Origin of the sequence: Rubellimicrobium arenae (assembly GCF_017916275.1) — a bacterium.
Classification (GTDB): Bacteria; Pseudomonadota; Alphaproteobacteria; order Rhodobacterales; family Rhodobacteraceae; genus Rubellimicrobium; species Rubellimicrobium arenae.
Genome location: NZ_JAFMST010000007.1, coordinates 1 through 56,965, shown reverse-complemented (window position 1 = coordinate 56,965; position 56,965 = coordinate 1). Strand labels below are relative to the sequence as shown.

43 protein-coding genes (1 of these 43 cut by a window edge) are annotated in these 56,965 nt (G+C 70.5%); 18 read left to right on the top strand and 25 right to left on the bottom strand.

The features are described 5' to 3' along the window. The 4 genes in view from J3P31_RS12195 to J3P31_RS12180 are tightly spaced (each overlapping or abutting the next) and all read left to right on the top strand, a layout consistent with a single transcriptional unit that may run on beyond the window. Positions 1 to 667 carry the 3' portion of an HpcH/HpaI aldolase family protein gene (locus tag J3P31_RS12195; protein WP_210528741.1) on the top strand. 164 nt of this gene lie to the left of the window's left edge, so the window shows 667 of its 831 coding nt (coding positions 165-831); its start codon lies off the left edge, out of view; its stop codon occupies positions 665 to 667. Then, positions 667 to 1,626: a hydroxyacid dehydrogenase gene (locus J3P31_RS12190; RefSeq protein ID WP_210528740.1), complete on the top strand. Its 960-nt coding sequence runs from the start codon at positions 667 to 669 to the stop codon at positions 1,624 to 1,626. Before J3P31_RS12195 ends, J3P31_RS12190 begins: the two co-directional genes overlap by 1 nt. Then, positions 1,623 to 2,741, top strand: coding sequence for a Gfo/Idh/MocA family protein (locus tag J3P31_RS12185; RefSeq protein WP_210528739.1), 1,119 nt, complete (start codon positions 1,623 to 1,625; stop codon positions 2,739 to 2,741). The genes J3P31_RS12190 and J3P31_RS12185 overlap by 4 nt, the downstream gene beginning before the upstream one ends. Next, positions 2,738 to 3,715 (top strand): Gfo/Idh/MocA family oxidoreductase, encoded by a 978-nt coding sequence (locus tag J3P31_RS12180; protein ID WP_210528738.1) that lies wholly within the window; start codon positions 2,738 to 2,740, stop codon positions 3,713 to 3,715. Before J3P31_RS12185 ends, J3P31_RS12180 begins: the two co-directional genes overlap by 4 nt. Positions 3,716 to 3,741: 26 nt before the next feature. Here J3P31_RS12180 and J3P31_RS12175 read toward each other — a convergent pair whose 3' ends face one another. Beyond that, complete coding sequence (locus J3P31_RS12175) at positions 3,742 to 4,599, bottom strand: isoaspartyl peptidase/L-asparaginase family protein (protein WP_210528737.1); 858 nt, start codon at positions 4,597 to 4,599, stop codon at positions 3,742 to 3,744. After that, on the bottom strand, positions 4,599 to 7,325 hold the full coding sequence (gene cphA / locus J3P31_RS12170; RefSeq protein ID WP_210528736.1) for a cyanophycin synthetase: 2,727 nt from the start codon (positions 7,323 to 7,325) through the stop codon (positions 4,599 to 4,601). The genes J3P31_RS12175 and cphA overlap by 1 nt, the downstream gene beginning before the upstream one ends. Positions 7,326 to 7,458: 133 nt before the next feature. Here cphA and J3P31_RS12165 point away from each other — a divergent pair, with 133 nt between their 5' ends. Continuing rightward, positions 7,459 to 8,499, top strand: coding sequence for a patatin-like phospholipase family protein (locus J3P31_RS12165; protein WP_210528735.1), 1,041 nt, complete (start codon positions 7,459 to 7,461; stop codon positions 8,497 to 8,499). A 74-nt stretch (positions 8,500 to 8,573) separates the two neighbouring features. Continuing rightward, positions 8,574 to 9,098, top strand: coding sequence for a DUF4142 domain-containing protein (locus J3P31_RS12160; protein WP_210528734.1), 525 nt, complete (start codon positions 8,574 to 8,576; stop codon positions 9,096 to 9,098). 46 nt (positions 9,099 to 9,144) lie between these two features. Here J3P31_RS12160 and J3P31_RS12155 read toward each other — a convergent pair whose 3' ends face one another. The 3 genes from J3P31_RS12155 to J3P31_RS12145 form a co-directional block, all read right to left on the bottom strand. Next, positions 9,145 to 9,801 carry an ABC transporter ATP-binding protein gene (locus tag J3P31_RS12155; protein WP_210528733.1) on the bottom strand — a complete coding sequence of 219 codons (657 nt, stop codon included), beginning with the start codon at positions 9,799 to 9,801 and terminating at the stop codon, positions 9,145 to 9,147. Positions 9,802 to 9,891: 90 nt separating this feature from the next. Next, complete coding sequence (locus J3P31_RS12150; RefSeq protein WP_246849490.1) at positions 9,892 to 11,022, bottom strand: polysaccharide biosynthesis/export family protein; 1,131 nt, start codon at positions 11,020 to 11,022, stop codon at positions 9,892 to 9,894. A 128-nt stretch (positions 11,023 to 11,150) separates the two neighbouring features. Beyond that, entirely contained in the window at positions 11,151 to 12,452 is a 1,302-nt protein-coding gene (locus J3P31_RS12145; RefSeq protein ID WP_210528732.1) for a DUF2793 domain-containing protein, read from the bottom strand. A 171-nt stretch (positions 12,453 to 12,623) separates the two neighbouring features. On the opposite strand from J3P31_RS12145, the gene J3P31_RS12140 reads away from it, so the two are divergent. Continuing rightward, complete coding sequence (locus tag J3P31_RS12140; RefSeq protein ID WP_210528731.1) at positions 12,624 to 13,439, top strand: ABC transporter permease; 816 nt, start codon at positions 12,624 to 12,626, stop codon at positions 13,437 to 13,439. A 21-nt stretch (positions 13,440 to 13,460) separates the two neighbouring features. Here the strand turns inward: J3P31_RS12140 and J3P31_RS12135 are convergent, their stop codons facing one another. The 9 genes from J3P31_RS12135 to J3P31_RS12095 all read right to left on the bottom strand — a co-directional run bounded on the left by J3P31_RS12135 (position 13,461) and on the right by J3P31_RS12095 (position 27,480). Then, complete coding sequence (locus J3P31_RS12135) at positions 13,461 to 14,882, bottom strand: M10 family metallopeptidase C-terminal domain-containing protein (RefSeq protein WP_210528730.1); 1,422 nt, start codon at positions 14,880 to 14,882, stop codon at positions 13,461 to 13,463. A 296-nt stretch (positions 14,883 to 15,178) separates the two neighbouring features. Further along, on the bottom strand, positions 15,179 to 16,870 hold the full coding sequence (locus J3P31_RS12130) for an FAD/NAD(P)-binding protein (RefSeq protein WP_210528729.1): 1,692 nt from the start codon (positions 16,868 to 16,870) through the stop codon (positions 15,179 to 15,181). A 283-nt stretch (positions 16,871 to 17,153) separates the two neighbouring features. Then, complete coding sequence (gene cysG, locus J3P31_RS12125; protein WP_210528728.1) at positions 17,154 to 18,596, bottom strand: siroheme synthase CysG; 1,443 nt, start codon at positions 18,594 to 18,596, stop codon at positions 17,154 to 17,156. Next, positions 18,568 to 21,222, bottom strand: a complete 2,655-nt coding sequence (locus tag J3P31_RS12120) for a nitrate reductase (protein WP_210528727.1) — start codon at positions 21,220 to 21,222, stop codon at positions 18,568 to 18,570. Before J3P31_RS12120 ends, cysG begins: the two co-directional genes overlap by 29 nt. Beyond that, entirely contained in the window at positions 21,219 to 21,554 is a 336-nt protein-coding gene (nirD, locus tag J3P31_RS12115) for a nitrite reductase small subunit NirD (RefSeq protein ID WP_210528726.1), read from the bottom strand. The genes J3P31_RS12120 and nirD overlap by 4 nt, the downstream gene beginning before the upstream one ends. Next, a complete protein-coding gene (gene nirB, locus J3P31_RS12110) occupies positions 21,551 to 24,010 on the bottom strand; it encodes a nitrite reductase large subunit NirB (RefSeq protein ID WP_210528725.1) in 2,460 nt (819 codons plus the stop codon). The genes nirD and nirB overlap by 4 nt, the downstream gene beginning before the upstream one ends. A gap of 59 nt (positions 24,011 to 24,069) precedes the next feature. Then, positions 24,070 to 25,332, bottom strand: a complete 1,263-nt coding sequence (locus J3P31_RS12105; RefSeq protein WP_210528724.1) for an MFS transporter — start codon at positions 25,330 to 25,332, stop codon at positions 24,070 to 24,072. 316 nt (positions 25,333 to 25,648) lie between these two features. Beyond that, positions 25,649 to 26,887 carry a CmpA/NrtA family ABC transporter substrate-binding protein gene (locus J3P31_RS12100; protein WP_368373072.1) on the bottom strand — a complete coding sequence of 413 codons (1,239 nt, stop codon included), beginning with the start codon at positions 26,885 to 26,887 and terminating at the stop codon, positions 25,649 to 25,651. Further along, the gene (locus J3P31_RS12095) at positions 26,884 to 27,480 is read right to left on the bottom strand and encodes an ANTAR domain-containing response regulator (RefSeq protein WP_210528723.1); all 597 of its coding nucleotides are present in this window, start codon (positions 27,478 to 27,480) and stop codon (positions 26,884 to 26,886) included. Before J3P31_RS12095 ends, J3P31_RS12100 begins: the two co-directional genes overlap by 4 nt. A gap of 517 nt (positions 27,481 to 27,997) precedes the next feature. Here J3P31_RS12095 and urtA point away from each other — a divergent pair. From urtA to urtE, 5 genes are read left to right on the top strand one after another with little or no spacing between them, the layout of a single operon-like run. Continuing rightward, positions 27,998 to 29,284, top strand: coding sequence for an urea ABC transporter substrate-binding protein (urtA, locus tag J3P31_RS12090; RefSeq protein WP_210528722.1), 1,287 nt, complete (start codon positions 27,998 to 28,000; stop codon positions 29,282 to 29,284). A 39-nt stretch (positions 29,285 to 29,323) separates the two neighbouring features. Further along, the gene (urtB, locus tag J3P31_RS12085; protein ID WP_210528721.1) at positions 29,324 to 31,261 is read left to right on the top strand and encodes an urea ABC transporter permease subunit UrtB; all 1,938 of its coding nucleotides are present in this window, start codon (positions 29,324 to 29,326) and stop codon (positions 31,259 to 31,261) included. A 4-nt stretch (positions 31,262 to 31,265) separates the two neighbouring features. Next, positions 31,266 to 32,519 (top strand): ABC transporter permease subunit, encoded by a 1,254-nt coding sequence (locus J3P31_RS12080; RefSeq protein WP_210528720.1) that lies wholly within the window; start codon positions 31,266 to 31,268, stop codon positions 32,517 to 32,519. Continuing rightward, positions 32,516 to 33,256, top strand: coding sequence for an urea ABC transporter ATP-binding protein UrtD (urtD, locus tag J3P31_RS12075; RefSeq protein WP_210528719.1), 741 nt, complete (start codon positions 32,516 to 32,518; stop codon positions 33,254 to 33,256). The genes J3P31_RS12080 and urtD overlap by 4 nt, the downstream gene beginning before the upstream one ends. 1 nt (position 33,257) lies before the next feature. Further along, positions 33,258 to 33,953 (top strand): urea ABC transporter ATP-binding subunit UrtE, encoded by a 696-nt coding sequence (gene urtE / locus J3P31_RS12070; protein ID WP_210528718.1) that lies wholly within the window; start codon positions 33,258 to 33,260, stop codon positions 33,951 to 33,953. A 6-nt stretch (positions 33,954 to 33,959) separates the two neighbouring features. Here the strand turns inward: urtE and J3P31_RS12065 are convergent, their stop codons facing one another. The 3 genes from J3P31_RS12065 to J3P31_RS12055 all read right to left on the bottom strand — a co-directional run bounded on the left by J3P31_RS12065 (position 33,960) and on the right by J3P31_RS12055 (position 37,459). Then, positions 33,960 to 36,581, bottom strand: a complete 2,622-nt coding sequence (locus tag J3P31_RS12065; RefSeq protein WP_210528717.1) for a PAS domain-containing HWE histidine kinase family protein — start codon at positions 36,579 to 36,581, stop codon at positions 33,960 to 33,962. A 135-nt stretch (positions 36,582 to 36,716) separates the two neighbouring features. Continuing rightward, complete coding sequence (gene bfr / locus J3P31_RS12060; RefSeq protein WP_210528716.1) at positions 36,717 to 37,220, bottom strand: bacterioferritin; 504 nt, start codon at positions 37,218 to 37,220, stop codon at positions 36,717 to 36,719. Then, positions 37,220 to 37,459, bottom strand: a complete 240-nt coding sequence (locus tag J3P31_RS12055; protein WP_210528715.1) for a (2Fe-2S)-binding protein — start codon at positions 37,457 to 37,459, stop codon at positions 37,220 to 37,222. Before J3P31_RS12055 ends, bfr begins: the two co-directional genes overlap by 1 nt. A 177-nt stretch (positions 37,460 to 37,636) precedes the next feature. Here J3P31_RS12055 and J3P31_RS12050 point away from each other — a divergent pair, with 177 nt between their 5' ends. After that, the gene (locus J3P31_RS12050) at positions 37,637 to 37,927 is read left to right on the top strand and encodes a DUF2218 domain-containing protein (protein WP_210528714.1); all 291 of its coding nucleotides are present in this window, start codon (positions 37,637 to 37,639) and stop codon (positions 37,925 to 37,927) included. Positions 37,928 to 38,155: 228 nt separating this feature from the next. On the opposite strand, the gene J3P31_RS12045 is transcribed toward J3P31_RS12050, so the two are convergent. Both J3P31_RS12045 and J3P31_RS12040 read right to left on the bottom strand, forming a co-directional pair. Continuing rightward, positions 38,156 to 38,641, bottom strand: coding sequence for a DUF2852 domain-containing protein (locus J3P31_RS12045; RefSeq protein WP_246849491.1), 486 nt, complete (start codon positions 38,639 to 38,641; stop codon positions 38,156 to 38,158). Positions 38,642 to 38,879: 238 nt separating this feature from the next. Further along, positions 38,880 to 40,556 carry an MFS transporter gene (locus tag J3P31_RS12040; protein WP_210528713.1) on the bottom strand — a complete coding sequence of 559 codons (1,677 nt, stop codon included), beginning with the start codon at positions 40,554 to 40,556 and terminating at the stop codon, positions 38,880 to 38,882. A gap of 786 nt (positions 40,557 to 41,342) precedes the next feature. On the opposite strand from J3P31_RS12040, the gene J3P31_RS12035 reads away from it, so the two are divergent. From J3P31_RS12035 to J3P31_RS12020, 4 genes are all read left to right on the top strand, one after another. Further along, complete coding sequence (locus J3P31_RS12035; protein WP_210528712.1) at positions 41,343 to 42,401, top strand: ABC transporter substrate-binding protein; 1,059 nt, start codon at positions 41,343 to 41,345, stop codon at positions 42,399 to 42,401. A gap of 66 nt (positions 42,402 to 42,467) precedes the next feature. Beyond that, positions 42,468 to 43,289 carry an ATP-binding cassette domain-containing protein gene (locus J3P31_RS12030; RefSeq protein ID WP_210528711.1) on the top strand — a complete coding sequence of 274 codons (822 nt, stop codon included), beginning with the start codon at positions 42,468 to 42,470 and terminating at the stop codon, positions 43,287 to 43,289. Next, positions 43,286 to 44,539, top strand: coding sequence for a sugar ABC transporter permease (locus tag J3P31_RS12025; protein ID WP_210528710.1), 1,254 nt, complete (start codon positions 43,286 to 43,288; stop codon positions 44,537 to 44,539). Before J3P31_RS12030 ends, J3P31_RS12025 begins: the two co-directional genes overlap by 4 nt. Positions 44,540 to 44,565: 26 nt before the next feature. Continuing rightward, entirely contained in the window at positions 44,566 to 45,294 is a 729-nt protein-coding gene (locus tag J3P31_RS12020; RefSeq protein ID WP_210528709.1) for an SDR family oxidoreductase, read from the top strand. Between the two features lie 93 nt (positions 45,295 to 45,387). Here J3P31_RS12020 and J3P31_RS12015 read toward each other — a convergent pair whose 3' ends face one another. The 6 genes from J3P31_RS12015 to J3P31_RS11990 all read right to left on the bottom strand — a co-directional run bounded on the left by J3P31_RS12015 (position 45,388) and on the right by J3P31_RS11990 (position 56,132). Further along, positions 45,388 to 46,011: a YcbK family protein gene (locus tag J3P31_RS12015; RefSeq protein WP_210528708.1), complete on the bottom strand. Its 624-nt coding sequence runs from the start codon at positions 46,009 to 46,011 to the stop codon at positions 45,388 to 45,390. Between the two features lie 135 nt (positions 46,012 to 46,146). Then, the gene (locus J3P31_RS12010; RefSeq protein ID WP_210528707.1) at positions 46,147 to 47,850 is read right to left on the bottom strand and encodes an ABC transporter ATP-binding protein; all 1,704 of its coding nucleotides are present in this window, start codon (positions 47,848 to 47,850) and stop codon (positions 46,147 to 46,149) included. A 186-nt stretch (positions 47,851 to 48,036) separates the two neighbouring features. Further along, positions 48,037 to 51,162, bottom strand: a complete 3,126-nt coding sequence (locus J3P31_RS12005; protein WP_210528706.1) for an efflux RND transporter permease subunit — start codon at positions 51,160 to 51,162, stop codon at positions 48,037 to 48,039. A gap of 6 nt (positions 51,163 to 51,168) precedes the next feature. Beyond that, positions 51,169 to 52,515: an efflux RND transporter periplasmic adaptor subunit gene (locus J3P31_RS12000; protein WP_246849492.1), complete on the bottom strand. Its 1,347-nt coding sequence runs from the start codon at positions 52,513 to 52,515 to the stop codon at positions 51,169 to 51,171. A 441-nt stretch (positions 52,516 to 52,956) separates the two neighbouring features. Then, a complete protein-coding gene (locus J3P31_RS11995; protein ID WP_210528705.1) occupies positions 52,957 to 55,107 on the bottom strand; it encodes a TonB-dependent siderophore receptor in 2,151 nt (716 codons plus the stop codon). A gap of 149 nt (positions 55,108 to 55,256) precedes the next feature. Further along, positions 55,257 to 56,132 carry an AraC family transcriptional regulator gene (locus J3P31_RS11990; protein ID WP_210528704.1) on the bottom strand — a complete coding sequence of 292 codons (876 nt, stop codon included), beginning with the start codon at positions 56,130 to 56,132 and terminating at the stop codon, positions 55,257 to 55,259. Positions 56,133 to 56,402: 270 nt separating this feature from the next. Here J3P31_RS11990 and J3P31_RS11985 point away from each other — a divergent pair, with 270 nt between their 5' ends. Next, entirely contained in the window at positions 56,403 to 56,858 is a 456-nt protein-coding gene (locus tag J3P31_RS11985) for a hypothetical protein (RefSeq protein WP_210528703.1), read from the top strand. Positions 56,859 to 56,965: the final 107 nt, after the last annotated feature.

The following is a 56,965-nucleotide window of genomic DNA, read 5'->3' as shown; positions in this document are numbered from 1 at the left end:
GTTCCAGGCCATGCGGGCCTCGGGCGTCTGGCCCATGGCGCGTGCGCCCTGGCGCGAGCCGGGCGCGATCATGAAGCTGCTCGATGCCGGGGCGATGGGCATCATCTGCCCCATGGTGAACTCGGCTGGGGACGCCGCCGAATTCGCAAGCTTCCTGCGCTATCCGCCGCGGGGGCTGCGCAGCTTCGGGCCGACCCGGGTGGGGGTCGCGCAGGGCCTGGCCGACTATTACCGCAACGCCAACGACACGGTCCTGGGCTTTGCGATGATCGAAACGGCCGAGGGGATGCGGAACCTCGACGCGATCGCGGCCACGCCGGGTCTGGATGGGCTCTACATCGGCCCCGCCGACCTCACGCTCGGACTGAGCGGAGGGCGCCTGTCCCCCGGTTTCGACCGGGAGGAGCCCGAGATGATCGACGCCATCCAGGCGATCCGCAACGCCGCCCACCGCAACGGCATCAAGGCGGCCCTGCATTGCGGGACGGCGGATTATGCCGCGCGCGCCCTTGGCTGGGGCTTCGATCTCGTGACGGTGTCGGGGGACTCGCGGCTCCTCGCCGCGGCGGCGGCGGCATCGGTCGCGCGCTTTCGCGAACTGGCCTCCAAGGGACCGGCGCAGGACGCCGACGTCCCGGTGCCGAGCGCTGCCCAGGGAGGCTACTGATGCCGCATCTCCTCATTGCCGGTAAGCTCCATCCCGCCGGTCTCGACCGCCTGGCCTCCGCGCCGGGCGTCACCTTCGACTATGTCGAGGAGGTGTCCGAGCCCGCCTACCTGCCCTTCATCGACAAGGCGGAGGGCCTGGTGATCCGCACGCAGCCGCTTTCGGCCGCGACGGTGGAACGGGCCCGGAACCTCAAGATCGTCTCGCGTCACGGGGTGGGCTACGACGCGGTGGACGTGGCGGCGCTGAACGCGCGGCGCATCCCCCTGGCCATCGTGGGCGACGTGAACTCCGTGTCGGTGGCCGAACATGCGATGACGCTCCTGCTGGCCGCGGCCAAGCGACTCGTGCGGGCCGACCGGGCCGTGCGCGACCCCGCCCTGTGGGGCTGGCGCAACCGGCTCGAGGCGGGCGAGATCTCCGGCAAGCGACTGCTGATCCTGGGCTATGGCCGCATCGGCCGGCAATTGGGGCGCATGGCGCAGGCTTTTGGCCTGGAGGTGCGGGCCCATGACCCCTTCCTGCTGTCCTCTGGCTGGCCCGAAGGGCCCGTCCATCCGGTGGACACCCTGGCCGAAGGGCTGGCCTGGGCCGATGCCGTCTCGGTCCACGCGCCCAAGGTCGGGGCGCCGCTGATCGGCGCCGCCGAGTTCGCCGTCATGAAGCCCGGGATGATCCTGGTCAACACGGCCCGGGGCGGGGTGGTGGACGAGGGCGCGCTCGCCGGGGCGCTGGCCTCCGGGGTCGTGGGGGCCGCCGGGCTCGACGTCTTCGAGGGCGAGCCCCCGGCGGCCGATCACCCGCTCCTGGCCTTCGACCAGGTGGTGCTCACGCCCCACATCGCGGCGCTGACCGCCGAATGCGCCGAGCGGATGGCCGTGATGTCGGTGGACAACGCCTTGAGCTTCTTCCAGGGACGGATCGACTCCGACCTCATCGTCAACAGGGACTTCACATGACCAAACCCGTCCTCCGCGTGGGCCTGATCGGCTCGGGCTTCATGGGCAAGGCGCACGCCTTCGGCTATGGCGCGGCCGAGAAGGTGTTCGACCTGCCGTTCCGGGTGGAGCTGAGGACGCTCGCCGACGCGAACATGGGACTGGCGCAGAGCGCCGCGGACGCGCTGGGCTTCGCCACGGCGACCGACGACTGGCAGGCCATGGTGGCCGACCCCGAGATCGACGTGGTGAACATCACCGCGCCCAATGCGCTCCACAAGGAGATGGCCCTGGCCGCGATCGCCGCAGGCAAGCACGTCTACTGTGAAAAGCCGCTCGCGCCGCTGGCGCAGGATGCCCGCGAGATGGCGGAGGCCGCCGAGGCAGCGGGCCGCAAGACCCAGGTGGGCTTCAACTATCTCTGCAATCCCATGCTGATCCTGGCGCGCGACATGATCGCCGCGGGCGAGCTGGGCGAGATCCGCAGCTATCGCGGCGTCCACGCCGAGGACTACATGGCCGACGCGAACGGCGCCTGGGGCTTCCGGCACGACCCGGCGGGCGGCGGGGCCTTTGCCGACATCGGCAGCCACGCGCTCGCCACCGCCGAGTTCCTGCTTGGCCCGATCACGCGCCTGATGGGCGACACCGTGACCGTCATCGGCGAGCGTCCGGACGGGAAGGGCGGTCGCCGCGCGGTGGAGGTGGACGACGTCGGCCGGACCTTCGTGCGCTTCGCCAACGGCGCCTCGGGCTCCATCGAGGCCTCCTGGATCGCCATGGGCCGCAAGATGCAGCACGACTTCGAGGTCTACGGCACCAAGGGCGCGCTCCTCTTCACCCAGGAGCGGTTCAACGAGCTGCATTTCTACTCCGCCGAGGACGCGCCTGGCCGTCGCGGCTTCCGCCGCATCGAGGCTGCGCCGGACCATGCGCCCTATGGCCGCTTCTGCGTGGCGCCCGGCCATCAGATCGGGTTCAACGATCTCAAGGCCATCGAGGTCGCAGGCTATCTCGACGCGCTGGCCGGCAAAGCCCCGGAGCCCTTCAACTTCCGCAAGGGCCTGCGCATCCAGAGCCTTGTCGAGGCCGTGCACGCCTCGTCCAGGGCGCAGGCCTGGGTCGACGTGGCATGAGCCTGCGCGTCGGTGTCATCGGGGCGGGGGTGATGGGATCCTACCACGCCCGCCTGCTGCGCGAAGCCACGGCCGGAGCGCATCTGGCCGCCGTCTGCGACGCCGATCCCGAACGGGCGACCGCAGCGGCGGGCGGGGCGCGGACCTTGTCCGACCCCCTGGCCCTGATCTCCGATCCGGAGGTCGAGGCGGTGGTCGTCGCCTCTCCGGACGCGACTCACGCCACCCTGGCGCTGGCCTGCCTTGCGGCGGGCAAGCCCGTTCTCCTCGAGAAGCCCATCGCGCCCACGGCCGAGGAGGGCTGGCAGGTGGTGGAGGCCGAGGTCGCGCTGGGCCGCCGCCTCGTCACCATGGGCTACATGCGCCGGTTCGACGCCGCCTATCTCGACATGAAGGCGGCCGCGGACGAGGGCCGGATCGGCGCGCCGGTCCTTCTCCACAACATCCACCGGAACCCGAGCGCGCCCGACTGGTTCACCGGGCCCATGCCCATCACCAACTCCTTCGTCCACGAGATCGACATCAGCCGGTGGCTCCTGGACGCCGAGATGGTGTCGGCCCGCGTCCATGCCGGCCCCGGGGGCGAGCCCTTGATGATCGTCATGGAAACGGACAGCGGCCAGATCGTCTCGACCGAGGTCTTCATCAACGCCCGTTACGGATACCACGTCCATGCGGAACTGGTGGGGCGCGAAGGCACGGTCGCCATGGCCGCGCCGGCGTCCAGCGTTTTGAACCACGCCAACCGGCACGGATTCGTCTTCCCGGACAACTGGGTGCCGCGGTTCGCGCAGGCCTACCGGGACCAGATGCAGGCCTGGGTCCGTTCGGTCGCGAGCGGGGAGCCTGTCGGAGCCTCGGCCTGGGACGGCCATTGCGCCACGGCCCTGGCCGAGCAGATCGCCCAGGGCATGGCGCAGGGGACCGTGCGCCTGAGCCTGCCGCCCCGGCCCGCGCCCTACGGCAAGGGCTGAGGGCCGCTTCGGCGCCCGGCAAGGGGTCAGCCCTGCGCCTTGCCCAGGGACACGGTCGGCCCCGCCTCCCCCTCGCACTGCGAGGCCACGCAGAAGTCCCGGCTGGTGTGGTCCCAGACGATCAGGCCCGTCGGGGTCACCAGGACCGCCCCGGCCTCGCCCTCGAGCGCGGCGACCTGGGCCAGGGCGCGTCGGATCGCCTCGTCCGGAGCCATGCTGCGGGCGTCGAGAAGGATCCGCCCGGCCGCCATCGCCCGGGCGATCATCTCTCCATCTCCCGACAGCACGACCGCGCCGAGCGAGTCGTCGGCGTAGAAGCCGCAGCCCGGCATGGCCGAGTCGCCCACGCGTCCGACCCGGACCCCTTCCAGGCCCCCGGTCGAGGTGGCCGCCGCCAGCCGGCCCGAACTGTCGCGCGCCACGCAGCCGACCGTGTCATGCTGGCGATCGGCCGCGCCGCTCTCCTGGGCCACCCTGAGCGGGAGCACCGCGGGCGGCGTGAGGCCCTTGGCTTCGGCGAAGCGGCGCGCTCCGTCCCCGGCCAGGAGAACCTCGTTCTCGTCCATGAGGGCCATGGCGACGCCGATCGGGTGCCGGACGTCCCGGATCACGCCCACCGCCCCGATCTTGAGGTTGTGCCCGTTCATGAGGGCCGCGCACATCTCGATGTCGCCGGCCTCGTTCCGGGCCGATCCGCAGCCGGCGTTGAAGGTCGGGTCGTCCTCGAGCACCTGGACCGCGGCGGCGGTGGCGTCGACGGCGGATCCGCCACCCTCCAAGATGACGCGGCCCGCCGCCAGCGCCGCAAGGCAACCATCACGGTAGGCCGCCTCCTTGTCGGGCGCGACCTCGGTCGCCCCCCCGTGCAACGCGATCGCCCACATCAGCCCGCTCTCGCCAGGGCGGGGACCTCGCGGGTCCGGGGGCTGAAGCTGCGGATCTGGTCCCAGACGGCTGCGATGTCGTCCGCCGTGACGACCACCAGGTCGCCCGGGCCGCCCAGGCGCAAGGCGTGTCGTGTGGCCTCGACCTCGTCCCGTACGGTGAAGAGGCGGCTTCGCGGGCAACCGGCGCCCAGGGCGCCCTCCATGAGCAGGGCGGCGGCCTCGCCCGGCGCGCGGCCGCGCAGGTCCTGGTCCTCCTTGAAGACGACGATGTCGAAATGGCGTCCCGCCACCGCGCCCATCGTGCGGATATCCTCGTCCCTGCGGTCGCCGGGCGCGCCCACCAGGGCGATGACGCGCCGTGGAGCCGGGTCGAGCCGTCGGACGAAGGTGCCCAGCGCCTCCAGCGAGCCTGCGCAGTGGGCATAGTCGAGGATCGTGTCGAAGACGCCGTTCCGGTGCAGGTTCAACCGGCCCGGCGTCGTCTCGTAGGAGGTGGCGAAGGACGACATGGCGTCGCGAAGGGTGGCGGGCTCCACGCCGCCGCACCACGCCATGGCGATGGCGGCGAGGGCATTCTCGATGTTGAACAGGGCTGCTCCTCCGAATGTCGCAGGGATGTCGCGGACGGACATGAGCGCCAGGCGCCTGCCGTCCTGATGAAGGATGATGGTTTCATTTTCCTGACTGACGGCGCGGTCCTGCCGGGCCAGGCCCTCGCGCAGGCTGTCGTGCCACTCGGCCTCGGGCCGGAGGGAGAACCAGCAGATCCGGCCCCCGGCGTCGTCCGCCATCCCGGCGACCAGCGGATCGTCGGCGTTGAGCACGCTCCAGCCGTCCCGGCGGACGGCCTCGACCACCACCGACTTCACGGCGGCCATGTCCTCCAGCGTCGCCACGCCGCCCTGGCCCAGGTGGTCGGGCCGGACGTTGAGCACGCAGCCCACGTCGCAGTCCTGGAAGCCCAGGCCCTCGCGCAGGATGCCGCCCCGGGCGCATTCCAGCACGGCGGCGTCAACGCCGGGCTCTGCCAGCACGAGCCGTGCGCTGCCCGGCCCCGCGCAGTCGCCGGTTTCGACCTCGCGGCCGTCGATCAGGATGCCGGTGGTCGAGGTGAGCCCGACGCGCTGGCCCGACGCCCTGAGGACATGCGCGAGCATCCGGCCCGTGGTGGACTTTCCGTTCGTCCCGGTGACGGCGAAGATGGGGATGCGCCCCTGGCTCCCCTCCGGGAACAGGAGGTCCATGACCGGGCCGGCCACGTCCCGCGGCCGTCCGGCCGAGGGCGCGACGTGCATCCGGAAGCCGGGACCGGCGTTGACCTCGACGATCCCGCCGCCCGTCTCGGACAAAGGCCGCGTGATGTCGGGGCAAACGAGGTCGATCCCCGCGATGTCCAGCCCCACGATGCGGGCGGCCCGTTCGGCGGCCAGGCGCGTGCCGGGGTGCATGATGTCCGTGACATCCGTCGCGGTGCCGCCCGTGGACAGGTTGGCGGTGGGACGGAGCCGCACCTCCTGGCCCGGCCGGAGCACGCTGTCAGGCCCCAGGCCCTGGCTGGCCAGGAAATGCTCCATGCAGTCGTCGATCTCGATGCGGGTCAGCACGGCCTCATGGCCCACCCCGCGCCGGGGGTCGCGGTTCATCTCGGCCACGATCTCGCGGATCGTGCTCGCCCCGTCGCCGATGGCGATGGGGGGCAGGCGACGGGCGGCCGCCACGACCCGGCCTCCGACCACGAGGATCCGGTGGTCGTCGCCGGGCATCATCTGCTCGACGATGACGGCCGCGCCCTCGGGGGCGGCCTGGTCAAAGGCCCAGCGCACGTCGTGATCGGAGGCCAAGCCCGTGTTCACGCCCCGGCCATGGTTTCCGTCCAGGGGCTTGGCCACGACCGGGAACCCCAGCCGCCGCGCGGCCTCGACCGCGTCATCGCGGCTCCGCACCGTCGCGCCGCGCGGGACCGGCAGGCCGGCTTCGGACAGGAGCGCCTTGGTCAGGTCCTTGTCCCCGGCGATGTCCGTCGCGACCTGCGAGGTGAGATCGGTGCAACTGGCCCGGATCCGCTTCTGGTGCCGGCCCTGTCCCAGCCGCATGAGGCTGTCTCCGTCCAGCCGGGCGACGGGGATGCCCCGCCGTTCGGCCTCCTGCACCAGCGCCGCCGTGGTTGGTCCCAGGGCCCGCTCCCGCGCGAGGTCCTGAAGCCGCTCCAGACCCTCGGCGAGGTGGCCGGGCACCTCCACGCCGAAGCCGCCAAGGCCCAGCACGCCACCGAACTCCAGCGGCAGGAGGCTTTCGACCAGTTCGATGGCAAGCCGGCCCGCCAGCAGTCCGATCTCGCGATCCTGGTAGGCGTACATGACGTGGTAGACGCCGGGCTGGTCCTTCACGCTCCGCGTCTTGCCGCGTGTGATGCGATGGCCGGCCCGGGCCTGCAGTTCGAGAGCGACGTGCTCGATCACATGACCCAGCCAGGTGCCCTCCTCCAGGCGTCGCAGAAAGCCGCCGGGCACGCCGTCGCTGCAGCCATGGTCCGCCAGGCCCGGCAGCAGGGCGACCAGCCGCGCCGAGAACTCACCCAAACGGTCGGTCGGCCACTGCTCGAGCCAACCCAGGTCCAGCTCGACCTGCACCATCGGCGTCATGCTATGGAGGTGCGGTCCGCGGTAGACGCGGATGCGACGCACCTGCATCGGCCGAGCCGAGACATGGGGGGTGGTCGTCATGATGGAAGGTTCCTCCTCGTGGCCGCACGCCCCTGCGGCCAGCCCTTCAAACATGCGCCGCCGATGATTGTTCCCGACCCCCGGAACCCGCCCGGCCCGCACCCGTTCGCACCCGGACGTGCAAGGGGGCGGCATGACACATCGGACGCTGGTGGATGGGTTCAGGATGGCTCTGGTGCTGGGCGGCGGCAACGCGCTCGGGGCCTATCACATGGGCGTGTGCGAGGCGCTCCTGGCCCGGACCGAGCCGGACTGGGTCGTCGGCTGCTCGATCGGGGCCGTCACCGCCGCCATCCTCCTGGGCAACCCCCCCGAGGTGCGCCTTTCCCGGCTGCGCGAGTTCTGGACCGAGACGCGGCAGGGCGACGGTCCCTGGATGGCCTTCATGCCAGGTCCCGTGCGGGCGCGCTGGAGCAACGGCTTCGGCCTCAACGCCCTCCTGGCCGGCCGGCCAGGGCTGTCGCAGCCGCGGTTCCCGGGGCTCCTGTCGATCCTGCCCTTCATGCCGCCGGACCTGTCGCTCCAGGATCATCGGCCCCTTGGCGCCACGCTCGATCGCCTGGTGGACTGGGACCTGCTCGGCGACAGCCCCGTCCGCTTTTCCCTCCTGGCCATCGACCTCGAGCGCGGCGAGGAGGTCTGGTGGGACAACCGCCGCGACCGCATCACCGCGCGGCATGTCCTGGCCGCCACCGCGCTGCCTCCGCTCTTTCCTCCGGTGGAGCTGGACGGGCGCCTGCTCTGGGACGGGGGGCTGGGGAACAACCTTCCCATCGACCGTGTCCTGTCGGGCGACCTTGACGGCCCCTGGCTGGTGGTCGCCTCGGATCTCTACGCGCCCGGGGGCGACCGGCCGCGCAGCCTCGACGGGACGATCACCCGGGCGCAGGACCTGGGCTTCTCGTTGCAGGCGCGGACACGCATCGGCACACTTTCCCGCGAGCGGGAGCTGGCCCGGAGGGCCGACGCCGGGGCGCCGCCCACGATCCTGGCCCATCTGGTGCACCGCCCCCCCGCCCATCAGCGCGCGCTCAAGACGCTCGACTATTCCGGGACCACCCTGGGCGAGCGCGCCGGCCAGGGCCGGGCGGACATGGAATCCATGCTCCCGCGCCTGGCGCGGGCGCCCCGGGACGAACCCCTCGCCGTGCTGTCCCTGGCGGACCAGGGCTGACCCGGCTGCAATTCGCCGCGGAACAATAGCCGGGCGATGCGGTTGAGCCGCCACCTCAGATCAGGGAGATCACCATGGATCGCAGACAACTTCTCGCCGGTGGCGTCGCCATCGCGAGCTTTCTGCCCGCAGCCCGTTCCCTTTCGGCGCAGGAAGCCTCCACGGCGCAGGGCGGTGCTGCCGCCGGAGCGGTCGAGGAGGCCAAGGTTCCGGCTCTCGAGGGCGGAATGTTCCTGATGCAGACGAGCCAGCTTGCCGTCGAAAAGGGGCAGAGCGACAACGTGAAGGCCTTCGCCGCCCTCGAAGTGGCCGAACAGCAGGCCATCTCGCGCGCGTTCGGGGCCGAAGGCGCCCAGCTTCCGCTGCGCGAGGATCACGCCCAGCTCCTGCAGCAGCTCCAGCAGGCCGAGGGCGATGCCTTCGACATGGCCTACCTGGACGCCCAGATCGCCGGCCACGAGGAAGCCCGGCCGATCCACGAGCAGTATGCCGAGAACGGCCAGGATCCGATGGCGCGCGGCGCGTCCATGGTGGGCGTCACCGGCATCGACAGCCACCTCGTGATGCTGCGCAGCTTCCGCCAGCAGATGCAGGGCTGACGCGCTCCCGGCTCCTGTCCGGCCAACCGGGGAGGAGCCACCCGCCTCAGACGTTCATCAGGCTGAGGTGATGGTCGATGGCGTCCTGCACGTTGTCGTAATAGTGAAGCTGGCCCCCTTCCAGCACGGCGCCGGCCTGGCACAGCTCCTGCACCTGACGGAGCGAGTGGCTCACGAAGAGCGCGCCGGCCGATTGCATGCGGTCCCGGAAGACGATCTGCGATTTCTTCTTGAACGACGCGTCGCCCACGGCGGTGATCTCGTCGATCAGGTAGGTGTCGAAGTTGATCCCCATGGACACCCCGAAGGCGAGCCGCGACTTCATCCCCGACGAATAGGTCCGGACCGGGAGATGGAAGCTGGGCCCGAGTTCGGCGAAGTCCTCCACATAGGCCATCAGGCTGTCCGTATCGACGCCGTAGATGCGGGCCGTGAAGCGGGTGTTCTGCGCCCCCGTCAGCTCCGGGTGGAAGGAGCCCGCGTAGCCCACGGGAAAGGAGATCTGCCCATCGGTCAGGATCTCGCCCGAGGTGGCGTCCATGGAGCCCGCGATCATCTTCAGCAGCGTGCTCTTGCCGGCGCCGTTGCGCCCCAGGAGGCCCACGACGACCTTGGACGGGAAGACGGCGTTGACGTTGTTCAGCACCGTCTTGCGATGCCCTTCCACCACGAAGGTCTTGGTCAGGTTGCGCAGCACGATCATGACGGCCTCCGTTCGGCCCGTGGGGCGGCCCCGCTCTGATCGCCCGGACGGTCCGGTGTCAAGCGGTCCGGGGCCGCAGCCCCGAGCCTGTCATTCGCTCAGCCGCTGGGACTGCCGGACGATGCCGAGGCTGTTGCCCAGGATCGAGAAGATCGTCTGCGCCGAGGTGACGGGGCTTTCGGTCGCGTAGACGAGGTCGCCCGACTGGATCGGGAACTCCCCCGCGCTGAAAAGCCCGTCCGCGGTGGTGAGGTCCAGCGTGAAGACCACCCGCTCGTGCGTGGGCCCGGTCCCGTCGCTGCGGACCGCCGAGGCCGGATACTGCCGCAGGACCAGGATCCCCTTGGGGTTGGCCCGGGCGTCGGACACGCCCCCGATGATCGAGATCGCCTCCAGGGCGCTGACGTCGTCGCGCGGGAACTGCTGGACCGCCTCGCTCCCTGCGGCGCCGAGCGACATGAAGAACCGTTCGTCGGGTTCGACGATCACTTTGTCGCCGGGCCGGAGCGTGGTGTCGAGGCTCGGCTCGGAAAAGAGCCGGTCGAGCGAGATGCCGTAGATCTCCCCCCCGCGCATCAGCCGGACCTGCGGGTTGTTCATGCTCGAGTTCACGCCCCCGCCCTCGGCGATGAGGGACAGGACCGTGAAGCTCTGGTCCCGCATCGGGTAGGCGCCGGGCTTCTGCACCCCCCCCACGAGGCTGACCATGCTTCCCCGGCTTTCGGCGATCTCGAGCTGGACCTGGGCCGAGGGCGTGACCTCGGCAAAGCGGCCCTCGACCGTCTCGCGGGCGTGGTCGGGGCTCATGCCCGACACTTTGATGTTGCCGATGTAGGGCATGAAGATCGACCCGGTCGACGAGACCGTCACCGCGTTCATGGTGATCGCCCGCTGCCCCGGCGCGGTCAGGAGCGAGTTGTCCTCGGTGTTCCAGAGCGTCACCGCCAGCACGTCGCCGGGCGCGATGATGCGGTTGGCGGGCCCGCCCTGGTGGCTGATCCAGCTCATCGACGGCTCGCCCGACCGGGGCCAGCCCGAATAGCGGGGAAGGGCGTCACGCGTGACCTCCTCCACCGCGAAGTCCCTGGTCGCCTCGCCGTCCGCCCCGGCGCGGGCGCCCAGCACCTCGGATTCGAAGGCGGCGCCGCGGGGCAGGTTGCAGCCGGCCAGGGCGAGGCCCAGAACTGCGCCTACGCCCAGCCGGAACATTGTTGTCGACATGCGGTCCCTCGGCCCCGTGATCCTGCCCGCGCGCGGCGCGGGCTGCCCCCTCTCCAATAACCAAGCCGGAACGGTCGGGAAACCCGTCGCTTGGCTGCGGCGCGGAAAATCGCGGGGCCGTGAGGGCTCTAGAACCAGCGGCCCACCGCGATCATGTCGAGGCTGGCCGCGACCCTGGTGCCCGAGCCGTTGACGACCGACAGGCTGACCGAGGCGGTCCCCTTGGCGGTGTGCCGGGGGAACAGGGCGGTGAGGGCGCTGCCGTTCACCCCCAGGGTGACGACAAGACCCGTGGTGGAGGCGAAGGCCTGGGGGAAGGTCCAGACCGTCTCGGCCGAGGCGGATGTGGTGATGGTGTGCCAGCAGGTCTGCGTGCCGTCCTGCTGGCGCAGGCAGCGGCCGTTCGTGCCCGCGGTGCTGTCCTGCACCGAGCCGCAGGTCCAGCCGCCCCAGGCGCCGCCCGACCGCGACCGCCCGAAGACGAGCCCGGCATAGACCCCCGACGCCGATCCCGCCTCGACCACGAGGAGCTGGGTTTCCCCCAGGCTCGCGCCGCGGCGGGAATGGAGCAGGGTGCCGCGCGTGACCGAGGCCGGGCCGCCCGTGCTCCCGGCGGCGGTGTCATAGGCGTAAAGGCCCGGAACGAGGCTTCCGTCCGTCACGCCCGCGTCGCCGAGGGCGGGCAGGGCGCCGCCGAGCCCGAAGGCGCCGGTGGTCAGGAGGCGGCCGGCCGTGCCGTCGATGGCCGACGACTGCACGGCGGCTCCGGTGACCGGCCCGTTGATCGCCGCGCCCTGCGGGAGCGAGACGACCCCCGTCGCCCGGGCCACCGTCAGCGCCGTGCTCCAGGCCGAGCCGTCGCTGACCTTGAGCGAGAAGTCGAGGCCGCCCGCCAGGCCCATCTCGGCATGGCCCGTCCAGTTCGACTGGAACAGGAGGCTCGCGGTGTCGGCGGCGGCGGCCTTGTTGACCTTGACCTGATGGCCGGCGCCCGCGTGGCTGAGCAGCGTGGCGTTCGCCGCGACGGCGAGCCGGTTGGTGGCGTCCGAGGCCGTGCCGATCCCGACCCCCGCGAGGTTCTGGAGCGGCGGCGCGACCGGCGCCCAGGCGCCCTCGGTCCAGACCCGCAACTGCTGCGCGCCCCGGTCCCAGGCCCGCCAGCCGTCGCGCGGCGACAGGAACTGCCAGCCCGTCCCGTCCCAGAGCGCGAGCCGGCCGTCCTGGCCGCTCCAGTCGCCGGTCGCCCCGGGCCCCAGGGCATGCACGTCGCCCGCCGCGGGGGCAGCGGGCGGCGTCGTGGCTCCGAAGCCCAGGACGCGCAGCTGCACCACGGCGTCGAGGAGTTGCAGCGCCTCGTTGTGGGTCACGTGCTTCTGGGCCTGGGACGGCTGGAGATAGGGCAGGGACAGGCGGGGGGTGGTCGCGGGCATGGGGCGGTCCTTGTGTGCGGTGATGCCCCAAGGCTAGGCGGCGGACCTTTCCGGTTCCTGACAGCACCGAGCGTTGCGCGCCCCCGCGCGTGCGGCTTGCATCCCGCGCCGCGCGGCCCGATTATGGCGCGTCCCGCGGAGCGCCTCTCCGTCCTGATTCCGGCCCCCCCGATGTCGCTCAGCCCCGACGCTCCGCAGCTCAGGTCCATCCACAAGCAGATCCGCTTTGCCACGCTGCGCGTGATCATGGCGCTGATCCTGCGGGAGATGACCACCACCTACGGACGCAAGCCGGGCGGCTATGTGTGGAGCATCCTCGAGCCCATCGCGGGCATCGCGCTGATGTCCTGGATCTTCACGACGCTGGGGCTGCGCCATCCGGGGCTCGGGACCAACTTCGCGATGTTCTACGCGACGGGCCTGCTGCCCTATTACGTCTTCGTGAACGTGAGCAGCAAGCTGGCCCAGTCGCTGAGCTACTCCAAGCAGCTGCTGGCCTATCCACGGGTGACCGTGATGGACGCGCTGATCGCGCGGTACTTCGTCAACCTGCTCACGCAGCTGCTCGTGGCCTATCTGGTGCTGGCCTGGATCAAGGTCTTCCTCGACACCGGCACGGACCTGATCCTGGGCCATGTGCTCCTCGGGTTCGTGATGGCGGCCGTGCTGGCGGCGGGCGTGGGGACGCTGAACTGCTTCCTGACGTCGATGTTCCAGTTCTGGGGCAGCATCTGGTCGGTCCTCATGCGGCCGCTGATGCTGCTGTCGGGCGTCGTCGTGGTCGTGGATGCGACGCCGCCGAACTGGCGGGACTACCTCGTGTGGAACCCGCTGGTGCATGTCGTGGCCGAGACGCGCAGCGGGTTCTACCATGGCTACCAGCCCGACTACGTGTCCCCCGCCTATGTGTTCGGGGTCGCGCTGGTGACCGGGGTGCTGGGCCTGCTCTTCCTGTGGCGGTACCACCGCGACATCCTCGAGGCCTGAGGACGCCGCGGCGGCCGGGGCCTAGAAGAAAACCAGGTCGTCGGCGAGGTCGAGGGCGCGCGTCACGTCCTTGACGCGGAGCGTCTCGCCGCCGTCGAAGTCGAACAGGACGTCGCCGCCCGCGGTCACATGGGCGAACTCCCTGATCACCTCGCGCGCGGACAGGTCACGGCCGTTCCAAAGGGCGTCGTCGAGCCGCAGCGTGTCGGCCCCCTCGAAGTCGCGGACCACGTCGTGGCCCTGTCCGAACACGAAGACGTCGCGGCCCTTGCCCCCGAACAGGAGGTCGTCGCCCGCGCCGCCGTTCAGCGTGTCGTTGCCCGAGTTGCCCCAAAGCCGGTCGCCCCCGTCCCCGCCGTAAAGGCTGTCGGCGCCGTCCCCGCCCCAGAGCCGATCCTTGCCGTTGTCGCCGGACACCCGGTCGTGCCCCTCGCCGCCCCAGATCTGGTCGCTTCCGGTGCCGCCGGCGATCACGTCGCGCCCGCCCAGGCCATTCGCCCGGTCGTCGCCGCCATTCAGCGCGATCCGGTTGTTCGACCCGTTGCCCGCGACCCGGTCCGAGCCGCTGCCGGCCACGAAATTCTCGATCTTGGTGCCCACGGCGATGCCGAGATTGCCCTGGACCCCGTAGACGCTGGAGAACTTGCCGTCGCCCAGGTTCACGTTCTGGGCGCGCGTGTCGTCCCGGAAGTCGATCGTGTCGGTCCCGTTCCGGTCGTAGATGGTCATGGCGTTCTGGCCGAGATCGCCGGCCGTCCCCCGGAAGAACTTGTCGAGGTAGTTGCCCAGGTCGGAGCGCACGCCATAGCGGGTGTTCCCGGCCGTGGCGTCGTTTTCCTCGGTCGGGCGGCCATACATCGCCTGGATGGCCATGATGTCGGCCATCATGGGGGTGACGACATAAGCCTTCTCGGCCTTGACGGTCGGATTCTCGTCCTGGTCGAGGTAGGACATGATCGTCTGCTGCCAGCTGTCGGTGCTGTACTTGGCATCCTCGAAGACGGCCCCGGGCTCGTAGGGGCCGGAGTGCCCGAGGCCGAGCGCGTGGCCGATCTCGTGCACGAGGGTCTGGAAGCCGTAGGAGCCCGGATCGGTGCTGTACCGGCTCATCCATTCGGCGCCGACGTTCAGGTGCACCGAGGTGATGTCGCCGCCGGTGGTCATGTGCACCGTGGCGGTGGCCCTGCTCGGGCGCGCGTCGTCGAACGTGATGTCCGCGTCGGAGTCGGTTTCCTCGAAGGTGACGTTGAAGGTGACGTTCGCCACGGCCTCCCAGGCGCGGAGGGCCAGCCGGGCCAGCGCCTGGGATTCCCTGCCGATGCCGGAAAGGTCCACCGTGATGGTCGAGTCGTCGAACTGGTGGTCAGGCTTGCCCTGTTCGTCCCAGATTCCGGAGCGGATGTAGTCCGCGAGGATGCGCGTCGAAGCCGGCTTCGGAGCCATGGTCTGTCCTTCACTGCTGATCGGATTGATCCGGGCAAGCGGATCGGGGGCAAGCTGATCACTCGTGCAGGGCGGTTTTGAGGCCATTGGAAGGCAAGTCGGGGCCTTGCGCGAGTTCCTGCCTGTCCGACCAAACCCGTCGGACCCGCCCTTCTGGTCGGGCGCCCGTTAATCCATCGATCACGGCCTGTCATCCCGCAGGGCGGCCATTCCGGGTCGATCTCTCGGAATTTCTACCGCGTCGTGATCGGCCGGGATCTCCGACGTCGGGATCGCCGGACGCGGCCTCCGGTCGCTCAGGCCGCGCGCCCGTCCGGCACGGCCATCATCTCCGCGGGGGCGAGGAGCCGGTGCGACATGCGGTCCAGGATGGCCTGCGCGACAATGGCGCCCATCTCGTTCGAGCTGGTCAGGCCCTGGCTGAACGGATGCCGATGCAGGAGGAACGGCAGGGCCAGGCAGTGGAGCTCGCGGTGCAGGGGCAGGTCGTTCACGGGACGGAACGCCTCGTCCAGCTCGACGCCGCCGGTCTCGACCGGGTCGCTGTCCTCGGTCCAGCTGCCCCGCGCCGACCGGGCCTGGCGGACGGCGTCCTGCGCCACCAGGGTCGGGAACGGCAGGTCCGGGGCGGCCATGGCGCGCTGGCCGGTCGCGTCGATGAACGCGGGGAAATGGATCTGGCGCCCTTCGCAGGTGACGAGAGCTCCGGTCTCGGCCGGGTCGAGCCGGTAGCCGGCCCCAAGCCTGAGCACGTCGAGCCGCCCCGCCCGGTGCAGGGCCAGCAGCCGTTCGATCGACTCGTGGGGGACGCTGGCGTAGTCGTCCACGAAGGCGGCCTTCCAGCTCGCGTGGAAACGCTCCAGGTCCCGGGCGGAAAGGTGGGGCAGGACGCGGGCCACCACCTCGTGCGTGCGCAGGATGGCGTAGCGCCAGGGCACGACATGGCCGCGGGCGTGATCGGCCTGCGCCTCGGCCAGGTTCCGCGCGGCCCAGGCGAAGGGATCATGGGCCTCGCGCTCCCGGAAATAGGCGTCCGCGAAGCTGTCCGCATCGAGCGTGGCCAGCCCGATCCGGGCGGCATAGTCGGGATCGGCCCGCACGAGCTCTTCGCGGAACAGGTCGAAGACCGCGTCGAGGAGGTCGGCCCGCCCCGAGGCGGCCAGGGCATCGACGGCTTCGGGCGTGCAGACGGCGTTGGGCCCGAACGGGATCGGATAAAGGAAGTCGGCCTCGGGCAGGAGCCCCTTGCGGGACATCAGCGTCGCGCGGAACCCGTCGGTGCCGGGCCCGGGGTGGTAATGCAGCAGGCCCGATGCGTCGCGAAGGAAGGCGCCGTGGCCTCCGGCCACCTCGACCAGCGCGTCGATGGCCGAAAGCGAGGTGCCGCGGATACCGACATGGACGTTGCGGATCGCCCGCAGGGAGGAGGTGGGATAGGGCGAGGCGAACCAGCCCGGATGGCGCTCGGACCCTGCGGGGAAGGCGTGGCCTGTGGCCATGACCACGTGATCGAAGGCAAGATTCGAGGTCCCGCCGTCGGGGCGCGTGACGGTGACGAGGATGTCGGCCTCGCGCAGCTCGATGTCGGTGACCCGGTGCGAGGGGCGGATCTCGACCCGGTCGCCCCGCGCCCGGGACCGGTCGGCCAAGAGCGCCAGTTGCGCGCGGAAGTATTCGCCCAGGACCACGCGGGGGAAGAACTCGCGGTCGGTGATCCGTTCGCGCGGCACGCTCAGCCGGGCGAGCTCGGCGTCCGGCTGGCGATGCAGCCAGGCGACCAGCGACTCCGTGACTGCGGGGATCTCGAGGCCGGCGATGTTGGACAGCATGGAACGGCCATTCACGCCGGGCGCATAGGGCATGCCCCAGCCCGCCTCGCTGTGCGCCTCGAAGATCGTGACGTCCAGGGGCCGCGATCCGTCCAGCAGATGCCGGAACGTGTAGATGCCGGTCGGGCCCGACCCGATGATGGCGATGCGTGGCGTCATGCGGACCTGTGGAAACGGGCGCGGGAAAGGTGGATCCCACCGCAAGGAGGGCGCCATCCGGCCTTGGCCGTCGTTGCGTGGGCTTAACACATGTTAAGCTAGACAGCCCCGAACGGCCTTCAACCCCGGTTCGGCTCGCTTTGCGGTGAACGCCAGGGGCCGCCCAAGGGGCGGGCCGTCCCTGGCCGAGCTGGGCGAGGGTCGGGCGCAGGGGTCAGGCGGAGGACGGCGGAGCCCGGTCCGGGGGCTGGCTCCCGCGATCGGCCGGTCGAGGTCCGGGAGGTCAGGCGATGGCGCGGGCGGCGTCCTGGGCCGAGGCCTCCTTGGCCGTTGCGCCGAACACATGGCCGATGCCGATGACGATCGGCTGGGACAGGTCGCTTTGTCCGACGGCGTCGGGCAGGGTCGCCAGGGTGGCGTGGGCGGTCCGCTCACCCGGGCGGCCCAGGGCCTGGCCGATCGCCGCCGGGGTGTCCGGCGACAGCCCCAGGGCGATGAGGCGTTCGGACAAACAGCCCGCCATGCGCGCGCCCATGTAGATGACCGTGGTGGCCGAAGGGTCGGCGATGGCGGCCCAGTCCAGATCCTCGGGCAGGCCGCCGTGCTTGCTGTGGCCGGTGACGAAGCGCACCGACTTGGCATGGTCGCGGTGGGTGAGCGAGGTGCCGAGCGTCGCCGCGAGCGCAAGCCCTGCCGACACGCCGGGCACCACGTCGTATGGGAGGCCCGCGGCCTTGAGCGCCGCGATCTCCTCGCCCGCGCGGCCGAAGATCATCGGGTCGCCGGACTTGAGCCGCACGACGCGCCGCCCGGCCTTGGCCAGCGTCACCATCAGGTCGTTGATCTCGTGCTGCTTGCAGGAGGGCCGGTCGGCGCGCTTGCCGACAAGGATGCGCTTGGCCTCGCGGCGGGCGAGTTCGAGCACGCCGTCGGAGACGAGGTCGTCGAACAGGATCACGTCGGCGGATTGCAGCGCCCGGACGGCCTTGAGGGTCAGGTGCTCCGGGTCGCCGGGACCGGCGCCGACAAAGGTGACGTGGCCGCCGCTGCGGGTGGGTGCGTCGAGCAGCCGGAGGAGGTCGGCTTCGGCATCGTCGCCGGGCGCGGGACCGAAGGCGCGGTCCACGAAGCCTTCCCAGAAGGCGCGGCGGGCCGGGCCGGGGGACAGCCGGGCCACCACGCGGTCGCGGACCGTCTGCGCCAGCGCGCCCCACTGGCTGAGCGAGCGGGGGAGCAGCGTCTCGATCCGGCGGCGGACGGCCTGGCCCAGGATCGGCGCCGCCCCGGTGGTGGAGATGCCGACCACGACCGGCGAACGGTTCACGACGGACCCGAACTGGAACTGGCAGAAGGCCGGGTTGTCGATGACGTTGACGGGCACGGCGGCGGCGCGGGCCGCGTCGACGAAAGCCTGGGCGCGCTCCGGGTCCTCCTCGTCGGCGATGGCGAGGGCGCAGCCCTGGAGGAGGTCGGGCGTCCAGTCGCAGGGCAGGTGGCGGACGGTCCCGGCCTGCACGAGGCGGGCCATCTCGTCCTCCAGCTCCGGGGCGGCGACGGTGACCTCCGCCCCGGCGGCGGCCAGAAGCTCGGCCTTCCAGGCGGCGGGATCGGTGCCTCCGGCGACGAGGGCGCGCTTGCCGTGCAGGTCGAAGAAGACCGGGAGGACCGACAGCGGCTCGACCCGCGCGGGGGCGGCGTCACTCGGCGGCAAGGAGGCGTTGCGCATGGATCAACTCCCGGATCTCGGAGCGGCAGGAGCCGCAGTTGGTGCCTGCCCTGGTGGCGTTGCCTATCGCGTCCACGCTGGTCGCGCCAGCGCGGACGGCGTCGGCGATCTCGTTCACCCCAACGCCCAGGCAGGCGCAGACGATGCGTCCCTTGTCGGGCTGCGGGGAGGGCGCGCGTCCCGAGAGCAGCGCGCGGCGGTCGAGCGCAGACAGGGGCCGGGCGCTCTCCAGCAGCGACAGCAGCCACGCCCGGTCGGGAAGCCGGTCCGGCGGCGCGACCAGCAGCGCCTCGGCCAGCGTGCCGTCCGGGGCGAGGGCGGCGGCCCGCCACGTCCCGGCCCGCTTGTCCGCATAGTCGATCAGGCCCTCGCGGGCGGTCGCGGGCAGCAGGGCGCGGGCGAGGAGGACGCCTTCTTCTGGCGGCTCGGCCCCGGTCAACTCGTAGGCCCAGCCGCCCGGGACGCGGGCGCGGCTCCAGTGGAGGAGGCCCGTCGGGCGCAGGTCGCGGCGCGTCAGCAGAAGCCCGACCCAGCGCGTCTCGGCCTTGGTGACCCGGACGGGGACATGCTTCAGCTCGGGCTGGCCGGAAAGCGCGTCGGTCGCCGGGTTGGAGAGGGGGCCGGTGCTGGCGCGGGCGGCGAAAAGGCCGCTCCAGTGCATCGGCAGGAACGCCTCGCCGGGGCGAAGGGCGTCGGAGATGCGGAGCCGGGCGAGGGCCTGGCCCAGGGGACTCTCGATGCGGACGAGGTCGCCGTCGCGGAGGCCGAGGCCCTGCGCCGCGTGGCGGGCGAGGTCGAGCACGGGCTCGGGCGCGTGGGTCATCAGGCGCGGCACGAGCCCGGTGCGCGTCATCGTGTGCCACTGGTCGCGGAGCCGTCCGGTGGTGAGCGCGATGGGGTGGTCGCGGTCGGTGGGCTTGGCGGGGCCCTCCTGCCGGACGGGAACAAGGTTCGCGCGGCCATCGGGGGTGGGGCAGCGGGTGGCGAGGAGGCGGCCGCCGGGCGGGGTGCCGCGCCTGGCGGGCCACTGGACGGGGGTGAGGGCCTCGTAGGCGTCGTCGGGAAGGTCCGCGAGGGCGCCGAGGTCGAGGAGGCGTTCGCCGTCGTTCTCGAAGGCGGTCAGGGCGGCGTGTTCCCTGAAGATCTCGGCCCGGGACTGGTAGGGGAAGGCGTCCGCGAATCCCATGCGGCGGGCGACGTCGGTGACGATCCGCCAGTCGGGGCGGGCCTCTCCGGGAAGGGGAAGGAAGGCGCGTTGGCGGGAGATGCGGCGTTCGCTGTTGGTGACGGTCCCGTCCTTCTCGCCCCAGGCCGCGGCGGGGAGGAGGACGTCGGCTTGGCGGGTGGTGTCGGTGCGGCTCACGTCGGAGACCACGAGGAACGGGACCGTCCGGAGCGCCTCGCGCACGCGGCTGGCGTCGGGCATGGAGACGGCGGGGTTGGTGCCCATGATCCAGAGCGCCTTGAGGGGGCCGGTGCGGGCGGCCTCGAACAGGTCCACGGCCTTGAGGCCGGGGCTGCGGGCGAGGTTCGGGGCGGTCCAGAAGCGCGACACGCGGTCGATCTCGGGGGCGCTGAACCCCATATGGGCGGCGAGCTGGTTGGCCAGGCCTCCGACCTCGCGGCCCCCCATGGCGTTGGGCTGACCGGTGACGCTGAACGGGCCCATGCCCTCGCGCCCGATGCGGCCCGTCGCGAGGTGGACGTTGAGGATCGCGCCCACCTTGTCGGTGCCGTGGGCGGACTGGTTCACGCCCTGGCTGTAGACGGTGACGGTGCGGGGCGTCGTGGTGAACCAGTCGTAGAAGTGGGCGAGGTCGGCGGGGTGGATGTCGCAGCCCTTGGCGACGCGGGCGCGGTCGGGCGCGTCGGCCTGGGCGAGTGCAAGGGTGGCCTCGAAGCCATTGGTGTGCGCCGCGATCCAGGCGGGGTCGGTCGCGGCGCTGGCCGCCACGTGGGCGAGGAGGCCATTGAAGAGGAGGACGTCGCTGCCCGGGCGGATGGCGAGGTGGAGGTCGGCGTCCTCTGCGGTGGCGGTGCGGCGGGGGTCGATGACGACGATCTTCGTGCCGCGCCGCTCCCTCGCCGCGAGGAGGCGCTGGTGCAGGACCGGGTGGCACCAGGCGAGGTTGGAGCCCACGAGGACGGTGAGGTCGGCCTGTTCCAGGTCCTCGTAGGTGCCCGGCACGATGTCCTCGCCGAAGGCCCGCTTGTGGCCCGCCACGGACGACGCCATGCAGAGCCGCGAGTTGGTGTCGATGTTGGCGGTGCCGATGAAGCCCTTCAGGAGCTTGTTGGCGACGTAGTAGTCCTCGGTCAGGAGCTGGCCGGAGACGTAGAAGCCGACGGAGTCGGGGCCGTGCCGGGCGACGGTCTCGGTGAATCGGTGCGCCACGAGGTCGAGGGCGGCGTCCCAGGTAGTGCGCTGGCCTTTCACCTCGGGGTGCAGGACGCGGCCGTCGAGGGCCATGGTCTCGCCGAGCGCCGCGCCCTTGGAGCAAAGGCGGCCGAAGTTGGAGGGGTGGTCCGGGTCGCCCCGGACATGGACGCGGTCGCCCTCGACGCGCGCGAGGACGCCGCAGCCCACGCCGCAATAGGGGCAGGTGGTCCGGACCTCTCCGCTCACGCCGCGACCCTCGCCCCGATGGCCGCGCGCAGGAGGAGGATGCGGCTGCCCTCGACGCGGACGGGGATCGTCTCGACCGCGCCCTCGTCGGCGCCCTGGGCCTGGCCGGTTTCGAGCGAGATGACCCAGTTGTGGAGCGGGCAGGTGACGGAATGGCCGTGGACGATGCCTTCGGTCAGCGGGCCGCCCTTGTGGGGGCATTCGTTGCGGATCGCGAAGACGCGGTCGTCGGCGGTGCGGAAGACGCCGATCCGGCCGGTGGGAGTCTGCACGCAGCGCGAGCCGCGCAAGGGGAGGTCGTCGAGGTTGCCGATGTCGATCCAGATGCTCATTCCGCAGCCTCCTGATAGCCGACGACCGCCATCGGCTTGAACTCGTGCTTGTCCTTGCCCGAGACGCGCTCGGACCAGGGGTCCACCTGGGCGAACCTTTGGGAAACGACGAAGCGGTCGAAGAAGGCGCGACGGCGATCGGCGTCCTCCATGATCTGCCGCTTGATCTCGGGGACGCCGATCCGTTTGGCCCATTTGTAGATGCGTTCGAGGTAGCGGGCCTGCTCGCGGTACATCTGCGTGAGGGCGACGACGATCTCCAGCGCCTCGTCCTCGGTCGCGGCGTGACCCAGGACCTCAGTCCCCTTAATGTCGAGGCCGGCGGCGCCCGCGAAGTGGATCTCGTAGCCCGAGTCCACGCAGATGACGCCGATGTCCTTGCAGGTCGCCTCGGCGCAGTTGCGGGGGCAGCCCGAGACGGCGAGCTTGAGCTTGGCGGGCGTCCAGGAGCCCCACATGAACTTCTCGAGCCGGATGCCGAGGCCGGTGGAGTCCTGCGTGCCGAAGCGGCACCATGTGTTGCCCACGCAGGTCTTCACCGTCCGCAGGCCCTTGGCGTAGGCCTGGCCCGAGACGAAGCCGGCCTTGCCAAGGTCGGCCCAGACGGCCGGAAGATCCTCCTTGCGGATGCCCAGCATGTCGATCCGCTGGCCGCCCGTGACCTTGACGGCGGGGATATCGAACTTGTCCACCACGTCGGCGATGGCGCGGAGTTCCTTGGCCGAGGTCATGCCGCCCCACATCCGGGGGACCACCGAATAGGTGCCGTCCTTCTGGATGTTGGCGTGGACACGCTCGTTGACGAAGCGGGACTGGTAGTCGTCGGCGTATTCGTCCGGCCAGTCGCAGACGAGGTAATAGTTGAGCGCGGGCCGGCACTTGGCGCAGCCGCAGGAGGTCTTCCACTCCAGCTCCTGCATCACGGCGGGGATGGTCTTGAGGGCCTTGGCGCGGATCAGGCGGCGGACCTCGTCGTGGCCGTGGGTCGTGCAGGGGCACATCGGGGGCACGGCGGTGGGATTGTAGGTGTCGCCCAGCTCCAGCCTGAGGAGCTTTTCCACGAGGCCGGTGCAGGTGCCGCAGGACGCGGAGGCCTTGGTGTGGGCGCGCACGCCGTCGAGGTCGGTCAGGCCCTTGGCGCGGATCGCGCCGGTGATCCTGCCCTTGCAGACGCCGTTGCAGCCGCAGATCTCGGCATCATCCGAGAGGGCCGCAACGGCCGCCAAAGGGTCCGCGGAGGCGCCCCCTTGGCCCGACTGGAACATCTGCCCGAAGATCAGCGTGTCCCGCATATCGGAGACGTCGGTGGCCTTCTTCTTGAGGTCGTTGAACCAGGCGCCGTCGGCGGTCTCGCCGTAGAGGACGGTGCCGATGATCCGGTTGTCCCTGAGGACGATGCGCTTGTAGACGCCCGCGCTCGCGTCGCGGAGCACGATCTCCTCGCGGTCGTCGCCCTCGGCGAAATCGCCCAGAGAGTAGAGATCGATGCCGGTGACCTTGAGCTTCGTGGGCGTGTCCTGGTGCACGAACCTGGGCGCGGTGTCGTCCGCGAGATGCGCGGCCAGGACACGGGCCTGCTCGTAGAGGGGGGCCACGAGGCCGTAGACCTGCCCGCCGACCTCGGCGCATTCACCGAGAGAGTAGATCGCCGGGTCGGAGGTCTGCATGGCGTCGGTGGTGACGATGCCGCGCGCGACCTCCAGCCCCGCCTCCCTGGCGATCTGGACGTTCGGTCGGATGCCCACGGCCATGACGACGAGGCTCGCGGGGATCAGGGTTCCATCGGCGAGTTCCACGGCCTTGACCCGGTCCTCGCCGAGGATGGCCTTGGTGATGGCCTTCGTGATGACGTGGATGCCCCGGCGCTTCAGTTCCTTTTCGAGGAGGTATCCGGCGGCGGGGTCGAGCTGGCGCTCCATCAGCGTCGGCATGACATGGAGGACGGTGACCTCCATTCCGCGTTGCTTGAGGCCGGCGGCGGCCTCGAGGCCCAGGAGGCCGCCGCCGATGACGACGGCACGGCCCCCCTTGTCTGCGACCTCCAGCATCTGCTGGACGTCGTCGAGGTCGCGGTAGGCGAGGACGCCGGGCAGGTCGCGGCCCGGAACGGGGATCATGAACGGGTTGGAGCCGGTGGCGATGACGAGGCGGTCGTAGGGGGCGGTGATGCCCTGGTCGGATGTCACGGTCCGGGCCGTCCGGTCGATCTGCGTGACGCGGTGCCCGCGATGGAGCGTGATACCGTGGGCGGCGTACCAAGCGTCGTCGTGGATGACGATGTCGCCGTAGGTCTTTTCGCCTGACAGTACCGGGGACAGCATGATCCGGTCGTAGTTCACCCGGGGCTCGGCGTTGAAGATGGTCACGTGGTAGGCGCCGGGGGCCTGCGCGAAAAGGTGCTCCAGCATCCGGCCCGGGGCCATGCCGTTGCCGATGATGACGAGGCGCTCGGTCATTGTCGGGGTCCTCAGGGTTCGGGACGGGGACGCGGCGGAGGCGGTCCGCCGCGTGGAGGTCATTCGGCGGGAAGGGGGGCGGGGGCGGCGTTCAGGCGGCGCACCACCGAGGTCATCCAGGCGAAGCAGATCGCGACCAGCACGAAGAGCAGCATGAAGCAGCTCGACCACAGGCCGGTCGCGTCCTTGAGCATCCCGAAGGCGAAGGGCAGGACGAAGCCGCCCAGGCCGCCGATCATGCCGACCAGGCCGCCGACCGCGCCGACGTTGGTCGGGTAATAGGCCGGGATGTGCTTGTAGACGGCGGCCTTGCCCAGGGCCATGAAGAAGCCCAGCACGAAGATCACCGCGATGAAGGCGGGGACGGAGAGGGCGGCCCGCGCCGTGCCGTCGGCGGCGTTGCCCGAGGAAGGGGCCGACAGGATCAGCGTGCAGAGCGCCGAGACCGCGAAGGTCCAGACCAGCACCCGGCGCGCGCCGATCCGGTCCGACAGGTGCCCGCCCCAGGCCCGCACCACCGAGGCCGGGATCGAGTAGGCCGCGCCGATCATGCCCGCGGTCTTGATGTCGAAGCCGTAGACCCCGATCAGGTAGCGCGGCAGCCAGAGCGCCAGCGCCACGAAGGCCCCGAACGAGAAGAAGTAGTAGAGGGCGAAGCGCCAGACGCGGATGTCCTTGAGCGGCTCGAACTCCGCCAGGAAGGGGCGGGCCGGGGCGGCGGCGCCCTTGCGGCGGGCGACGATCACCGGGTCGTCCTCGGTCGAACACCAGAAGACTACAGCCATGACGGCGAGGGCGGCGGCCCAGACCAGCGCGGTCGTCTCCCAGCCATAGGCCACCAGGACGAAGGGCGCGACGAACTTGGTCACCGCCGCGCCGACGTTGCCCACCCCGAAGATGCCGAGTGCCGTCCCCTGCCGGCCGGCCGGGTAGAACCGCGACACATAGGCCACGCCCACCGCGAAGGACCCGCCCGCGAGGCCCACGCCCAGCGCGGCCAGCAGCATCTGGTTGTAGGTGGTCGCAAAGGACAGCAGCACCGTGGAGGCGGAGGCCAGCAGCATCGTCGCCGTATAGACCAGCCGCCCGCCGAAGCGGTCCGTCCAGATCCCCAGCACCAGCCGCACCAGCGATCCCGACAGCACCGGCATCCCGATCAGGAGGCCGAAGGCGGTCTCGCTCAGGCCCAGCTCCTCTTTGATCTTCACGCCGATGATCGAGAAGATCGTCCAGACGGCAAAGCAGACGGTGAAGGCGACGGTGGACAGGGCCAGCGCCCGCGAGGGCGAGCCGGGGTCGTGCGGAGACAGGGCGTCGGACATGAGACTCTCCTGGGCGCGGAGGGACGTCCGCGCGCTGTGAGGGAAATGAAAAAGCCGCCGTCAGATGGTTCTGGCCCACTCCGAGGGAGAGTGGCCCGAACTCCTGACCGGCGGCTTTGCCAGGCGCCCTCCGTTGGGCGCCGAAGTGGGAGGATGTCCTAAGGGCTAGCCCAGAACCGCAGGTCCGCCAACCCGGAAAATCGTGGATATCGGAAGAAAATCAGATACATGATCTGCCTGCCAGTTAGGCATCGCCAGCCTCGGGGCGATGCCGGCGAAGGCGGTTTGCGCACTGCACAGCATATGGGCGCCGATCTCACGCCCTTTGGGCGTCCGGCGAACCTTGCTGCGCGGCGACATAGGCGTCGAGCGAATCGGGGTCGAACCGGGCTCCGTCGAAGAAGCCGTCCGGGCCGAGCACGAGGCTCGCCCCGGACGATCCGACCGGGGTGGGACGGGTCAGGGCGCCCTCGACCTTGGCGTTCGCGGAGGGGAGCGCCACCCCGAGCGGGCCCAGCGCGCGGCGGTAAAGGTCGGGGCGATAGGTGTCCCGCGCGATCTGGGCGGCGCGGGGTGCATGGGCGACCTGGCCCCATCGGACCATCTGGCTGTAGAACCACAGCGCATGGCTTTTCCATGGGAAGGTCGCGGCCGAAGCCTGGGGCACGAAGAAGTCCGGCACGGCCGCCACCTCGTCCGGCGCGATGCGGAGCTGGCCGGTCAGCGCCGGCAGGAGCCGATCCGCGGGGCAGCCCACATGGGCCGGGTCCGAGAGCAGGGCGGCAAGCTCCTCCCGGTTCGCGGGGGTTCCGCACCAGACCGCCGCGCGGTGCAGGGCGCGGAGCAGGGCGTCGAGCGCCTCGGGGTGCGTCCCGGCCCAGGCGGCATCGACGCCCAGAACCTTTTCCGGGCTTTGCCGCCAGATCGCGGCCTTGACGGTGGCGATCCGGCCCGAGCCCTGCGCGACCGCCACGGTGTTCCAGGGCTCGCCCGCGCAGAAGCCGTCCAGGGCGCCGGAGGCCAGGGCGTCGGGCATGAGCGACGGCGGGAGGATGAGGATGTCGATGTCCTGCCCCGGCACGATCCCGCAGGCAGAGAGCCAGTAGCGCAGCTCGTAGTTGTGGCTGGAATGCGGATGCACGACGGCGAAGCGCAGCCGCGCCCAGCCGTCCCGCGCGCGGCAGGCGACCACCTCGCGCAGGGCGTGACCCGTCCCGGCGGGCGAAAGGTCGGGCCGGGCGCCCTCGCGCTCCATCAGGGACCAAAGGGCGTTCGAGACCGTGACCGCGTTGCCACCGAGTCCCAGCGCCATGGGGACCACGGTCGGCGCCGCCAGCGGCGTAAGGCCCAGGTTGCAGGCGATGGGCATGGGGCCGAGCATGTGCGCGACCTGAACATGGCCGACCGCGATCCGGTCCCGGATGTTGGCCCAGGAGGTTTCGCGAAGCAGCGTGAGGTCGATCCCTTCCGCCTCGGCGAAGCCCTTCGTCCGGGCGGCGACAAGGAGCGCGCTGTCGAGGAGCGGCATGAATCCCGCGATGATCCGGTGCGTCACGGCTCGTCTCCCAGCAGGTCCGCGGCGGTCACGAGGCTTTGGGCGATCTCGGCGATCTTGCGGTTCTTGTTCATGGCCGTCCTGCGGAGCAGCGCATAGGCCTCGTCCTCGGAGATGTTTCTGCGTTTCATGAGGAGGCGCTTGGCCGTGTCCACGACCTTTCGGCCCTCCAGCTCCTCCCGGGCTTCCTGGAGTTCGCGCGTCAGGCGGGCAAAGGCGTTGAAGCGGCTCACCGCCATGTCGAGGATGGGCTTGACCCGTTCCTGCCGGAGCCCGTCCACGACATAGGCCGAGACCCCGGCCTCGACCGCCGCGGCGATCGAAGCGCTGTCGGAGCGGTCCACGAACATCGCCACGGGGCGTCGGACGGCGCGCGAAAGCTGGAACATGTCCTCGAGCATATCGCGATTCGGGTTCTCGAGGTCGATGACGATGACGTCCGGCGCGGCCTCCTGGATGCGGCGGGCGATGCCGGCCATCGAATGGACAAGGGTCACCTGGTCGTGCCCGGCCTCGCGCAGGCCCGCCTCGATGATCGCGGCGCGGGCGCGGTTCTCGTCGATGACGAGGATCGAGAGCAGGGGATCGGCCATGCCTCATCTGTCCTGCGGTCCCGGCCCGGCGCAAGCCCGAGCCGGGCCGGACGGCGGGATCGGGCGTCCCGCCGCGCCATAGTGCCTTTCGGACGGGCAGCGTGGAACGATCCGGGGCTCTGCACGGCCTTCCCCGCCATGGGCGCGGGTGGTTCGACGCCGCCGCGGGGTCCGTTTTCCTCATCTCCGACCCTGCTGAAGATCCGTTCGATCCCTCGGGTGCCGGTTAAATGGGCGCTTGGCCCCGCGCTGCCCGTTCGTTGACCAATCCGCGGGACCCTGCCGGTCGGGACGGCAGCGGCCATTGCGAGCCGCCTCGGGCGCCGTGTTTGCTGGGCCAAGGCTCCAACGAGGGGGCCTGGACAGAGCGTCGCGCAGGGCCGGTCGGCCAGACAGGAGCCCCCGCGCGACGGCAGCAAGAACAACGGCTGCGGCGCAAGGATAGCCGCGGGTTTCCGGCGCGCAAGCGATCGGTGCCCGTGCGCCATGGCCCGGCCATGGACAGGGATTTTCGGGAATGACCATCAAGACCAGCCTTTCCGTTGCGGCGCTCGCGGCCGCTCTGGGGGCCAGCGCCGCAACCGCCCAGCAGGCCTGCCCCATCAAGGTCGGCGTCCTCCATTCGCTGTCGGGGACCATGGCGATCTCCGAGACGACGCTGAAGGACACCATGCTCATGCTGATCGACCAGCAGAACAAGAAGGGTGGTCTGCTGGGTTGCCAGATCGAGCCGGTGGTCGTCGACCCCGCGTCGGACTGGCCGCTCTTCGCCGAGAAGGCGCGCGAGCTGCTCACGGTGGACCATGTGGACGTGATCTTCGGGGCCTGGACCTCGGTCAGCCGCAAGTCGGTGCTGCCGGTGCTGGAAGAGCTCGACGGCCTGATGTTCTACCCCGTCCAGTACGAGGGCGAGGAATCGTCGCGCAACGTCTTCTACACCGGCGCCGCCCCGAACCAGCAGGCGATCCCGGCGGTGGACTATTACCTAGACGAGCTGGGCATCAAGAAGTTCGCCCTGCTGGGCACCGACTACGTCTACCCGCGCACCACGAACAACATCCTGACCGCCTACCTCGAGTCGAAGGGCATCCCGGAGAGCGACATCTTCGTCAACTACACGCCCTTCGGCCAGTCGGACTGGGCGACGATCGTGTCGGACGTGAAGGCGCTGGCCGCCGACGGCGAGCCGGTGGGCGTGATCTCGACCATCAACGGCGACGCGAACATCGGCTTCTACAAGGAGCTGGCGGCGCAGGGCATCTCGGCGGACGACATGCCGGTCGTGGCCTTCTCGGTCGGCGAGGAGGAGCTGTCGGGCCTCGACACCTCGAACCTCGTGGGGCACCTCGCGGCCTGGAACTACTTCATGTCCGCCGACACGCCCGAGAACGAGGCCTTCATCCAGGCCTGGCACGACTACATCGGCGACGACGCCCGCGTGACCAACGACCCGATGGAGGCCCACTACATCGGCTTCAACATGTGGGTGAACGCCGTCACGCAGGCCGGCACGACCGACGTGGACGCGGTGATCGACGCCATGGTCGGCCAGACGTTCCCGAACCTCACGGGCGGCACCGCCGAGATGCTGCCGAACCACCACCTGACCAAGCCGGTGCTGATCGGCGAGATCCGGGACGACGGCCAGTTCGACATCATCTCGCAGACCGATCCGGTGGCGGGCGACGCCTGGACGGACTTCCTGCCCGAATCCGCCGTGCTCGAGTCCGATTGGTCCAAGCTGCATTGCGGCATGTACAACACGCAGACCCAGACCTGCGTGCAGCTCACCTCCAACTACTGAGAAAGGGCCGGGGGGCCTCCGGGTCCCCCGGACATCACGATGCGCATCGTCCTTGCCCTCATCGCGGCGCTCTGGGCTTCCATGGCCTCGGCGCAGACCCTCCAGGACCTGCTCCAGGCGGATCCCGAGGCGATCTCGGACCCGTCGCGCCGCACGGTGGGCGAAGTGCTGGACCGGCTCGTGGCCTCGGGCCTGCCCGAGGTGCCCACCTTCCTCGAACGCTGGCAGGCCAAGGAGGTCGTCCAGCGCCAGAGCGACGGCCTGTTCTTCTACGGGACCAAGGAGGGCGGCGGGCATGTCCTGTTCGATGTCTCCTCGGGCGAGGAGGTCGGCCACAGCGGCCCGCGCGAGGTCGACGAGCTCAGGCCCAACGCGGGCGTGCGGGGCGTGATCGGGTCGGCGCTGATCCAGTTCCAGCTGTCCGATCCCGACATCGCGCGGCGTCAGGCGGCTCTCGATGCCATCGCCAAGGACCCCGCGCCCGAGCAGCTGGAGCCGCTGCGCGCCTCGCTGGAGGGCGAGGACGACCCGGGGGTCCTGGCCCGCAAGGAGCGGCTGGAGAACCTGCTGGCCGCCCGCTTCGAGGCGGACCCGGAGGCCCGCATCGCCGCCATCGAGGCCCTGGGCTCCGACATCACGGTCGAAGCCCGCGCCGTCCTGAACCAGATCCTTTCGAGCGAGCCCCGGGCCGCCGACGCCATTCCCGCCGAGGCCAACGTCGCCTGGAAGCTGACGCCGGGGAGCGACGAGCTCCCGCGCGAGGCCGCCTATGTCATGCTGGTGGAGGCCGGCCTCGCGCCGCCCCGGGTGACCGAGAACGCGATCCGCGACGCCCTCGTCGCGGCCCTTGCCGGGGGAAAGGTGGGTGATGCGCCGGTGGCCACCCTGGGTTCGGACGAGGCGCGGCACGCGGCCTATGACGCCATCGCCCCTGCGCGCGGGCTGCCGCCCCGCATCTCCGAGGAGGAGGTCGACGCGGCGCTGGGGTCCCATGCCTTCTGGCAGGATTATGCGGAGAAGGACGCCGCGATCACCGGCGCGGCCGAGCGTGCGCTGGCGTCGGCCGTCACCCGGGTCAGCCTCTACCAGGCCGCGGACATCGCCTTGGACGCGATCTCGCTGGCCTCGATCTACTTCCTTGCGGCCATCGGGCTGGCCATTACCTTCGGGGTCATGGGCGTCATCAACATGGCCCATGGCGAGTTCATCATGATGGGCGCCTACACCGGCTATGTCGTGCAGACGCTGGTGCCCGACTACACGCTGTCGCTGATCCTCGCGCTGCCGCTGGCCTTTGCCGTGACCTTCGCGGCGGGGGTCGCGATGGAACGGCTCGTGATCCGCCACCTTGCGCATCGCCCGCTGGAAACGCTGCTCGCCACCTTCGGGATCTCGATCGCGCTCCAGCAGATCGCCAAGAACATCTTCGGGACGCAGGCGCGGCCGCTGACCTCGCCGTCCTGGCTCGACGGAGCCTGGATCGTGAACGACGTGCTGGGCATCGCCTACATCCGGATCGCCATCTTCGTGCTGGCGCTCCTGTTCCTGGGGCTGCTGCTCTTCATCCTCAACCGGACGCGGCTGGGGCTCGAGGTGCGCGCCGTCACGCAGAACCCCGGCATGGCGGCCTCCATGGGAATCGACCCCGACCGCATCGCGATGCTGACCTTCGGGCTGGGGTCGGGGATCGCGGGGATCGCCGGGGTGGCCATCGGGCTCTACGCCAAGGTCACGTCCGAGATGGGCTCGGACTACATCGTCCAGAGCTTCATGACCGTCGTCGTCGGCGGCGTGGGCAACGTCTGGGGGACGCTGGCCGGAGCCTCGCTGATCGGGATCCTCCAGAAGGGGATCGAATGGTTCAACCCGTCGAACACCCTCGCGGCCCAGACCTACATGATCCTCTTCATCATCGCCTTCATCCAGTTCCGGCCCCGCGGCATCGTCGCGATGAAGGGCCGCGCGGCAGGAGCCTGACCCCATGACCACAGCGCCCGTCCCGGCCCTGCGCCGCCGCCCGATCCTGGCCGACAACCCTTCGGTGCTCTGGGCCCTCCTCGTGCTGGCCATCGTCACGCTGGGCGTGACGGTCCTGGCCGAGGGAGCCGGGGCGGGGGTGATCTCCACCTCCTTCGTGAAAACCCTGGGCAAGACGCTCTGCCTGTGCCTCGCGGCCGTCGCGATGGATGTCGTCTGGGGCTACTGCGGGATCCTGAGCCTGGGCCACATGGCCTTTTTCGGGATCGGGGGCTACGCCGTCGGCCAGTGGCTGATGACCGCCCGAACCTACGACATCGTCGCGCAGAGCCTGGCGGGGCAGCCGCTTCCGCCAACCCCGCGCGAACTCGACCAGGCCGTGGCGACGCAGATCTTCGGGGTGGTGGGCTCGGACCACTTTCCCTGGATCTGGGCGTTCTCCCACAGCCTCCCGCTCCAGCTTCTCATGGTGGTCCTGGTGCCCGGGCTGCTGGCCGGGGTCTTCGGCTGGCTGGCCTTCCGGTCGCGCGTGACGGGGGTCTACCTGTCGATCCTGACCCAGGGCATGACGCTGGCCCTGTCGCTCTGGCTGTTCCAGAACGACTCGGGGCTGCGCGGGAACAACGGGCTGTCCGGCCTCCAGAACATTCCCGGCCTCGAGGGCTGGGGCCAGGACCGGATCTCCATCGCCTTTTTCTGGGCCTCGGCCCTGGCGCTCGGGCTGGGCTACCTGCTCTTCGCCTGGCTCACCTCGGGGCGGCGGGGCTCGGTGATCCGGGCGATCCGCGACGACGAGGCGCGGGTGCGCTTCCTGGGCTACGGCGTCGAGGGGACCAAGCTCCTCGTCTTCACGCTGACCGCGGTCGTCGCGGCCATCGCGGGCGCGCTCTATTACCCGCAGGCGGGCATCATCAACCCGGGCGAGGTCGCGCCGCTGGCGTCGATCTACCTTGCCGTCTGGGTCGCCATCGGCGGGCGCGGTCGGCTTTACGGCGCGGCGCTCGGGGCGGCGCTGGTCTCGCTCATGTCCTCGTGGTTCACGGGCGGCGGCGTCCCGGACATCCCGCTCGGCATCTATACGGTCCAGTGGACCGACTGGTGGACCGTGCTCCTGGGGCTGGCCTTCGTGGCGGTGACCCTTCTCGCCCCCAAGGGGCTGGGCGGGCTCTTCGACCTGATGCCCCGCGCGCCGTCCCGCCGGCAGGGGGACTGGGGGCCCGACGACGGCGCGTGGCGCAACGAGGAGGGCGAGCCATGACGACGCTTCTCGAGGTCGACTCGATCTCGGTGTCCTTCGACGGCTTCAAGGCCATCAACAACCTGTCGCTGACCATCCCCGAGACGGGCCTGCGGGCGATCATCGGGCCGAACGGCGCGGGCAAGACGACGTTCATGGACATCGTCACGGGCAAGACCCGGCCCGACAGCGGACGCGTCCTTTGGGGGCAGGGCGGCATGGATCTCGTGGGGATGAGCGAGTCGCGCATCGCCCGGCTGGGCCTGGGGCGCAAGTTCCAGCGGCCCACGGTGTTCGAGGCGCAGACCGTGGCCGAGAACCTCGACATGGCGCTGAGGAACGCGCGCAACCCGCTGGCGGTCCTCCTGGCGCGGCGGACGGACGGCGACCGCGCCAGGATCGCCGCCTTGGCTGAGGAGATCGGCCTGCTCCATCACCTCGGCCGACGCGCCGGAGAGCTCAGCCATGGCCAGAAGCAGTGGCTGGAGATCGGGATGCTCCTTGCGCAGGACCCGCGCCTGATGCTGGTGGACGAGCCCGCCGCCGGCATGACCGTCGCCGAGCGGGAGCACACGACCGACCTCCTCCGGCGCGCGGCGCGGACCCGGGCGGTGGTGGTGGTGGAGCACGACATGGAGTTCGTGCGCCGGCTGGAATGCCGGGTCACGGTGCTCCACGAGGGGCGGGTCCTGGCCGAGGGAAGCCTCGACCACGTGACCGGAAATCAGGACGTCATCGACGTGTATCTGGGGCGCTGACATGCTGGATGTCGAGAAACTCACGCTGCGCTACGGGCAGAGCCGCATCCTCCATGGCATCGACCTGACGGCCCGGCCGGGCGAGGTGACCGCCGTGATGGGGATGAACGGCGTCGGCAAGACCAGCCTGCTCAAGGCCATCGCCGGGCGTCACCCCTTCGAGAGCGGGACCATCCGGCTCGAAGGGCGGGATCTCGGGCGTCCGACGGCGGCGCAGGCTGCGCGGGCGGGGATCGCCTATGTCCCCCAGGGCCGCGAGATCTTTCCGCTGCTGACCGTGCAGGAGAACCTGGAGGCGGGCTTCGCCTGCCGTCCCCGGAGCGAACGGGTCGTGCCGGCCGAGCTCTACGACCTGTTTCCGATCCTTGCCACGATGCGGAACCGCCGGGGCGGCGACCTGTCGGGGGGGCAGCAGCAGCAGCTCGCCATTGCCCGCGCGCTGGTGACGAGGCCCCGGGTCCTCCTCCTCGATGAGCCGACCGAGGGCATCCAGCCCAGCATCATCAAGGACATCGGCCGGGTGATCGAGTCGCTGCGCGACGGCGGCCGGATCGCGATCGTCCTGGTGGAGCAGTACTTCGACTTTGCCCATGCGCTGGCCGACCGCTTCGTGGCCCTGAGCCGCGGGTCCGTCACCCTGTCCGCGCCCAAGCCCGAGGTGGAGCGGGAGCGGCTTCTCGCGGCGGTGTCGATCTGACCGGGGTCAGCCCCCCACCCGTGGCCCGGCGGCCATCGTCGAGGAGACGGGCAGCGTGATCGTGCAGCGGACCCCTTCGGGACCGATCTCGTAGGTCGTCTCGGCCCTGAGCTGGTAGGGCAGGGCGCGCTCGATCAGCTCGCGCCCGTAGCCGCGCCGCGGTTCGCCGGTGAGCGTCGGGGGCACGCCCCGCTCGATCCACTCGACGCGGATCCGATCCTCGCCGCCGACGCTCACCAGGCTCCAGCTCACCTCGAGATGCCCCTCGGGTCGGGACAGCGCGCCGTACTTGAGCGCGTTGGTGGCCAGCTCGTGCAGCCCCAGCGCCAGGGTCTGGACCATCGAGGAGCGGAGGCGCAGGCCTGTCGGCCCCGTAAGCCGCACCTGCGGGCCATGCCCTTCGCCATCGACGGCGCCCAGCCCCGCGAGCTCGATCCGGATCAGCTCGTCGAAGGTCACGCGCTGCCCGACATCCTTCTGCGCCAGCAGGCCGTTCACGCGGGCCAGCGCGGCCAGCCGGTCGCGGAAGCGGCTGCGGAACTCCTCGAGGCCGCTGCTCCCCAGGATCGTGCGTTCGGCAAGGGACCGGACGACTCCGATCAGGTTCCGCGTCCGGTGCTGGAGCTCCATGACCAGCACATGAGTCTCCTCCTGAAGGCGGCGCAGCTCGTCGATGTCCGTCGAGGTGCCGAGCCATTCCGCGATGGCGCCGGTCGCCTCCTCCCGGACGGGGCGGGCGCGGGTGGCGAACCAGCGGTAGTCGCCGTCCGCGTTCCTCAGGCGATGCTCCACGTCGAAGCCGCTCCGCTCGGGCGCCAGGTCCCAGGCCTCGAGAACGTTGCCGTGATCGTCCGGATGGATGGCGTCCAGCCAGCCGGGTCCGAGGCTGTCCTCGACGGCCAGGCCGGTGAAGGCGGTCCATTGCGGGCTCGACCAGGTCCAGCGGCCGCCCTGGCCAGCCCTCCAGACGATCTGCGGGATGCCGTCGATCAGCGTCCGGAGCCGCCGTTCGCTGCGCCGCAGGGCGGATTCGGCGGCCCGGCGGGCCGTCAGGTCCACCGTCACGACGAGCAGCGTATCGGGCCGTCCGGCGCCATGCCGCAGGCGCGTGATGCGGCTGTTGGCCCAGGTGATCCGCCCGTCCGGCTGCAGGTACCTTTTGTCGAGCGCTGCCGGACCGCTCTCTTCCAACGCCCGCGCGACCGCTTCCAGGCTGGGAGGAAGGTCGTCCGGATGCGTGACATCGGCGATGCCAAGCTCCAGCACCTGTTCGCGCGGGCGGCCCAGGATGCGGCACAACTCCTCGTTCACCTGCAGGAAGCGGCCGTCCAGGCTCACCTCGGACAGGCCCACGGTCGCCGAGGCGAAGATGCTCGCGAGCCGTTCCTCGCTGTCCCGCAGGGCGTTCTCGGTTTCCTTGCGCTCGGTGATGTCGTGATCGACGAGGACGATCTCCTCGACCCGGCCGTTGGCCGACAGGCGGGGGATGTAGGTCTCCTCGGTCCAGCCGTGCCGGCCGGGGCCGTGCCTGTCAGGCTCCATGTCCTCGAAGCGGACCGTCTGGCCGGACAGGGCGCGCTCGATCCAGGGACGGAGCCGGGCGTAGGTCCGCTCGCCCACCTGCTCGCGCAGGGTCCGGCCGTGAAGCGCCTCCTTGGGGAGACCGAAGGAGCGCCCCACCTCGGCGTTGACGAAGCGGTACCGCTGGTCCCGGTCGAGCGTGATGATCTGGACGGGAACCGCGTCGGCGATCGTTCGCAGATCCTCCTGGTTCCGGCGCAGGCGGGCTTCGCTGTCGCGGAGCGCCGCGTCGAGCCGCTTGCGCTCGGTGATGTCGATGGCCGCGCCACGGGCGCGGACGGGCCGGCCCGCGTCGTCGAACAGGATCTCGCCCCGGCTCAGGACCCAGCGCACGGTCCCGTCCGGGAGATGGATGCGGAATTCGCGCTGGAACCTGGGTTCGCCGGGCTTGGCCTCGGCCGAGATGGATCGCACGGACTCGAGATCGTCCGGATGGTAGCGGGCGCGGCAGTCCGCCATGCTGAGCGGATGGTCGGGCGGGTAGCCGTAGAGCGCATTGAGCCGGGGGGAGGGCCGGATCTCTCCCGTCAGCAGGTCGGTGTCGTAGTCCGCGGCCTCGAAGGCTTCCAGGATCCGGGCGAGGTTCTCGGCTTCGGCGCGACTTTGGGCCTGATCGGCCCGAGGGGCGTGCAGGGCCATGGCCTGACGCGTCGAATCCGCGAGCACGCCGAACAGCCCGGCCACCCGGTCCGTTCCGTCCCGGAGTGGGCTGAGGCTGCCCGTCAGGGCTACCGGATCGGCCCAGTCCCGGCCCAGCGGCTGATCGGACAGCGCCTGGGGCGCCCCCCGGAGGGCCGAGCGGCCGGCCAGCGCCAGGGCGGGCCAGACCTCCGCCAAGGGACGGCCCAGCGCCTCCGGATGCCTTGGTCCCAAGAGGGAGGCGAAGTCGTCGTTGTAGACAAGGGCGACCTCGGGCCCCCAGCCGACGAAGGCGGGCTGACGCATCACGAGCATCAGCCCCACGGCCTGGGTCAGCGGGGGTGGCCAGGCGGCGCGTGGCCCCAGCGGCGTGGAACCCCAATCGACGGCCCCGACCCGCCGCGCCATGTGGCTGCCGCCTGGCTCTTCCGCCGATCTATGGCTTGCCGCACCCATGGTGCCCTACCGGACGATGCGCCCTGCCGGAACATAGCGCGCCATAGCCGTTTGGCGATGACGGTCGGGCCAGAACGGCCCCTGACATCAATCGTCCTTGTGCGGCTCGTCCGCGTCGTCCATCGGCTCGGCGTTGAGGTGCTGGTAGCGTTCGTGCCCGATGCGGTCCAGGAGGTCGAGCTGGGTTTCCAGGAAGTCCACGTGACCTTCCTCGTCCCGCAGCAGATCCTCGAAAAGCTTCTTGGTCACGTAGTCGGCGACCTTGTCGCAGTAGGTGTAGGCCTCACGGTAGAGCGCCACGGCCTCGAGCTCGGCGGCGAGGTCGGCTTCGAGGGTCTCGCGGGCGTTCTGGCCGATGCGAAGGGGATCGAGCTTCTGCAGGTTCGGGTGCCCTTCGAGAAAGATCACCCGGGCGATCAGCCGGTCGGCGTGACGCATCTCCTCGATGCTCTCCTCGCGGCTCTTCTTGGCCATGTGCCCCAGGCCCCAGTCCTCCTGGAGCCGGTAGTGCAGCCAGTACTGGTTGACGGCCGTCAGCTCGCTGCGGATCGCACGGTTGAGATACTCGATGACCTGGGGGTCGCCCTTCATCAGGCGGTCTCCTGTTTCTGCCCGCGAAGGAGCGGGGGTTGGTTCGGTACCTCAAGGTTAGCGTTGCGCTGCATGGTCGCAAGGAAAAGCGGCAGGCATCCCCCGCAATCCGGCCGCTTGCCCAGGGCACGATAGACCTTTCCCGGCGTGATGATCGTCTCGTTGTCCGCGGCGCGCATCCAGTCGATGGCGGCGTGGATATCGCGGTCCGAGATGCCGTTGCAGTGGCAGACCATCATGGTGCGGGACCCCCTGGCGATGCGTCCGGGAATGCCTGACTGTTTTCGTCTGCTCCGTCAATCCTGACTGAAATGCTTGGCAGGCCCGCGACACGCGAACGTGAGAGCGGAGGACGGCTTGTGGCCCGGATCGCAGGGGCATATTCTTACAAAAACACTAAGGAAAGAATGCTCATCATGCCGACGTCCACCACGACCTTCCCCACCCCGAACAGCGGGCGCTACCTGGCGCAGCTTTGCAAGCACTTCGCCCATAAGGTCGAGGTTTCCCAAGATGATAACGCGGGCGTCGTCACCTTGCCCCCGGGTCGCGCCGAACTTCAGGCCGAGCCGGATGGGTTGCTCATCCGGGCCGTCGGTCCCGACGCCGAGAGCCTGAACCGGGCGAAGCAGGTCATCGAAAGCCATCTGCTTCGCTTCGCATTCCGGGAGGAGCCGCAGCCTCTCGTCTGGGAGGATGCGGCCTGAGGTCGCGGCCCGCCGGCAGCAGGGTTGCGCGAACTCCATGCCTGGGCGGGACGCCCAAACGCTCCGTCCGGAGGCAGGACCGGGGCGCATGGCCGCCGGGTCGCACCCTGACCCGGGAGATCCTGCGTCGGGCCGCGCCATCCTGATCTCCGGTTCACCGCTTACCCCGCTCTGCATCCCCGCCCTTGGAGTGGAAAGGGCGGCCCCTGGTCGGGCCGCCCCTTGGGCTCAGGCCGGGTCGCCGTCCTGCGGGGTGCGGTCGGCGGCGCGGCGGGACCGGTCATCCATGAACTGGTCGAACTCGGCCTTGTCCTTGGCGTCGCGCAGGCGGGCCAGGAAGTCCTCGAAGCTATGCTGCTCCTCCTCGAGCCGGCGGAGCGTCTCGAGCTTGTAGGCGTCGAAGGCGGCGTTGCCGGACGGGCGCGCGGCCGTCCGGATCGAGCGCATGCGGTCCTCCCATCCGTCCCGAAGCTGGGAGCGGCCCCAACCGGCGGCGCGGGACACGAGTTCATTCTTCTGACGGCCGAACATGCGATTGCTCCAGATGGTGTAGACGAGAAGGGCGAGGCCGACCGGCCAAGCCAGGACAAACGAGACCGCGACCGCCGCGGCCCAGGCGAGGGTGCCGCGCGCGTCCAGCCAGTCGCGGACACGACGGACCCGATCGGCCCAGCGCCATCCGCCGGTAGGAGGTGAGAGGTCCAGCATGCTCATGCGTCGTGGTCTCCAGATGGATGTTAACTGCCTTCACTTCATAGATGACGTCACCGGGGCGCAGCTTCAAGAGATGATGTGAACATATTTAACATCTGCCGTCCGGATCGGTGGCGGGGCTTGTCCGGCTGACCGCGACAGCATCGCCCCGCCGACGCCTCATCCTTCCCTCAACGCGGTGGCGGGGACGTTCCGTCGCAGGCCGGGACTTGGCCGGTCCCGCGCGGCTGCCGCGTCGTCAGGACAGGCGCAGCGGGTCGGTGGTCTGGGCGGCCGCCATGTCGCGTGCAAGGCGAGCGCCATCCGAAGCCGAGCTTCGGGCCTCGCGCTCGATCATGCGGTGAACATGCGGGGGCCAACTGCCGCGATGGAGCCTCCGAAGCCGGTCGAAGAGTTCGGCGTCGTCCTTGGTGAGCCGATTGTTGAGCCGCACATAGTCCAGCCAGGTCGGGGCGTGGTAGCGCTCGACCCAGAGCTCGGGGTCGGCGAGGTCGCGCATCAGCACCCAGTTGTGCGCCCCGTCCCGCCGACGGATGCGACGGCGTTCGGACATCGTGTCGAGAAAGGCCGGCACATCGGATTCCGCGACACGCCATTCGACCGCCACCACCACGGGTCCGGTGCGGCCGTCCACCGGAACGGCGGTGTCGGGCGCGTCCCAGCGGCGAAGCGGGGCGAGGTCCCGGCCCTTGATGTCGGCCAGCGGCAGCAGCAGCCCGATCAGCGCGCAGGCGACCAGGACGCCCGCCGCGGCCAGCAGGGCTTCGGCGATGCCGCCATGCTCGGCGATGGTTCCCCAGAGCCAGGCCCCCAGCGCCATCCCGCCGAAGGCCGTCATCTGGTAAAGCGACAGCGCCCGCGCCACGACCCAGCGGGGCGTCGACATCTGCACCGAGACGTTGAAGCTGGACAGGGCCAGCACCCAGCCGGCCCCGGCCACCAGGAGCGCGGGCACGGTCAGCAGGATCGTCCCGCTCAGCGCCGTGATGGCCGCGGCCGCCGCGAAGGCAAGCGAGGCGGCGCGCACCAGGCTTTCGGTGGTGAGGCGCGACCGGAGCGCGGTGCTCGCCATCGCGCCGCCCACCGCGCCCACGCCGAAGGCGCCGAGCAGCAGCCCGTAGATCAGCGGCCCGCCTCCCACGAGCACCCGCGCGATCAGGGGCATCAGGGCGGAGATCGCGCTCGCCCCGGTGCCGAAGGCAAGGCTTCGGATCAGGACCACCAGCACCTTGGGGGACATCACGACATAGCGGACGCCCGACAGCATCGCGGCCCCAAGGGTTTCCGGAGGCAGGGGGGAGGGGGGCCTTTCGGGCCTCCAGCGGGCCAGCACGACGATCAGGGCGATGTAGCTCAGGGCGTTCACGGCAAAGGCGGCGGCGGCCCCGGCGGCGGCGACGATGGCGCCACCGATCGCCGGGCCAAGGCTCCGCGCGATGTTGAAGCCCATGCTGTTGAGCGCCACGGCGGCCGGAAGATCCTGGCGGGGAACCATGTCCCCGACCGAGGCCTGCCAGGCGGGGCTGTTCAGCGCCGCGCCGCATCCGATCAGGAAGGTGAAGAGCAGGAGCAGCCAGGGCGTGATGACGCCCGCCCAGGCCGCCGCGGACAGGAGCACGGACGCGGCCAGCATGAAGACCTGGGCGACCAGCATGACCTTCCGGCGGTCCAGGCTGTCGGCGATGGCCCCCGACACCAGGGACAGCAGCATGATCGGCAGCGTCACCGACGCCTGCACGAGGGCCACCATGTCCGCCGACGGCGCGATGCTGGTCATCATCCAGGACGCGCCGACCGACTGGATCAGGCCGCCGAAGTTGGATGCCATGCTGGCGATCCACACCGACCGGAAGATCGGGTGCCGGAGCGGGGCGAGGGCCGAGGGCCGCTCGGCCGGAGCCTGCGCGTCAGCCATGTCGACCCCACCGGAACCGCTGGGGCCGAACCCTGGACCGGAACGTCCTGAGGCGCGATGCCGCGGGACATGCGGTCGTCTGGACCACGAGACCGGTGCTCCGGGACGGGGCAGGGCCCCGGGGGGGAATGCCGATCTCGGCCTGGAGCATGGTTCGCCTCCTGTCAGCTCGCACGCGGGGCAGGGTAGCCGCCTGGGCCCGCTCGTCTCGCAACCCCGTCCGCATCCAAGGGTTCCGAACCCCTGGCCTACACCCAGGGGTCCCAGCGCATCCGGCGAAGGGATCCGGCAAGGCACCGCAGCCCCGCGCGCCCTGTCCCAGAACTCCGGGCACGGGGGGGAGGCCGGTTCGTCAAGAATTATCGTTGGACCGTGCAAATCCTGGTAGCCTTGAAGGGGCCCCATGCCCCATCCTCGGGCCACGCCGAGACGGGAGAAACCTGTCCGGCCAAGGGAGTGGGGCCGGGCCCCGGTTCGGGCCCCGTGGGAGGAGATGGGCGTGACGTCGGATCCAGAGGTCATCCAGCTCGGCACCCGGCAGGGCCCCGCGCGGACGGGGAGGCCCCCGCCGCGGTTCCGGGCCCTGCTGGCCGAACACGTCCGGGCGGCCTAGCTCGGGTCGGATAGGGGGAGGAGACGGGCGCATCCAGCCGGCACACGGCCTGCACGAGCCGCGACCCGCGGGACCGGCGACGTCGTCGTCCGGGACCGATGACAGCCCTCCGGGACAGGGGACAGGAGCCCGGAGGCCAGAAACGACAAGACCAACTGAAAGGGAGAGGACATATGAGAGAATTCACGATGAGGCTCGCGGGGGCCGCCACCCTGCTCGGCGCGATGCTGGGTGGCACGGCCGCCCTGGCGCAGGCCGATGGTTCGACCGTCGCGTTCCTGATGCCCGACCAGGGCTCGACCCGCTACGAAGAGCATGACTTTCCCGGCTTCCAGGCCAGGATGAACGAGCTCTGCCCGACCTGCACCGTCATCTACCAGAACGCGACCGCCGACGCGTCCCTGCAGCAGCAGCAGTTCAACTCGGTCATCGCCCAGGGCGCCAAGGTCGTCGTGCTCGACCCCGTGGACTCGGCGGCGGCGGCCTCGCTGGTGCAGCTCGCGCATTCGCAGGGCGTCAAGGTCATCGCCTACGACCGCCCGATCCCGGACACGCCCGCCGACTTCTACGTGTCCTTCGACAACGAGGCGATCGGCGCGGCGATCGCCCAGTCCCTGGTCGACCACCTCAAGGCGCAGGGCGTGCCCGAGGGCTCGGGCCTCCTGCAGATCAACGGCTCGCCCACCGACGCGGCGGCCGGCCTGATCCGCGACGGGGCGCATTCGGCGCTCGAAAGCTCGGGCTTCACGACGCTGGCGGAGTTCGACACGCCCAACTGGGCCCCGCCCGAGGCGCAGCAATGGACGGCGGGGCAGATCACCCGCTTCGGCGACCAGATCAAGGGCGTGGTCGCGGCCAACGACGGCACCGGCGGTGCGGCCATCGCCGCCTTCAAGGCCGCGGGGGTGGACCCCGTGCCCCCGGTGACCGGCAACGACGCGACCACCGCCGCGCTCCAGCTGGTGATCTCGGGCGACCAGTACAACACGATCTCGAAACCGTCCGAGATCGTGGGCGGCGCGGCGGCGGACGTGGCCGTGGCGCTCCTCAACGGCACCGACCCCGGCCCGACGACGACGCTCTATGACACGCCCTCGCAGCTCTTCGTCCCGGCGGTCATCACCCGCGAGAACATCAAGGCCGAGATCTTCGACAAGGGCATCGCCACGCCCGAGGAGGTCTGCACCGGCGAATATGCTGCCGGCTGCCAGGAACTCGGCATCACCCAGTGACGGCCGGATGATCCCTGCGCCCGGCCGCCACTGGGCCGGCCGGGCGCCCTGACCGAAAGGCGGACTATGACCGACATCGCAGGCGCAGACGCGCGGCGGACGGAGCCGGTGCTCTCGCTCCGCAACGTGTCCAAGAACTTCGGCGCCGTCTCGGCGCTGACCGACATCGAGCTCGACGTCCATGCCGGCGAGGTCGTGGCCCTCGTGGGCGACAACGGCGCGGGCAAGTCCACCCTGGTCAAGATCCTGGCTGGCGTGCACCAGCCCAGCTCGGGGACGATCCGCTTCATGGGCCAGGAGGTCCAGCTCACCGACCCCGGCGCCGCGCTCGACCTCGGCATCGCCACGGTGTTCCAGGACCTCGCGCTCTGCGAGAACCTCGACGTCGTGGCCAACATCTTCCTTGGGCGCGAGGCGGTCCCCTGGCGGCTGGACGAGGTGGCGATGGAGGTCCGCGCCTGGACGCTCCTCAACGAGTTGTCCGCCCGCATCCCGTCCGTGCGCGAGCCGGTGGCCTCGCTCTCGGGCGGGCAGCGGCAGACGGTGGCCATCGCCCGCTCGCTCCTTCTCGAGCCCAAGCTCATCATGCTGGACGAGCCGACCGCCGCGCTGGGCGTCGCGCAGACGGCCGAGGTCCTGAACCTGATCGAGCGGGTGCGCGACCGCGGCCTTGGCGTGATCATGATCAGCCACAACATGGAGGACGTGCGCGCCGTCGCCGACCGTATCGTCGTGCTGCGCCTGGGGCGCAACAACGGCGTCTTCCTGCCCGACGCCTCCAACCATGAACTCGTCGCCGCGATCACCGGCGCGACCGAGAACGCCGTCTCCCGCCGCGCCAGCCGCCGCGAGGCGCCGCGCATGACCGCCCAGGAGGAGCCCCGATGAGCCAGAACGCACCCGATCCGGGCGCGAGGGCGCTCGACCGAAGCGATGTCCGCCTGCGCCACGACGAAGGGCTGGGCGGCGCGATCCGCGCCTTCCTCGACCGGATCCGGTCCGGCGACCTGGGCATGCTGCCGGTGGCCGTGGGACTCGTGATCATCTCGCTTGTCTTCTCGGCGCTGAACCCCGTCTTCCTCGCGCCCAACAACCTGGTGAACCTGCTCTTCGACTGCGCCACGGTGGGGGTGATCTCGCTCGGCATCGTGTGCGTGCTGATGGTGGGGGAGATCGACCTGTCCGTCGGCTCGATGAGCGGCTTCGCCTCGGCGATGGTGGGGATGCTCTGGGTGAACAACGGTTGGCCGGTGGCCGTCGCCATCCTCGCGGCGCTGGCCGTGGGCGCCCTGGTCGGCACCCTTTATGCCTTTCTCTTCAACCGGCTCGGGATGCCGAGCTTCGTGGCCACCCTGGCCGGCCTTCTCGCCATCCTGGGGCTGCAACTCTACATCCTGGGAACCTCGGGCTCCATCAACCTGCCGTACCAGTCCCCGCTGGTGAAGTTCGGGCAGGTCCTCCTCATGCCCGCCTGGCTGTCGCACGCCCTGGCCCTGCTCCCCGGGATCGTCCTCGTGGTGATCGGCCTGGGGAACATGAACCGCCGCCGGGCGGCGAACCTGAGCCCCGGCTCGATGGGCGGGCTGATCGTCAGGGCCGTCGTGCTCACCCTGGCCCTGGAGGCGGTGGTCTACTACCTCAATCTGGGGCGGGGCGTGCCCTGGATGTTCGGGCTGTTCGTGGCGCTGGTGCTGGTGATGAACTACGCCTTCACGCGCACGAAATGGGGCCGCTCGATGATCGCCGTGGGCGGCAACCGCGAGGCCGCGCGCCGTGCCGGCATCAACGTCCGCTTCATCTACACGAGCGCCTTCGTCCTGTGCTCCATGTTCGCCGCGCTGGGCGGCATCCTGTCGGCCGCCCGCCTCGCCTCGGCCAGCCAGCAGGCCGGGACCGGGGACGTGAACCTGAACGCCATCGCCGCGGCGGTCATCGGCGGCACCAGCCTGTTCGGCGGACGCGGCAGCGCCTATTCGGCGCTTCTCGGGATCATCGTGATCCAGGCCATCGCGAGCGGCCTCACGCTCCTCAACCTCAGCTCCTCGCTGCGCTACATGATCACGGGGGGCGTCCTTGCCATCGCCGTGATCGTGGATTCGCTGGCCCGCCGGTCGCGGGTCTCGCACGGGCGGGCCTGACCAGGACGAATGGAAGGAACATCGGCATGACGGAACAATTCAGCGGCAAGGTCGCCGCCATCACGGGCGCGGCCTCCGGCATCGGCCTCGCCTGCGCGCAGGCCCTGATCGGGGCGGGGGCGACCGTGGTCCTCGTGGACCGGGCCGAGGAGCGGCTGAACCAGCTCTGCGCCGAGATGGGGCCGCGCGCGATCCCGGTGGTGGTAGACCTGCTCGACCCGGAGAGCGTGTCGCGCATGATGCCGCAGATCCTGGAAAAGGCCGGGCATCTCGACATCTTCCACGCCAATGCGGGCTCCTACATCGGCGGCGACATCCTCGAGGGGGACCCGGACGCCTGGGACCAGATGCTGAACCTGAACGTCAATGCGGTGTTCCGAAGCGTCCACGCGGTCCTGCCGCACATGGTCGAGCGCAAGACCGGCGACGTCATCGTCACCAGTTCCGTGGCCGGGGTCATTCCCGTGCTGTGGGAGCCGATCTACACCGCCTCCAAGCACGCCGTGCAGGCCTTCGTCCACACGGTCCGGCGTCAGGTCCTGCGCCATGGGGTCCGCGTCGGCGCGGTGCTCCCCGGTCCGGTGGTGACGGCGCTCCTCGACGACTGGCCCAAGGCCAAGATGGACGAGGCGCTGGCGGCGGGCGCCCTCATGCAGCCGCAGGAGGTGGCCGACGCGGTGCTCTTCATGCTGAGCCGGCCCCGCAACATCGTGATCCGCGACCTGACCATCCTTCCGGTCAGCCTGGATCTCTGACCGCGGCCCAGGCGTCGGACCCGGCCGGTCGGGCGGGCCGCGTCTGGACGCGTGGGACGGGATCGGGTCCGATGCGGCCTGCGCCTGGGGCGCTCAGGCGCTCCAGGTGCGGGTGTCCCCCGAATCGATATGCGTGAAGTTCTGGCGGTGGTATCGACCGACGCCCCCCACCTGCAGCCATTCCGCGTAGTCGGCGACCTGCTCCATCTCCACGCCGTCCAGCCGGATGTCGGCGGCGCGGCGGCGCGTGTGGTAGCTGTTGGACGCGGCGCCCAGGCCCTGGCGCTGGAGCATCGCGTTGGTCCGCTTGGTGCGGAACCCTGACAGGAGCGTGATCTGCCCCGAATAGCCGTCGTAGCGCGCGGCGTCCGAGATGGCCGCCAGCGCCCAGTAGATCCGCGGGTCGATCTTGGGGTCCTTGTTCTCGCGCCAGTCGCGGAACAGCCAGTTCAGCCGCCGGATGGCCCGGTCGTCATAATCGGAACCCTGGGCAAAGCGCAGGGCGACGCGTTCGCCCGTGTTGGAGTTGGTGATGTCGAGGTAAGGGTCGATCGACGTCACGAGACCGTCCAGGCGGCTGCCGGGGCGCCAGGGGTCGGGCAGCTTCTCGTAGCCGCCGCCACACCCGGCCAGAAGGGGCAGGGCCAGTCCCGCGCCCAACGCGCCAAGAACCTTGCGCCGTCCGAGGCGGTCCGCTCCCGCCATGCCTGTCATCATCTTGCGCCTCCACGGGGCGACTCGCTCCGCCCCGCGAAAGATTACCCTGCGCAAGGGGGTCCCGGAACGGGACTCGCCGGACGGGATGCGCAACATGTGCTTGATGTTGCTGGCATCCCACGGAGTCGCGGCGGCTCAGGCCGCGGCCAGCCGGGCATAAAGGCCGCCGCGCGCCGACAGTTCGGCATGGCTGCCGATCTCGGCGATGGCGCCGTCCTGCAGCACGGCGATCCGATCCGCATGGCGGATGGTGGCCAGACGGTGCGCGATGATGAGGGTCGTCCGTCCCTCGGCCAGCCGGTCCAGGGCCAGCTGGATCTCCCGCTCGGTCGCGGTGTCGAGCGCCGAGGTGGCTTCGTCCAGGATCAGGATGGGGGGGTTCTTGAGGAAGACCCGCGCGATGGCCACCCGCTGTTTCTGCCCGCCCGAGAGGGTCACGCCGCGCTCGCCCACGATGGTGTCGAGCCCCTGGGGCAGGGCGTCGATCATGGGCCCGAGCCGGGCCAGGTCGGCGGCGCGGCGGATCTCGTCCTCGGAGGCGTCGAGGCGGCCATAGGCGATGTTCTCTCGCAGCGTGCCGCCGAAGAGGAACACGTCCTGGCTCACGATCCCGATCTGCCGCCGGAGCGATTCGAGCGTGAGGTCCGTGACGGGGATGCCGTCCACGGTGATGCGGCCGGATGCGGGCTCGTAGAAGCGGGGCAGCAGAGCCAGCGCCGTGGTCTTGCCCGCCCCCGACGGACCCACGAAGGCCAGAGTCTCGCCCGGGCGGACCTCGAAGCTCAGATCGTGGAGGACGGGCCGGGCCGGGTCGTACCCGAAGCTCACGCCCTCGTAGCGCACCGCCCCGGTGAGGGCGGGGGCCGGGCGGGCCTGCGGGGCGTCCGCGATGTCCGGCTCGGTGGCCAGGAGGTCGAGGTAGCGCCGGAAGCCCGCGATGCCCTTGGGATAGGTTTCGATGACGGCGGCGATCTTCTCGAGCGGCTGGACGAAGATGCCGGCCAGAAGGAGGAAGGCCACGAAGCCCCCGGTGGTCAGTCCGCCGTTGAGCACGAACCAGGCCCCGGCGACCATGACGATCACCTGGATGCCCCGCATGGCCATGTAGTTGAAGGCGATCGAAGCGGCCATGATCCGGTAGGCGTCCAGCTTCGCCCCCCGGTAGCGGTCGTTGTCGCGGGCGAAGAGAGCCTTTTCGTGGTGTTCGTTGGCGAAGGACTGCACGACCCGGATGCCGCCCACGCTTTCCTCCAGCCGGACGTTGAAGTCGCCGAGCCGCGAGAAGATCGCCTGCCAGGTGTCGGTCATGCGTCCGCCATAGACGGCCACGACGGCGACGGCCGCGGGCACGATGGCCAGCGTGATGAGGGCGAGCGTCGGATGGATCGTCACCATCAGGGCGAAGGCCCCGGCAAAGGTCATGATGGCGATGAACAGATCTTCGGGCCCGTGATGGGCGACCTCGCCGATCTCCTCGAGATCGCGCGTCACCCGGGCCACCAGCCGGCCGGTGCGCTGGGTGTCGTACCACCGCCAGGACAGCTTCTGCAGGTGGTCGAAGGCGCGGGCGCGCATCTCGGTCTCGATGTTGATCCCGAGCTTGTGGCCCCAGTAGGTCACCACCGCCATGAGGCCCGTGTTGACGACGTAGATCAGCAGCAGCGCCCCTGCGGCCAGGAGCGTGAGCCCCAGGTCCCCCGTGGGCAGGAGGTGGTCGATGAAGGACCGCACGGCCACCGGGAACGCGAGCTCGAGCACGCCCGACGCCACCGCGCAGCCGAAGTCGAGCCAGAACAGGCCCATCCAGGGGCGGTAATAGGCGAAGAACTGGCGGAGCATTCGAGGGTCCTTGGGGCGGTCGGGGTTCAGGATCACCCCCTTGGCCAGGGGTGAAGGGGTCGTGGCCCGGGTCGGGCTGGTCGTCGTCGGGCCAGAAGCCCTGGGCGCGCATCTAGCGGAGAGAGCGCGCCGCAGGGAAGGGCCCGGTGCGGCCGCCTTCCCGGCTCCTGCGGGGCAGGGTCGCCTTCACGAGGTCCGCGCCACGGGGTCCGGGGCCGGTGCCCTCCGCCGCCAGCCAGTCAGGCGGGTGACGAGGACGTAAAGCGCGGGGACCAGGAAGATGCCGATGAAGGTGGCGGCCAGGGTGCCCCCCAGGACGCCGATGCCGATGGCGTTCTGCGCGCCCGCGCCGGCTCCGGTGGCGGTGGCCAGCGGCACGACGCCCAGCGCGAAGGCGATCGAGGTCATCAGGATGGGCCGGAGCCGGAGCCGGGCGGCCTCGGACGCGGCCTGCGCGGCGGTTCGGCCCTGCGCCTCCAGCTCGCGGGCGAACTCCACGATCAGGATGGCGTTCTTGGCCGCGAGGCCGATCGTCGTGAGCAGGCCCACCTTGAAATACACGTCGTTCGACTGCCCGAAGATCCAGGCGGCCGCCAGCGCGCCAAGGACGCCCACGGGCACCGAGAGCATGACCGAGAACGGGATCGCCCAGCTCTCGTAGAGGGCGGCGAGGCACAGGAAGACCACCAGGATCGAGAGGGCGTAAAGGTAGGGTGCCTGGTTGCCCGACTGCCGTTCCTGATAGCTGAGGCCGGTCCAGGCGACGCCCCAGCCGCCGGGGATCTGCGAGACCATCTCCTCCATGGCGTCCATGGCCTCGCCCGAGCTGGTGCCCGGCGCCTCGGAGCCGTCGATGGACAGCGCGGGCTGGCCGTCGATGCGCGACAGCGTCGGCGCGACGGGCGACCAGTCGGTCGTGATGAAGGACGAGAAGGGCACCATCTCGCCGTCCGCGTTGCGGGCGTACCAGCTCTCGATGTCCTCGGGCTGCATGCGCGAGGCGGCCTCGCCCTGGACCATGACGGGACGGAGGGTCGAGCCGAGCACGAAGTCGTTGACGTTCTCGCCCGCGAAGATGATCGACAGCATCGCATTCACCTGCGGCACCGACAGGCCGAAGCTTTCGGCCTTCTGCTGGTCGATGTTGATGCGGAGCGCGCTCTCGTCCTCGGTCCCGGTGGCGCGGACGCTTTGGACCCGGCCATCGGTCTCGGCCATCTCCACCAGACGCTCGGCGGCGGTGCGGAGGGCGTCGGTGCCGGCGCTGGTCTGGTCCACGAGATACATCGAAAAGCCCGACGCGTTGCCGAGCCCCTGGATGGCCGGCGGCTGGATGATGAAGATCCGGCCGGCGCGGTGGCCCGAGAAGCGGGCGTTGGCGCGCTGGGCCACCGAGGCGGCGGACAGCTCGGGGTCCGACCGCTCCTCGAAGTCCTTGAGCTTGATGAAGAGCATGGCCCGGTTCTGGCCGGTGCCCTGGAAGCCGAAGCTGAGCGCGGCGAAGGTCGACTCCACGGCCGCGGACTCCTCGTTCAGCATGTAGTTCTCGACCTCCTCGACGACGGCCGCGGTCTGGGCGGAGGTGGCCCCCTCGGACAGGTTGATCTGCGTCATCAGCACGCCCTGGTCCTCGGAGGGCAGGAAGGAGCTGTCGAGCCGCCCGTAGATCTGCCACGCCGCCAAGCCGATCCCGCAAAGCACCAGGAGGGCCAGGAGCGGCCAGGCGACGATGCGCCGGACGGTCGCCGCATAGCCCCGCGTGGTCGCGTCGAAGCCCCTGTTGAAGACGCGGGCGGGCCAGAAGCCGCCGCCGGGCCGTCGCGCCTTGAGGAAGGAGGCGCAAAGGGCGGGCGTCAGGATCAGCGCCACCAGCGCCGACAGCACCATGGCCGAGATGATCGTGGCCGAGAACTGCCGGTAGATCACGCCCGTGGAGCCCGGGAAGAAGGCCATGGGCAGGAACACCGCCGACAGCACCAGCGCGATGCCGATGAGCGCCCCGGTGATCTGGGACATGCTCTTCTCGGTGGCTTCGACGGGGGGCAGGTGCTCGTCCTCCATCACCCGCTCGACGTTCTCGACCACCACGATGGCGTCGTCCACCAGCAGGCCGATGGCCAGCACCATGGCGAACATGGTCAGCGTGTTGATCGAATACCCCAGGATGGCCAGCACCGCGAAGGTGCCGAGCAGGACCACGGGCACGGCGATCACCGGGATCAGCGTCGCGCGCCAGTTCTGGAGGAACACGAGGATCACCAGGAACACGAGCGCGACCGCCTCGATCAAGGTGTGCTCCACCTGCTCGATGGAGAGCTCCACGAAGGGGGAGGTGTCGTAGGCGTAGCGGATCTCGACGCCCTCGGGCAGGGCGCCCTCGAGGTCGGCCAGCGTCGCCCGCACGGCGGCGGCGGTGTCCACGGCGTTGGCGCCCGTGGCCAGGTTCACGCCGAAGCCCGAGGCCGGCAGGCCGTTGAACCGGGAGTCGCCGCCATAGCGCTCCTGCCCGATCTCGACCCGGGCCACGTCGCCCAGGTAGACGGTGCCGGTGCCGCCGGTCTTGACCTGGATGCCCTCGAACTCCTCGACGGTGGAGAGCTGGCTTTGGGCGGTGATCGTGGCGGTGAACTGCTGGCCGGGGATCACCGGCTGCGTGCCCAGCGCGCCCACCGAGACGGTCGTGTTCTGCGCCTCGACCGCCGAAACGATGTCGGACGGCGTGAGCTGGTACTGGGCGAGCCTGAGCGGGTCGAGCCAGATCCGCATGGCGTAACCCGATCCGAAGGCGTTGATGCCGCCGACGCCCTCGGTCCGCTGGACCGGCCCCTCGATGGTGGTGGACAGGATGTCGCCCAGCTGGAGCGTGGTGTAGCGCCCGTCCGTCGACACCAGCGAGCCCACCAGGAGGATGGAGGATGAGGATCGCGAGACTGTCACGCCGCTGCGCTGCACGGCGTCCGGGAGCCGTCCCTCGACCTGCTGGACGCGGCTCTGGACCTCGTTCTGCGCGTCGGCGCCCTCGATGCTTTCGTCGAAGGTCAGGGTGATGCTGGCCGACCCCTCGCGCGAGGAGGAGACCATGTAAAGCAGGCCGTCGAGCCCCGTGAGGCCGTCCTCGATCACCTGGGTCACGGAACCCTGCACCGCCTCGGCCGTCGCGCCGGGATAGGAGCCGGAGATGCGGACGGTGGTGGGCGCGATGTCAGGGTACTGCGACACCGACAGCGTGGTGAGGGCAAACGCCCCGGCCAGCATGGTGACGATGGCGAGCACCCAGGCGAAGACCGGGCGGTGGATGAAGAAGCGGGGCATGTCGGCTCACTCCTGTCGGGCGGGGGCGGGGGTGCCGGGGGCCGATGCGCCCGTGGCAGACGGGGCGGCGTTGGCCTGCTGGGCGGTTTCTCCCTGCTGCGCCGCGCCGTCCTGCCCGGCCGTGGGCTCCGCCCCGGCCGGGGCCAGGTCGCGCACCACGCCCTGGTCGTCGATCTCGACCGGAACGGTCTCGACCTCGGCTCCGTCGCGAAGGTTGTTCAGGCCGTCCACGATCAGCATCTCGCCCGGCTGCACGCCCTCGGTCACGATCCAGCCGTTGTCATGCGTCCCGGTGGTCGTCAGCGTGACCTGACGCGCGAGACCCTCCTGCGCCACGAAGGCGGTGAGCGAGCCGTCCGGCGCGCGGCTGGTGGCGCGCTGCGGGACGATGATCCCCGCGCTGGTGCCCAGCGTGACCTCCACCCGGAGGAACTGCCCTGGAAGGATGCGGCGGTCGGGATTGGGGAAGCGCACCCGGAAATCGACCGTGCCGGTGGTTTCGGAGACGGTGGTGCCGGGGGTGACCAGGGTGCCCTCGTTCCCGTAGGTTTCCCCCGTCTCCAGCACCAGCTTGAGGCCAAGCGTGTCGCCGGCCGCCAGGGTTCCGGCGTCGATGCGCTCCCGGATCCGCATCATGCGGGCGCTGGATTCGGTCAGGTCCACGTAGATGGGATCAAGGCGCGTCACCGTGGCCAGCGCCTCGGCCTGGTTGGCGGTGACGATCTCGCCCAGGGACACCTCCGAGACGCTGGGGATGCCGTCGATCGGACTGCGGATCTCGGTCCGCTGGAGATCAAGGCGCGCGGACTGGAGCGCGGCCTCCGCCGAAGCGAGCGTGGCCTGCGACTGCGACAGGGCGGCCTCGGCGGTTTCCAGGTCGGCGCGGGTGACGGCGCTCCCCTGCAGGGTGCGGTAGCGCTCCACCGTGGCCTGCGCGGTGGCGACGCTGGCCTGGGCGCCTGCGACGTTCGCCTCGGCGGCGGCGACGTCGGCGGCATAGGTGTCGTCCTCGATCCGGAACAGGAGATCGCCCGCGGCCACCGGCTGGCCCGGCTGGTAGGCCACCTCCTCGATGGCTCCGGCGACCCGGGGCCGGATCGCGGCCTCCTCATAGGCCACGGCCCGGCCCGGCAGGGTCAGCGTGTAGGGGATCTCCTCGGTGGCGAGCTCGATGACGCCGACCTGGGTGGGCCCCGAGGGCGCCCCCCCGGGGCCGCCGCCCGGCGGTCCGCCCGCCGACTGCGCCAGCGCCGCCATCGGGCCCAGCCCGAGCGAGACGGCCAGCCCGATCGCGCCAAGCCCGGCGACGGCCCGCCCGAACCCCGCGCGGCTGATCATCGGTCCGATCTGCATGGCCTGTCCTCTTCCTCTTGCCGGGGCATCGCCGCCGTCGTTCCCCTGATCAACATAATGCTGGCAGCGAACCGTTCCGCCCGGTCACGCCGAAGTTCCCTCCGTGTCGGACCGTGGCGCACGCGCCCGCGCCCGCGCCAGGCCCTCGGGCTCCGGGGCACGAATGCCACCACCGCAGGCTGGCGGGCCAGCCCTGGCCGGGAGAGCGCCTCTGAATCCATGTCCATCCTTGCCTGAGTGAGGTCCGCCGGACCCGTCAGGTCCCGCGGGAACGGCGTCGAGGAGGGCGGGAGGGTTCTGCCCGACCGGCCCTTGAACGGATCGGGCGAGGGTTTCCGTCGCCCTCACCTCACAGGCGTCATGCGAATGGCAAAGGGGGAAGGGCACGGGAACGTGCCCTCCCCCCCGTGATGATCCCGGCCCGTCGAAGCCGGCGTTGGCTCAGAAGCTCTTGCGGACGGCGAGGCTGACGTTGCGGCCTTCGCCCTGGTAGCAGGTCGTGGCCCCCTGGCAGGCGGCGACGTAATCCTCATCCGTGAGGTTCGAGACGTCGACGTTGGCGGTCCAGCCCCCCTCGAAGTCATAGGACATCCCGGCGTCGTACAGCACCGTCAAAGGCACGCGCAGCGTGTTCTCGTTGTCGGCCCAGGACGGGCCCATGACGCGCACCCCTGCCGAGACGGTCAGCCCTTCGGCCGCCGCCGGCTGCCAGGCGACCGCAAAGGCGGCCTGGTCCTCGATGACCCGCCAGGGGGTCGTGCCCTCCAGCGCCGGGGTGGCCTCGTTCTCCGTCACCTCGACATCGAGCGAGGTGAGGCTGGCCCGGTAGGTCAGGCCGTCCACGAGCTCGCCCTGGGCCTCGATCTCGAACCCGCGCGACCGGACATCGCCGATCAGGACCGGCTCGTAGGGCGTGGTCGAGCCCGTCCAGCGGGTGTCGACGATGTCCTCCCGGTCGATCTGGAACGCCGCGAAGGTCAGCAGCGTCCGCTCGTTCGGGGACCATTTCACGCCCGCCTCGACCTGACGGCCGGACTCGGGCGACACGTCGCCGGACAGCGGCAGCTCCACCACGTTCGGGTTGAAGTAGGTGCCGGCGGTCACATAGGGCACCGCGTTGCCGATCTCCCGGGCGAGGCTCATCCGCCAGGAGAACTCGCCATCCTCGCGCGAGGCGCCTTCGACGCCGCCCCGCGTCACGTCGATGTCCACGAGATCGTAACGGCCGTTCAGGGTCGCGATCCAGCCGTCGCCCCAGCGCAGCTGATCCTGGGCGTAAAGGCCGAGCTGGTTCATCCGCAGGTCCACCGAGGTCGGGAAGCCGCCGTCGGTCGGGATCGTGCCGTAGTCCGGGTCCGAGGCCGAGAGCGGGCCCGCCGCGGGATAGGACTGCACCTCGTCCAGCTCGTAGTGCTTGGCATCCAGTCCGAACAGGAGCTGGTGCTCGACGGCCCCGGTCGTGAAGGTCCGCTCGATCCGCAGGTCGTTGTTCAGGCTGGTCGCCTCGGAGTCGAGGATGAAGCCCAGGCGGAACAGGCTGTCGTCCCCGTTCAGGGGCTGCGCCCCGGTCGTGTAGCCCAGGCCCAGGACCGCGCGCTCGGACAGGTCCACCCAGCTGTATCGGGTGGTGTTGGTGAGCCGCCAGGCGCCGATGTCCTGCCGGTAGATCGCCGTGGCCAGCCACTGCTCGCGCTCATAGGAGTCGTAGCCGGGCTCGCCGGTGTTGAAGTAACGGTCGAAGGTGCCGAAGGAGGTGGGCTCCACGGTGCCGTAGTAGGGCAGCCAGGCCCCGCCGACGTGATCCTCGTCCATGCGGGTGTAGCTCGTGGTGACGGTTAGCGTGCCGCCGTTCCCGAAGGTCTTGGCGACGCCCCCCGTCAGGACGCCTTCCAGCCCGTCGTCGAAGGCGCCGTGGCCGTCCACGCGCTGGAGCTTGGCCCCGAAGCGGTAGGCCAGTCCGCCGTTCGTGGTCCCGCCCTGGTCGTAGCTGGTCCAGGCCCGCCCTTCGCTGTCGACCCCGGCCTCGGCCAGGGCGCCGGGCTCGCCGCCCGGCAGGCGGCTGACATAGTTGACCACGCCGCCCGGGTTGGACGCGCCATACAGCATGGAGGACGGGCCGCGCAGCACCTCGACGCGCTCCACGAGGAAGGGATCGACGTAGACCGCGCCGAAGCCGTAGGACAGGAGTTGCAGGCCGTCCAGGAACACGCCCGTCTGCGTGGCGTCGAAGCCGCGCGTGAAGAACCAGTTGGTGTCGCTGTCATAGCCGTAGGGCGCGGCCTGCACCCCGGCCGAGTAGGCCAGCACCTCGTCCACCTTGGCGGCGTTGGTCGCGGCGACCTGCTCGGCGCTGACCACGCTGACCGACTGGGGCACCTCGGTGATGGGCGTGGCGGTCTTGACCCCCGTCAGGGTGAAGGGATTGGCCCGGTCGCCCACCGGATCCGCGCCGAGCACGCTGAACGTGATCTGGCCCAGGTCGACGACGTCGGACGGCGCGGGGGCGGCCTGCTGCGCGGCGGCAAGGACCGGCAGGACGGTCACAAGGGCGGTCTGGCCCAGGAGCGAGGCCAGACGGGGTGGGCGGGGCATCGATGATCCTTCCTTGAGTGGTCTTGGCCGCGCAGCACGGGGCAAGCCCTGCGCCGCGGCCAATCTGTTTTCCGAGCATTTATGTCGGGTATCCGGCCGCGTCTTGCCGGATCCTGTCGTGAGTTGACGGATCCGTTGGCAAAATGCCGTCAGATGCCATGATGCCGCCGCCAGGCCGCCGGCGTGGTGCCGGTCGCCTCGCGGAAGACGCGGGTGAAGTGCGCCTGATCGGCAAAGCCCGTGGCGACCGCGATCTCCCCGATCGTGGGGCCGCCCCCGAGCAGGAGCCGCCGCGCGGCATCGATCCGGAGCCGGGTCAGGTGGCGAACCGGCGAGATCCCCATGCTTTGCCGGAAGGCATGGGCGAACCAGCTTTCCGACAACCCGGCGGCATCGGCCATCTCGGCCACGCTCAGCTTCCGATGCAGCTCCGATTGCATCAGGTCGACCACGCGGCGGAGCTGAGCCGGCGTGAGCCCCCCGCGCGACGCGTCCGGGTCCGCCTCGGGCGGCAGGGCCAGGATCATGCCCAGCATCGCCGTCGCCAGGGCCTCGGGCACGAGGTCGTCGTGCCGTGGCTCCGTCACTTCGGCCGCCAGGAGGCCGGCCAAGTGCTCGACTTGCGGATGGCCGTCGAGCAGCACGGGCCGGTCCAGCGTGGCGCGCCGCCGGGTGTCCTGCCGGTCCCGCAGGCGTCGGGTCAGATGGGCGCGATCGAAATGCAGGTCCAGGTGACGGAACGGGCGGGCCTCGACGACCTGGCTCCAGATGGGCTGGCCCGCCGGAACGAAGGCGACCTTCCCGGCGGTCGAGCCGCCGGGCCGGGCGGAAAGGCGGATGGGGGCGGGGCCGTCGCCCAGGAAGACCACGATCCGTGGGTCGGGCGACTCGTATTGCCCGCAGCCGCCATTGTCGCCGGTCGCCTCCCAAAGGTCCGCGACGGTGCCGTCCCAACTGCGCCATCGCAGGCCACCCAGCAGGCGGATCCCATCGGTGAAGGCGGTCATGTTGGGGCGAAACGCCATGGCACCTCCGGCCGGGTTGAGGTCGGCCCTCCCCCGATGCCGAAAGGCCGGGGCGTGCCGGATGCGATCGATCCGCCTGGTCCGCGTCCCTCCAGGGCGGAAGGGAACGCGCCAACTCAATACTTGACGGTTTTAGTCGGGTAGCATAGCGGATCAGGGACGTCGAGTCCTGCCGGCCTGACCGGACCCTCGACCCCGGACCTGCGGGCCGGGCCGTCCTGGCGGCCCCCCGCGACATCCGGTCCTAGAACCACTGACGGAAAGGCTCCGATGACCAGACCCTCCCTCCCGATCCGCTGGCCCGCCGGAGTGCTTGCCCTTGTGGCTCTGGCGCCGATGACCCTTCAGGCGCAGGACGCGGCGCCTTCGGCGGCGGCCCCGTCGCTTTCGGTCGAGCTGAACGACGCCGCCCCGACCGAAGGGGGCTGCCGGTTGACCTTCCTGGCCGAGAACGGGCTCGGGACGGACCTTGCGAGCCTGTCGCTCGAGACGGTGGTGCTGTCGACGGCGGGGCAGGTGGAGCAGGTCACGCTGTTCGACTTCGGAGACCTGCCGGCCGGACGCCCCCGGGTGCGCCAGTTCGATCTCGCGGGGCTGGCCTGCGACGCCATCGGGCAGGTGCTCATCAACGGGGTGACGACCTGCGACGGCGCCGGGGCGGACCCGGCCACCTGCATCTCGGGGCTCGCCCTGTCGAGCCGCAACCGGATCGAGCTGATCGGCTGACCCCCGACCCCAAAGGATCAGGCACATGGACCAGGCGACCGACTACACGATGTGGGGGCTGTTTGCCCACGCGACCTTTGCGGTGAAGCTCATCATGGTGGGGCTGA

What these genes read in the sequence shown, in the direction of transcription:
- J3P31_RS12190 (WP_210528740.1), top strand. Translation starts at nt 667, where the DNA reads ATGCCGCATCTCCTCATTGCCGGTAAGCTCCATCCCGCCGGTCTCGAC.
- J3P31_RS12185 (WP_210528739.1), top strand. Translation starts at nt 1,623, where the DNA reads ATGACCAAACCCGTCCTCCGCGTGGGCCTGATCGGCTCGGGCTTCATG.
- J3P31_RS12180 (WP_210528738.1), top strand. Translation starts at nt 2,738, where the DNA reads ATGAGCCTGCGCGTCGGTGTCATCGGGGCGGGGGTGATGGGATCCTAC.
- J3P31_RS12175 (WP_210528737.1), bottom strand. Translation starts at nt 4,599, where the DNA reads ATGTGGGCGATCGCGTTGCACGGGGGGGCGACCGAGGTCGCGCCCGAC.
- cphA (WP_210528736.1), bottom strand. Translation starts at nt 7,325, where the DNA reads ATGACGACCACCCCCCATGTCTCGGCTCGGCCGATGCAGGTGCGTCGC.
- J3P31_RS12165 (WP_210528735.1), top strand. Translation starts at nt 7,459, where the DNA reads ATGACACATCGGACGCTGGTGGATGGGTTCAGGATGGCTCTGGTGCTG.
- J3P31_RS12160 (WP_210528734.1), top strand. Translation starts at nt 8,574, where the DNA reads ATGGATCGCAGACAACTTCTCGCCGGTGGCGTCGCCATCGCGAGCTTT.
- J3P31_RS12155 (WP_210528733.1), bottom strand. Translation starts at nt 9,801, where the DNA reads ATGATCGTGCTGCGCAACCTGACCAAGACCTTCGTGGTGGAAGGGCAT.
- J3P31_RS12150 (WP_246849490.1), bottom strand. Translation starts at nt 11,022, where the DNA reads ATGTCGACAACAATGTTCCGGCTGGGCGTAGGCGCAGTTCTGGGCCTC.
- J3P31_RS12145 (WP_210528732.1), bottom strand. Translation starts at nt 12,452, where the DNA reads ATGCCCGCGACCACCCCCCGCCTGTCCCTGCCCTATCTCCAGCCGTCC.
- J3P31_RS12140 (WP_210528731.1), top strand. Translation starts at nt 12,624, where the DNA reads ATGTCGCTCAGCCCCGACGCTCCGCAGCTCAGGTCCATCCACAAGCAG.
- J3P31_RS12135 (WP_210528730.1), bottom strand. Translation starts at nt 14,882, where the DNA reads ATGGCTCCGAAGCCGGCTTCGACGCGCATCCTCGCGGACTACATCCGC.
- J3P31_RS12130 (WP_210528729.1), bottom strand. Translation starts at nt 16,870, where the DNA reads ATGACGCCACGCATCGCCATCATCGGGTCGGGCCCGACCGGCATCTAC.
- cysG (WP_210528728.1), bottom strand. Translation starts at nt 18,596, where the DNA reads ATGCGCAACGCCTCCTTGCCGCCGAGTGACGCCGCCCCCGCGCGGGTC.
- nirD (WP_210528726.1), bottom strand. Translation starts at nt 21,554, where the DNA reads ATGAGCATCTGGATCGACATCGGCAACCTCGACGACCTCCCCTTGCGC.
- nirB (WP_210528725.1), bottom strand. Translation starts at nt 24,010, where the DNA reads ATGACCGAGCGCCTCGTCATCATCGGCAACGGCATGGCCCCGGGCCGG.
- J3P31_RS12105 (WP_210528724.1), bottom strand. Translation starts at nt 25,332, where the DNA reads ATGTCCGACGCCCTGTCTCCGCACGACCCCGGCTCGCCCTCGCGGGCG.
- J3P31_RS12095 (WP_210528723.1), bottom strand. Translation starts at nt 27,480, where the DNA reads ATGGCCGATCCCCTGCTCTCGATCCTCGTCATCGACGAGAACCGCGCC.
- urtA (WP_210528722.1), top strand. Translation starts at nt 27,998, where the DNA reads ATGACCATCAAGACCAGCCTTTCCGTTGCGGCGCTCGCGGCCGCTCTG.
- urtB (WP_210528721.1), top strand. Translation starts at nt 29,324, where the DNA reads ATGCGCATCGTCCTTGCCCTCATCGCGGCGCTCTGGGCTTCCATGGCC.
- J3P31_RS12080 (WP_210528720.1), top strand. Translation starts at nt 31,266, where the DNA reads ATGACCACAGCGCCCGTCCCGGCCCTGCGCCGCCGCCCGATCCTGGCC.
- urtD (WP_210528719.1), top strand. Translation starts at nt 32,516, where the DNA reads ATGACGACGCTTCTCGAGGTCGACTCGATCTCGGTGTCCTTCGACGGC.
- urtE (WP_210528718.1), top strand. Translation starts at nt 33,258, where the DNA reads ATGCTGGATGTCGAGAAACTCACGCTGCGCTACGGGCAGAGCCGCATC.
- J3P31_RS12065 (WP_210528717.1), bottom strand. Translation starts at nt 36,581, where the DNA reads ATGGCGCGGCGGGTCGGGGCCGTCGATTGGGGTTCCACGCCGCTGGGG.
- bfr (WP_210528716.1), bottom strand. Translation starts at nt 37,220, where the DNA reads ATGAAGGGCGACCCCCAGGTCATCGAGTATCTCAACCGTGCGATCCGC.
- J3P31_RS12055 (WP_210528715.1), bottom strand. Translation starts at nt 37,459, where the DNA reads ATGATGGTCTGCCACTGCAACGGCATCTCGGACCGCGATATCCACGCC.
- J3P31_RS12050 (WP_210528714.1), top strand. Translation starts at nt 37,637, where the DNA reads ATGCCGACGTCCACCACGACCTTCCCCACCCCGAACAGCGGGCGCTAC.
- J3P31_RS12045 (WP_246849491.1), bottom strand. Translation starts at nt 38,641, where the DNA reads ATGAGCATGCTGGACCTCTCACCTCCTACCGGCGGATGGCGCTGGGCC.
- J3P31_RS12040 (WP_210528713.1), bottom strand. Translation starts at nt 40,556, where the DNA reads ATGGCTGACGCGCAGGCTCCGGCCGAGCGGCCCTCGGCCCTCGCCCCG.
- J3P31_RS12035 (WP_210528712.1), top strand. Translation starts at nt 41,343, where the DNA reads ATGAGAGAATTCACGATGAGGCTCGCGGGGGCCGCCACCCTGCTCGGC.
- J3P31_RS12030 (WP_210528711.1), top strand. Translation starts at nt 42,468, where the DNA reads ATGACCGACATCGCAGGCGCAGACGCGCGGCGGACGGAGCCGGTGCTC.
- J3P31_RS12025 (WP_210528710.1), top strand. Translation starts at nt 43,286, where the DNA reads ATGAGCCAGAACGCACCCGATCCGGGCGCGAGGGCGCTCGACCGAAGC.
- J3P31_RS12020 (WP_210528709.1), top strand. Translation starts at nt 44,566, where the DNA reads ATGACGGAACAATTCAGCGGCAAGGTCGCCGCCATCACGGGCGCGGCC.
- J3P31_RS12015 (WP_210528708.1), bottom strand. Translation starts at nt 46,011, where the DNA reads ATGATGACAGGCATGGCGGGAGCGGACCGCCTCGGACGGCGCAAGGTT.
- J3P31_RS12010 (WP_210528707.1), bottom strand. Translation starts at nt 47,850, where the DNA reads ATGCTCCGCCAGTTCTTCGCCTATTACCGCCCCTGGATGGGCCTGTTC.
- J3P31_RS12005 (WP_210528706.1), bottom strand. Translation starts at nt 51,162, where the DNA reads ATGCCCCGCTTCTTCATCCACCGCCCGGTCTTCGCCTGGGTGCTCGCC.
- J3P31_RS12000 (WP_246849492.1), bottom strand. Translation starts at nt 52,515, where the DNA reads ATGCAGATCGGACCGATGATCAGCCGCGCGGGGTTCGGGCGGGCCGTC.
- J3P31_RS11995 (WP_210528705.1), bottom strand. Translation starts at nt 55,107, where the DNA reads ATGCCCCGCCCACCCCGTCTGGCCTCGCTCCTGGGCCAGACCGCCCTT.
- J3P31_RS11990 (WP_210528704.1), bottom strand. Translation starts at nt 56,132, where the DNA reads ATGGCGTTTCGCCCCAACATGACCGCCTTCACCGATGGGATCCGCCTG.
- J3P31_RS11985 (WP_210528703.1), top strand. Translation starts at nt 56,403, where the DNA reads ATGACCAGACCCTCCCTCCCGATCCGCTGGCCCGCCGGAGTGCTTGCC.